This is a genomic window from Lacihabitans sp. CCS-44 (genome assembly GCF_024343735.1).
In the GTDB taxonomy this organism is placed as follows: domain Bacteria; phylum Bacteroidota; class Bacteroidia; order Cytophagales; family Spirosomataceae; genus Leadbetterella.
In genome coordinates this window covers 57,672-112,296 of record NZ_RJUE01000007.1, presented here as the reverse complement: position 1 = coordinate 112,296, position 54,625 = coordinate 57,672, and the positions used below count along the sequence as shown (strand labels likewise).

47 protein-coding genes, 1 tRNA gene, 2 rRNA genes and 1 pseudogene (1 of these 51 running past the window's edge) are annotated in these 54,625 nt (G+C 37.0%); 22 read left to right on the top strand and 29 right to left on the bottom strand.

From position 1 onward, the window contains the following. The 3 genes from EGI26_RS05695 to EGI26_RS05685 form a co-directional block, all read left to right on the top strand. Positions 1 to 669: ribosomal RNA gene (locus tag EGI26_RS05695) — 23S ribosomal RNA — on the top strand; the annotation flags it as partial. 161 nt (positions 670 to 830) lie between these two features. Then, positions 831 to 942, top strand: a 5S ribosomal RNA gene (gene rrf, locus EGI26_RS05690). Between the two features lie 154 nt (positions 943 to 1,096). Then, positions 1,097 to 1,744 (top strand): START domain-containing protein, encoded by a 648-nt coding sequence (locus EGI26_RS05685; protein ID WP_255076925.1) that lies wholly within the window; start codon positions 1,097 to 1,099, stop codon positions 1,742 to 1,744. Between the two features lie 5 nt (positions 1,745 to 1,749). On the opposite strand, the gene holB is transcribed toward EGI26_RS05685, so the two are convergent. From holB to crtD, 7 genes are all read right to left on the bottom strand, one after another. Next, the gene (gene holB, locus EGI26_RS05680; RefSeq protein ID WP_255076924.1) at positions 1,750 to 2,850 is read right to left on the bottom strand and encodes a DNA polymerase III subunit delta'; all 1,101 of its coding nucleotides are present in this window, start codon (positions 2,848 to 2,850) and stop codon (positions 1,750 to 1,752) included. A gap of 5 nt (positions 2,851 to 2,855) precedes the next feature. Continuing rightward, the gene (locus EGI26_RS05675; RefSeq protein ID WP_255076923.1) at positions 2,856 to 4,034 is read right to left on the bottom strand and encodes a putative sugar nucleotidyl transferase; all 1,179 of its coding nucleotides are present in this window, start codon (positions 4,032 to 4,034) and stop codon (positions 2,856 to 2,858) included. Between the two features lie 48 nt (positions 4,035 to 4,082). Then, positions 4,083 to 5,666, bottom strand: coding sequence for a S8 family peptidase (locus EGI26_RS05670; protein ID WP_255076922.1), 1,584 nt, complete (start codon positions 5,664 to 5,666; stop codon positions 4,083 to 4,085). Between the two features lie 75 nt (positions 5,667 to 5,741). Then, the gene (locus EGI26_RS05665) at positions 5,742 to 6,872 is read right to left on the bottom strand and encodes a PLP-dependent aspartate aminotransferase family protein (RefSeq protein ID WP_255076921.1); all 1,131 of its coding nucleotides are present in this window, start codon (positions 6,870 to 6,872) and stop codon (positions 5,742 to 5,744) included. A gap of 47 nt (positions 6,873 to 6,919) precedes the next feature. Further along, complete coding sequence (locus EGI26_RS05660; RefSeq protein ID WP_255076920.1) at positions 6,920 to 8,206, bottom strand: DUF937 domain-containing protein; 1,287 nt, start codon at positions 8,204 to 8,206, stop codon at positions 6,920 to 6,922. A gap of 258 nt (positions 8,207 to 8,464) precedes the next feature. Then, positions 8,465 to 9,265: a hypothetical protein gene (locus EGI26_RS05655; RefSeq protein WP_255076919.1), complete on the bottom strand. Its 801-nt coding sequence runs from the start codon at positions 9,263 to 9,265 to the stop codon at positions 8,465 to 8,467. 251 nt (positions 9,266 to 9,516) lie between these two features. Continuing rightward, positions 9,517 to 10,992, bottom strand: coding sequence for a 1-hydroxycarotenoid 3,4-desaturase CrtD (gene crtD, locus EGI26_RS05650; RefSeq protein WP_255076918.1), 1,476 nt, complete (start codon positions 10,990 to 10,992; stop codon positions 9,517 to 9,519). 178 nt (positions 10,993 to 11,170) lie between these two features. On the opposite strand from crtD, the pseudogene EGI26_RS05645 reads away from it, so the two are divergent. Further along, positions 11,171 to 12,334: pseudogene (locus EGI26_RS05645) on the top strand (sigma-54-dependent transcriptional regulator). Between the two features lie 52 nt (positions 12,335 to 12,386). On the opposite strand, the gene EGI26_RS05640 reads toward EGI26_RS05645, so the two are convergent. The 6 genes from EGI26_RS05640 to EGI26_RS05615 form a co-directional block, all read right to left on the bottom strand. After that, on the bottom strand, positions 12,387 to 14,894 hold the full coding sequence (locus EGI26_RS05640) for a glycosyl hydrolase (protein ID WP_255076917.1): 2,508 nt from the start codon (positions 14,892 to 14,894) through the stop codon (positions 12,387 to 12,389). Positions 14,895 to 15,106: 212 nt separating this feature from the next. Next, on the bottom strand, positions 15,107 to 16,279 hold the full coding sequence (locus tag EGI26_RS05635) for an AIR synthase related protein (RefSeq protein ID WP_255076916.1): 1,173 nt from the start codon (positions 16,277 to 16,279) through the stop codon (positions 15,107 to 15,109). Between the two features lie 61 nt (positions 16,280 to 16,340). Continuing rightward, on the bottom strand, positions 16,341 to 16,631 hold the full coding sequence (locus EGI26_RS05630; protein WP_255076915.1) for a transcriptional regulator: 291 nt from the start codon (positions 16,629 to 16,631) through the stop codon (positions 16,341 to 16,343). After that, positions 16,628 to 17,251: a hypothetical protein gene (locus tag EGI26_RS05625; RefSeq protein WP_255076914.1), complete on the bottom strand. Its 624-nt coding sequence runs from the start codon at positions 17,249 to 17,251 to the stop codon at positions 16,628 to 16,630. The genes EGI26_RS05630 and EGI26_RS05625 overlap by 4 nt, the downstream gene beginning before the upstream one ends. A gap of 3 nt (positions 17,252 to 17,254) precedes the next feature. Next, positions 17,255 to 17,608 carry a diacylglycerol kinase family protein gene (locus tag EGI26_RS05620; protein WP_255076913.1) on the bottom strand — a complete coding sequence of 118 codons (354 nt, stop codon included), beginning with the start codon at positions 17,606 to 17,608 and terminating at the stop codon, positions 17,255 to 17,257. Further along, on the bottom strand, positions 17,577 to 18,257 hold the full coding sequence (locus EGI26_RS05615; RefSeq protein WP_255076912.1) for a DUF1361 domain-containing protein: 681 nt from the start codon (positions 18,255 to 18,257) through the stop codon (positions 17,577 to 17,579). Before EGI26_RS05615 ends, EGI26_RS05620 begins: the two co-directional genes overlap by 32 nt. A gap of 177 nt (positions 18,258 to 18,434) precedes the next feature. On the opposite strand from EGI26_RS05615, the gene EGI26_RS05610 reads away from it, so the two are divergent. Continuing rightward, on the top strand, positions 18,435 to 18,950 hold the full coding sequence (locus EGI26_RS05610; RefSeq protein WP_255076910.1) for an acyl-CoA thioesterase: 516 nt from the start codon (positions 18,435 to 18,437) through the stop codon (positions 18,948 to 18,950). 33 nt (positions 18,951 to 18,983) lie between these two features. Here the strand turns inward: EGI26_RS05610 and EGI26_RS05605 are convergent, their stop codons facing one another. Further along, positions 18,984 to 19,385 (bottom strand): hypothetical protein, encoded by a 402-nt coding sequence (locus EGI26_RS05605; protein WP_255076909.1) that lies wholly within the window; start codon positions 19,383 to 19,385, stop codon positions 18,984 to 18,986. 123 nt (positions 19,386 to 19,508) lie between these two features. Between EGI26_RS05605 and EGI26_RS05600 the strand changes: the two genes are divergently transcribed. Beyond that, a tRNA-Arg gene (locus tag EGI26_RS05600) sits at positions 19,509 to 19,580 on the top strand. A 53-nt stretch (positions 19,581 to 19,633) separates the two neighbouring features. Here the strand turns inward: EGI26_RS05600 and EGI26_RS05595 are convergent. Further along, the gene (locus EGI26_RS05595; protein WP_255076908.1) at positions 19,634 to 20,632 is read right to left on the bottom strand and encodes a hypothetical protein; all 999 of its coding nucleotides are present in this window, start codon (positions 20,630 to 20,632) and stop codon (positions 19,634 to 19,636) included. Positions 20,633 to 20,634: 2 nt separating this feature from the next. After that, positions 20,635 to 22,083 (bottom strand): MBOAT family protein, encoded by a 1,449-nt coding sequence (locus EGI26_RS05590; protein ID WP_255076906.1) that lies wholly within the window; start codon positions 22,081 to 22,083, stop codon positions 20,635 to 20,637. Between the two features lie 333 nt (positions 22,084 to 22,416). On the opposite strand from EGI26_RS05590, the gene EGI26_RS05585 reads away from it, so the two are divergent. Genes EGI26_RS05585 through EGI26_RS05560 form a run of 6 tightly spaced genes read left to right on the top strand, consistent with a single transcriptional unit; the run spans position 22,417 to position 29,904 of the window. Continuing rightward, positions 22,417 to 24,156 carry a GMC family oxidoreductase gene (locus EGI26_RS05585; protein ID WP_255076905.1) on the top strand — a complete coding sequence of 580 codons (1,740 nt, stop codon included), beginning with the start codon at positions 22,417 to 22,419 and terminating at the stop codon, positions 24,154 to 24,156. Positions 24,157 to 24,184: 28 nt separating this feature from the next. Then, complete coding sequence (locus EGI26_RS05580) at positions 24,185 to 24,832, top strand: gluconate 2-dehydrogenase subunit 3 family protein (protein ID WP_255076903.1); 648 nt, start codon at positions 24,185 to 24,187, stop codon at positions 24,830 to 24,832. Continuing rightward, positions 24,808 to 26,871, top strand: a complete 2,064-nt coding sequence (locus EGI26_RS05575; RefSeq protein WP_255076902.1) for a TonB-dependent receptor — start codon at positions 24,808 to 24,810, stop codon at positions 26,869 to 26,871. The genes EGI26_RS05580 and EGI26_RS05575 overlap by 25 nt, the downstream gene beginning before the upstream one ends. Before the next feature lie 21 nt (positions 26,872 to 26,892). Continuing rightward, complete coding sequence (locus EGI26_RS05570; RefSeq protein ID WP_255076899.1) at positions 26,893 to 27,738, top strand: glycerophosphodiester phosphodiesterase family protein; 846 nt, start codon at positions 26,893 to 26,895, stop codon at positions 27,736 to 27,738. Between the two features lie 8 nt (positions 27,739 to 27,746). Next, positions 27,747 to 29,264 (top strand): GH3 auxin-responsive promoter family protein, encoded by a 1,518-nt coding sequence (locus EGI26_RS05565; RefSeq protein ID WP_255076897.1) that lies wholly within the window; start codon positions 27,747 to 27,749, stop codon positions 29,262 to 29,264. 7 nt (positions 29,265 to 29,271) lie between these two features. Next, positions 29,272 to 29,904, top strand: coding sequence for an oxidoreductase (locus EGI26_RS05560; RefSeq protein ID WP_255076895.1), 633 nt, complete (start codon positions 29,272 to 29,274; stop codon positions 29,902 to 29,904). On the opposite strand, the gene EGI26_RS05555 is transcribed toward EGI26_RS05560, so the two are convergent. Next, positions 29,901 to 30,257: a DUF3276 family protein gene (locus EGI26_RS05555; RefSeq protein WP_255076927.1), complete on the bottom strand. Its 357-nt coding sequence runs from the start codon at positions 30,255 to 30,257 to the stop codon at positions 29,901 to 29,903. The two genes, EGI26_RS05560 and EGI26_RS05555, sit on opposite strands and share 4 nt — an antisense overlap. A gap of 200 nt (positions 30,258 to 30,457) precedes the next feature. Here EGI26_RS05555 and EGI26_RS05550 point away from each other — a divergent pair, with 200 nt between their 5' ends. The 3 genes from EGI26_RS05550 to EGI26_RS05540 all read left to right on the top strand — a co-directional run bounded on the left by EGI26_RS05550 (position 30,458) and on the right by EGI26_RS05540 (position 32,311). Then, entirely contained in the window at positions 30,458 to 30,976 is a 519-nt protein-coding gene (locus EGI26_RS05550; protein WP_255076894.1) for a septal ring lytic transglycosylase RlpA family protein, read from the top strand. Continuing rightward, on the top strand, positions 30,977 to 31,885 hold the full coding sequence (locus EGI26_RS05545; protein WP_255076893.1) for a DUF58 domain-containing protein: 909 nt from the start codon (positions 30,977 to 30,979) through the stop codon (positions 31,883 to 31,885). 105 nt (positions 31,886 to 31,990) lie between these two features. Continuing rightward, positions 31,991 to 32,311, top strand: a complete 321-nt coding sequence (locus tag EGI26_RS05540) for a heavy metal-binding domain-containing protein (protein WP_255076891.1) — start codon at positions 31,991 to 31,993, stop codon at positions 32,309 to 32,311. Between the two features lie 8 nt (positions 32,312 to 32,319). Here the strand turns inward: EGI26_RS05540 and EGI26_RS05535 are convergent, their stop codons facing one another. Next, positions 32,320 to 33,609: an AGE family epimerase/isomerase gene (locus EGI26_RS05535; RefSeq protein ID WP_255076890.1), complete on the bottom strand. Its 1,290-nt coding sequence runs from the start codon at positions 33,607 to 33,609 to the stop codon at positions 32,320 to 32,322. Further along, positions 33,606 to 36,830, bottom strand: coding sequence for a VCBS repeat-containing protein (locus EGI26_RS05530; RefSeq protein WP_255076888.1), 3,225 nt, complete (start codon positions 36,828 to 36,830; stop codon positions 33,606 to 33,608). The genes EGI26_RS05535 and EGI26_RS05530 overlap by 4 nt, the downstream gene beginning before the upstream one ends. Positions 36,831 to 37,031: 201 nt before the next feature. Between EGI26_RS05530 and EGI26_RS05525 the strand changes: the two genes are divergently transcribed. Together EGI26_RS05525 and EGI26_RS05520 are read left to right on the top strand one after the other, a co-directional pair. Continuing rightward, entirely contained in the window at positions 37,032 to 39,455 is a 2,424-nt protein-coding gene (locus EGI26_RS05525; RefSeq protein ID WP_255076887.1) for an endonuclease MutS2, read from the top strand. A 317-nt stretch (positions 39,456 to 39,772) separates the two neighbouring features. After that, positions 39,773 to 39,982, top strand: coding sequence for a PspC domain-containing protein (locus EGI26_RS05520; protein WP_255076883.1), 210 nt, complete (start codon positions 39,773 to 39,775; stop codon positions 39,980 to 39,982). 73 nt (positions 39,983 to 40,055) lie between these two features. Here the strand turns inward: EGI26_RS05520 and EGI26_RS05515 are convergent, their stop codons facing one another. Beyond that, a complete protein-coding gene (locus EGI26_RS05515) occupies positions 40,056 to 40,289 on the bottom strand; it encodes a hypothetical protein (RefSeq protein ID WP_255076882.1) in 234 nt (77 codons plus the stop codon). A 62-nt stretch (positions 40,290 to 40,351) separates the two neighbouring features. Continuing rightward, positions 40,352 to 41,302, bottom strand: coding sequence for a threonine/serine dehydratase (locus EGI26_RS05510; RefSeq protein WP_255076881.1), 951 nt, complete (start codon positions 41,300 to 41,302; stop codon positions 40,352 to 40,354). A 109-nt stretch (positions 41,303 to 41,411) separates the two neighbouring features. On the opposite strand from EGI26_RS05510, the gene EGI26_RS05505 reads away from it, so the two are divergent. The 5 genes from EGI26_RS05505 (at position 41,412) to proB (ending at position 46,665) form a co-directional block, all read left to right on the top strand. After that, the gene (locus EGI26_RS05505; protein WP_255076880.1) at positions 41,412 to 42,434 is read left to right on the top strand and encodes a DUF4056 domain-containing protein; all 1,023 of its coding nucleotides are present in this window, start codon (positions 41,412 to 41,414) and stop codon (positions 42,432 to 42,434) included. A gap of 112 nt (positions 42,435 to 42,546) precedes the next feature. Beyond that, on the top strand, positions 42,547 to 43,974 hold the full coding sequence (asnS, locus tag EGI26_RS05500; RefSeq protein ID WP_255076879.1) for an asparagine--tRNA ligase: 1,428 nt from the start codon (positions 42,547 to 42,549) through the stop codon (positions 43,972 to 43,974). 3 nt (positions 43,975 to 43,977) lie between these two features. Further along, positions 43,978 to 45,066 carry a complex I subunit 1 family protein gene (locus EGI26_RS05495; RefSeq protein ID WP_255076878.1) on the top strand — a complete coding sequence of 363 codons (1,089 nt, stop codon included), beginning with the start codon at positions 43,978 to 43,980 and terminating at the stop codon, positions 45,064 to 45,066. A 1-nt stretch (position 45,067) separates the two neighbouring features. Continuing rightward, on the top strand, positions 45,068 to 45,628 hold the full coding sequence (locus EGI26_RS05490) for a hypothetical protein (protein WP_255076877.1): 561 nt from the start codon (positions 45,068 to 45,070) through the stop codon (positions 45,626 to 45,628). Positions 45,629 to 45,630: 2 nt separating this feature from the next. Beyond that, entirely contained in the window at positions 45,631 to 46,665 is a 1,035-nt protein-coding gene (gene proB, locus EGI26_RS05485; RefSeq protein ID WP_255076876.1) for a glutamate 5-kinase, read from the top strand. Positions 46,666 to 46,719: 54 nt separating this feature from the next. Here proB and EGI26_RS05480 read toward each other — a convergent pair whose 3' ends face one another. From EGI26_RS05480 to EGI26_RS05445, 8 genes are all read right to left on the bottom strand, one after another. Continuing rightward, positions 46,720 to 47,292 carry an OmpH family outer membrane protein gene (locus EGI26_RS05480; RefSeq protein WP_255076875.1) on the bottom strand — a complete coding sequence of 191 codons (573 nt, stop codon included), beginning with the start codon at positions 47,290 to 47,292 and terminating at the stop codon, positions 46,720 to 46,722. Between the two features lie 29 nt (positions 47,293 to 47,321). Next, on the bottom strand, positions 47,322 to 47,840 hold the full coding sequence (locus EGI26_RS05475) for an OmpH family outer membrane protein (protein WP_255076874.1): 519 nt from the start codon (positions 47,838 to 47,840) through the stop codon (positions 47,322 to 47,324). Positions 47,841 to 47,950: 110 nt separating this feature from the next. Beyond that, a complete protein-coding gene (gene bamA, locus EGI26_RS05470) occupies positions 47,951 to 50,554 on the bottom strand; it encodes an outer membrane protein assembly factor BamA (RefSeq protein WP_255076873.1) in 2,604 nt (867 codons plus the stop codon). Then, complete coding sequence (locus tag EGI26_RS05465) at positions 50,551 to 51,294, bottom strand: isoprenyl transferase (RefSeq protein ID WP_255076872.1); 744 nt, start codon at positions 51,292 to 51,294, stop codon at positions 50,551 to 50,553. The genes bamA and EGI26_RS05465 overlap by 4 nt, the downstream gene beginning before the upstream one ends. A gap of 142 nt (positions 51,295 to 51,436) precedes the next feature. After that, a complete protein-coding gene (locus EGI26_RS05460) occupies positions 51,437 to 52,189 on the bottom strand; it encodes a DUF6089 family protein (protein WP_255076871.1) in 753 nt (250 codons plus the stop codon). A 65-nt stretch (positions 52,190 to 52,254) separates the two neighbouring features. Beyond that, positions 52,255 to 53,301 carry a hypothetical protein gene (locus tag EGI26_RS05455; RefSeq protein WP_255076870.1) on the bottom strand — a complete coding sequence of 349 codons (1,047 nt, stop codon included), beginning with the start codon at positions 53,299 to 53,301 and terminating at the stop codon, positions 52,255 to 52,257. 64 nt (positions 53,302 to 53,365) lie between these two features. After that, positions 53,366 to 54,253: an NAD kinase gene (locus tag EGI26_RS05450; protein ID WP_255076869.1), complete on the bottom strand. Its 888-nt coding sequence runs from the start codon at positions 54,251 to 54,253 to the stop codon at positions 53,366 to 53,368. A 12-nt stretch (positions 54,254 to 54,265) separates the two neighbouring features. Beyond that, positions 54,266 to 54,625: the 3' portion of a hypothetical protein gene (locus EGI26_RS05445; RefSeq protein ID WP_255076868.1), read on the bottom strand. Its footprint extends 297 nt past the window's final position; only the last 360 of its 657 coding nucleotides appear in the window; its start codon lies beyond the right edge, outside the window; the stop codon is at positions 54,266 to 54,268.

Sequence of the window (54,625 nt, the reverse complement as noted above, 5' to 3'; positions counted from 1 at the left end):
TGGGGGACACCGCTTGGTGGGTAGTTTGACTGGGGTGGTCGCCTCCAAAAGAGTAACGGAGGCTTTCAAAGGTTCCCTCAGCACGCTTGGTAACCGTGCGATGAGTGCAATAGCAAAAGGGAGCTTGACTGCGAGACAAACAAGTCGAACAGGTACGAAAGTAGGATATAGTGATCCGGTGGTTCTGCATGGAAGGGCCATCGCTCAAAGGATAAAAGGTACTCCGGGGATAACAGGCTGATCTCCCCCAAGAGCTCATATCGACGGGGAGGTTTGGCACCTCGATGTCGGCTCGTCACATCCTGGGGCTGGAGAAGGTCCCAAGGGTTCGGCTGTTCGCCGATTAAAGTGGCACGCGAGCTGGGTTCAGAACGTCGTGAGACAGTTCGGTCCCTATCTGTGGTGGGCGTAGGAAGTTTGAGAGGCTCTGATTTTAGTACGAGAGGACCGAATTGGACTGACCGCTGGTGTATCTGTTGTCTTGCCAAGGGCACGGCAGAGTAGCTAAGTCGGGACGGGATAAACGCTGAAAGCATCTAAGTGTGAAACCCACCTCAAGATGAGACTTCCCTTGAGGAACGTTAGAGATTATGACGTAGATAGGCTACAGGTGGAAGTGCAGTAATGTATGCAGCCGAGTAGTACTAATGAACCGAGAGCTCTTAAATTTTTATTTTCAGTCTTTCTCAATCACAATGTTAGCCCCCTAACCCCCAAAGGGGGAATAAAGAGAGCTAACATTAATGTCAAAAGAATTTAGATGTCCAAAAGACAGTCAGAAGAAATAGTCAACTAGATTCCCCCATCGGGGGCTAGGGGGCAGGATTATTCATGGTGTTGATAGGGCGGGTGATCACCTCTTCCCATTTCGAACAGAGCAGTTAAGCCCCGCACCGCCGATGGTACTTGGATCAAACCCGGGAGAGTAGGTAGATGCCAGTTTTTTATTTATGAAACCTCAATACGTAAGTGTTGAGGTTTTTTTGTTTTAGACTGATTATAGAAAGTAATTCTTCTTAATATTTTTTAGTTTTGATTGTAAAGTATAAGTTGTAGTTTCTCAATATTTAAGTATTTGAATAAATTAACATCATTTATGAATTTTAAAGCTGTTTTCGTAACAATTCTACTTTGTTTCTTTTCAAATATTGGGTTCTCGCAAACCAACGATTGGAAATTTATTAAAAAATCGGATGGGATTTCAATTTATCATAGGAAAGTAGGGAGTGGGAATTTGAAAGATGTGAAGATAGAAACAATGTTTGATTGTAATTTAAGTACTATAACTGAGGCTTTATTAGATGTTTCTTCTTTTAATAAGTGGATTTATAAGGTAGATCATTCAAAAGTATTAAAGGTTATCGGCCCGAATCAAGTGGAGTACTATAATAGAATTGATATGCCTTGGCCCTCTTCGGATAGAGACATAGTTGCTATCAATAAGTTGTATCAAAATCTTCAGACTAAAGAGGTGGTTTCAGAAGATATTTGCAATTGGAGGAGTTTACCTGAAAAGAAGGATCTTGTTAGAATCAAAGATTTTTATGCAAAATGGACGTTTGTTCCAACTGCAAATGGAGTGAAGGGTACCTATATATTTCACTCAGATCCAGGTGGAGAATTGCCTGCAGCTGTAGTTAACTTATTTATTGACGAAGGGCCAGTTAATTCGATAAAGGGTTTGAAAAAAATGCTGAAATTAGAGAAATACAGGAATGCTAACTCACACAATATCGTTAACTGATAATATCATTTTATTAGACGAGCTATAGCTAGGGAGGCATCTAAGAATACAATCTTGGCACGAACATTCCTTTCTATCAAAAGTTGACTGTGCGATATTTCTTCAACTATTTGACTAATATTTTCAAATTTGAATACTCTGGAAAATTTTTGAACAAACTGAAGTTCTTCTCCCTCGAGCTTAATTAGATTTTCAGTTCCGACTGATTGAAGATATATTTCTCTTATCATCTTTAGTCCATACTCTAAAAGACTTTTTTGATTTTCTTTGGTCAGAGCATCGAAATCATCAGATAAGGGAATGAGTTTTGCTAAGTCAAAAGCATAGCAATACCGCATCCAATTTGCAAACCAACTTTTCTCATTTTGGTCTTTTTGATCTATTATTTCTAAGGCTTTGTTGATGTTTCCTTCAGATAAAAAATAGATTTGATTTGCCCTTTCTTCAGAGACACCTTTGGTTTTTGTAAGAAAAGAAGTAAGCTCTGCATTGCTGGTATTTCTAATTGCAATTCTCTGTGTCCGTGAAATTATCGTAGTAAGCAACCTATTAGAATCACTGGTTATGAGAAGGAAGAGTGTCTTCTCCGGGGGCTCTTCAAGTATTTTTAATAGGGCATTTGCAGCAGATTGTCCCATTGCCTCAACCATCCATATAAGAACTATTTTGTATCCTCCTTCGTAAGATTTTAGACTTAAATTTTGAATTATTTGGCGGGATTCTTCAACTGGAATATTTCCTTGCTTTATTTCTATGGCTTCAAGCCAATCAGAAAGTGTTCCGTATGGACTATCCTCAAGAAAGTTTCTCCATTCTTTAATAAAATTCTCTGAGAGTATTTTTTTTCCGCCAGCAGTAGGGTAAGCGAAAATAAAATCAGGGTGAGCAATTTTCTTGATTTTTTGACAGGAAGCACATACACCACATGAATCAAAATCCGAGGGTTGTTGGCAATTTATATAGGTAGCAAAAGCTAAAGCCATAGGCAATGAAGCACTACCTGATGCTCCATCGAAAAGTATAGCATGGGCAACATGATTGGTTTTTACAGAATTTATCAAGTGGTTTTTAACCTCTTCCAAGCCAGGTATCTCAGCAAATTGCATTTTCCTTATTGATTATTATTGGACAAATAGCTCAGGATTTCTATTTCATCTGTATTAAGTTGTTTTTCTCTACGTGCCATAGTTGCATTAATAACATCTATTGCTTTGTCAAATCGGTATTTCTCATAACCTTCACTTTTTCCTCCCCAAGAAAAACTTGAAATGTATTTTTCTTGAAATCCTGATCCATATATATTTGAAGAAACTCCAACCACAGTTCCAGTATTAAACATCGTACTGATTCCAGCTTTAGAGAAATCTCCCATAAAAGTACCACAGAATATTTCTTGCGTGTCGTAGAAATCGTGTAAGTCGTAATTATAAATTTTTACACTTTTATAATCATTTTTGAGATTTGAATTGTTGGTGTTGGCTCCTAAATTGCACCATTCTCCTATATATGAATTGCCAAGAAAGCCGTCATGGGCTTTGTTAGAGTATCCCTGAAAAATAGTATTTCCAACCTCCCCACCAACTCTCGAAACTGGACCCAATGTGGTATTTGGTCGAATTTTAGCTCCAAAAGCTACCATTGAATCCTCCCCGATAGAGACAGGTCCAATTAATAAACTACCTTCTTGTATAATCGCGTTTTTACTAATATAAATCGGGCCATTTTCAGCGTTAAAAATAGCTGCTTTAATACTGACGCCATCTTCTATGAAAATATTTTTTTCGTTATACACAGCTGTGTGTTTGTCTTCAATTTTATTTGAGTGACGGTTGGCTGTTAATAAATCAAAGTCTGATTGAATCTGTTGACCATTATTTAGAAATAAATGAGGAAGTTCTTTTATGCAAACAATATCCTGTCCAGAGTAGGTCAGATTTCTATTACCGCTAATTTCTTGTCCACCAAATCCGAATTTTAATGAACTACAAAAAGCTATTGGGAGGTTATTATAAACTAAAGTTTCATTTTCTTTTAGTTCCAAAATAGCTTTTGCAAAATCGGTATTTGGTAAGCAAGACGCATTTATATAAATGTTTTTGTCATCGTAATTTGTAGGAAATTTCTTATTTAAATACTCTTCAGTAAGAAATGACACCTCAGAATCCAGATATTTCTTCCATTTTTCATCTATGGTGAGTATTCCAATTCTTACTTTTCCAATTGGCCGGGTAAGGGTAATTGGTTTTAATTGATTACGAAAGCTGGGTTGGTCAAAAAGAATAATGTTCATCCGAAATTTTATGTTTCGGATGCAAAATTACTTTAAAATCCTTAAACATTATTGTTTTTCAGAAATCTGAATGGCCATTTTAACGGCATTATAAGTATTCACAATTCCAGCAGTAACACTTAACTCTGCAAAATCCTTCTTGATTTTTTCTCCAGGAACATTTACTTCTTGTCCAGAAAGTTTTACAGTAGACTCAAGAATGATATTTTTCAGCTGTTGAGCAGTGAGATTGGGAAAATAAGATTTCAATAAAGCAGCTACTCCAGCAACTGCCGGAGATGCCATGCTAGTACCTTGCTTTTCTTCATATTTAGAACCTGGAACTGTAGAGTAAATAGCTACTCCTGGTGCGAAAACATCAACTCCCTTTTTGCCATAATTCGAAAATTCAGCAGGTAAGCTTTCTCCATCTTCAAAGTTACTTGCACCAACAGTTATCCAATTTTTAACTTCTGTACCAGACTTTAAGATTCTTGTAGGATAATGCACATGCTGGTCAATATCTTCATTCTCATTTCCAGCAGCAGAAACTAGAAGGACACCTTTGGATTCAGCATATTTTACGGCCTCATCTACCCAGTTTTTTTCTGGAGAATAAGGCTTTCCAAAACTCATATTGATTATTTCAGCTCCGTTATCAACTGCATATTTGATTGCATTGGCCACGTCTTTGTCTCTTTCATCTCCGTTTGGTACACATCTTATGGTCATTATTTTGACATTATCCGCTACGCCTTTCACACCAAAAGAATTATTTCTAGAAGCACCTATAATGCCTGCTACATGTGTTCCGTGCATGGCGTCTGGGCCAGTGACTTCGTTGTTGCCATATTTGCTATAGCCAAGAGATTTCAAGTCGTCTCCGATTACTTTTCTAGCATCAAAGTCATTGTTTAGGTTGTAGTTGAGTTCTTCTTCAAAATGTGTTACTCCATCCATTATGTCAGCTTTGGTGGCTCCCATAGCGTTCAAATTTAGCCATACTTGTTTGGCAGCACGCACTGATCTGTCTACATTTTGATCATCAATTTTCTGAACATCTTCTTTGGAAATCGGCGATTTGCCAATAGTTTGACTTAAAATATCTTCGGCTTTAGAAATTTTATCTAACATACCTTTGTACATGGGAAGATACTGAGTTGCCTCGCTTTTTTTATTTTCAATTTCCTCTTTTAAACTTTTCATCAAAGCCAAATCTGCCTTATTTTTCTTTTTATCACGTTTGCTTGGATTGTCTCCATATTTTTCAAAAAGAGCCTTGTATAATCTTACAGATTCAAGTTGTTCATGATTTATATCTTTTCCGTCCGCTCCTCCTATAAAATCCCAACCGTTTACATCATCTATAAAACCGTTGTTGTCATCATCAATCCCGTTGTTTGCAATTTCTTTGGTATTGACCCATATATTATCCTTCAAATCTTCATGTTTGATATCAATTCCAGAGTCAATCACACCAACAATAACCGTTTTTGAAGTTCTATTTTTTAGTAATTCGGTATAAGCTTTTTCTGTGCTCATGCCCCTAATGCCATCTTCTATTATATCAAGATTGTGCCAATTAAACTTGGTTTTTAGATTTTGAGCATTGAGGTTGAAAATAACAAAAGATAAGAAAAGTATTTTTTTCATAAGATTGAACAAGTCTGAAGTCCCTTGATGAGATTTTTTTAAATTAAATAGCAAAATAACGATTTTTTATTGGCTTTAGCTTAGAGCTTGACTGAAATCTTCTAATAAATCATCAATATTTTCGATCCCAACTGATATTCTGAGTAAATTCTCTGGAGAAACCGAATGCAAGCCTTCCGCAGATTTCCTATGGTCCACCAAACTTTCTACTCCACCTAAGCTTGTAGCATGTTGGAATATCTTGAGTTTTGATGCAATTTTAAGACAGTCCTGCTCATTTCCTTTTGTCAGAATAGACATCATTCCACCAAAGCCGTTAATCATTTGCTTTTTTGCAACGTCATGGTTTGGATGAGTGATTAATCCCGGATAGAATACTTTCTCTACTTTTGGATGATTGTTAAGAAAATTAGCAAGTACGATGGCATTGGCACTGTGCTTCTCCATTCTCAAAAAGAAAGTAGAAAGGCTACGGTTCAATAGCCAACAATCTGACGGTGAAGGCACACCGCCTCCGATGGTTTGGTAATCTCTGATGGACTGTGCTGTTTGTTGGTCGATTTTTTCGTTCCAAATCACCACTCCACCTAAAATATCAGAATGACCACCGAGGTATTTTGTAGTTGAATGCATAACAATGTCGATACCCAAGTCAAGCGGTTTGGTGAAGTATGGCGACGACCAAGTATTATCTGCAGCAGAAAGGATCTTGTTTTCATTACAGAGCTTAGCTATTTCTACTAAATCTGCAATTTTTAAACTAGGATTTGATGGAGTTTCTACCCATACTAATTTTGTATTCAACTGGATTGCGTGCTCGATATTTTTAATATCTGACATATCTACAATGCTAAAAGTAATATTCCAGTTTTTGTATAAATTCTCTAGAATTACTCTTGTACCATAATAAATATCGTCGGGAAGTATAACATGTGAATTTTGACCTAGTGAATGAATGATACTCATAGTGGCGGCTTGACCCGAAGCAAAGCATGCAGCATCTGTTCCATTTTCCAGCATGGATAGTTTTTTTTCTAATAATCTCCTGTTTGGATTGGAGGCTCTTGTGTAAATATCTCTACCCTCTAAAAAAGCCCCATTGTCATCTCTTTTGAAAGTTGTACTTTGAATCAATGGAGATACTATGGCTCCTGTATTTTCATTTTCTAATGTTTGATGTATAATCGAGGTCTCTAAGTTTGCCATTGATTTTTTTACAGCAAATTTAAGAAATCGGCCAAAATATTTAGCATTTAGTTAGAGATTCTGTATACTATTCCATTTGGATTAAAACCAGTCAATGGGTTCGTTACTGTAATTTGGTCTTCAGATATTCCTTTTTCTATTAAAAACTCTCTCAATGCGTAGGCTCTGTCTTCAGCTAAAGCTTTATTGCCACCAGAAAGTGGAGAAATTCTGATACTTTTGTTCGCATTTTTCAATTGTCCAAATAATCCATTAATCACGGAAGAGTTGGAGATTTCTGCACTATTCTTTTTGAAAGCCGTACCATTTAATATACTCCATCCAGAAGGGGTTTTTGTGTCCTGTTCTGTAATTTTACTCTCAGTAGAAATTCTAGTTGTTGGAGTTTCATTCTTAATAATTGGTTTTGAACTCTCTTTTTTTGCTTCTTCAGCAGTTGTTTGTTGTTTTGTACCTGATGACTTATTTTCTTCAACGACCTTTTTTTCTTCAGTCGGAGGGTTTTTCTCTAAGGGTATCGGGACGATATTTTTTTCTACGGGCAAATTCGATATCGTAGAGTCAGGAAGGAAGTCTTCAGGGATGAGGTCATCTTGAGGTTTTTCTGTTACTACCGTCATCGGGATTTCGCTGATTTCTTTTTTTGCAAATTTGGCGAAGTATAAAACTGACAAGCCAGCAATGCCCAGAATTAACCAAGGTAAAATTATGAGCCAATTTACTTTTTTATTTGTGCTAGTTTTTGCTTTTTTTTCTGGACTTGAAGCTGTCAAATTAGCTGGAATCGGAGAGTTTACACTCTTTTTGAATTGGAAAATATTATTTATTGCGGGGGGTAATGAATGAATTATAGGATCATTTATTTCTTTAAAATGGTTTCTTAAGCCAACCAAGTCCAAACTGTTCTCTTTCATTGTTTTACCAATAAATCCTAATACTATAGGTGCCGATAAACTTAAAAGTGATGATGCACTTGTTTTACGTATTTCTGAAATCTCAGATACTTTTTCTACCAAAAGTGAAACTTTATTGCCGAGGAAATGGGTAGATATGTTGTTACCAATAGTTACCAGTAGTTGTGTTTTTTCGAAGTTGCTAGAAAACGATTCTATATTGTTTAAGATGTCACCAGTATGGCCACCATCGTTTAATACATTAATGATGTTTTTAAGCTCAACATCTGACTGTGCATATTTCAAAATTCCTGCAATGAATGAATTTAGGCTTAATCCAATTCCTGATTCTACATCCGTGGTTTTTTCTCCTAGAAAAGTCGCTAGGTTTTCTACGGTTTTTGCAGTTATTGTTTTTTTTATTTTTGATAAAAAATCCATCTAATTATTGGTTTGAAATATCTCTTGTTTTAAAACTATTGTAATACTTAAGTGTGGAATTTAGAATTCCATAACCATGTTTAGAAAAAATACAAAAACCATGCCCAATCAATACGAAAAAAAGCTTAGAATATTAGAAATAGTGTTTTGTATTTTGATAATGTGTTGATTAGGATAGTTTATAAAAAAGAAAATCTCCAAAAATTGGAGACTTCTTTTGATCACTAGGATTATTAGTTTTATTGCACTTAAGCCAACTCATTTGCAGTCGAAACTGTAACTACACACTTCGACGCTTTTTTTACCGTTTCTTACAGAAACAGTTTCGGATTGAATTGGTAATCCGGTATTATTGTATAAATAATCAATTTGGGTCTCTTGATCCACTTTTCCTCTGTCGTTGTACACTTTTCCAGAGATCATATTGTTTTCTCCGAAATAAGAAAAGAAGTTGTTGGCGATGCCAACAAAACCAAGAGCGGCAGTTTTGTACACTTCTGGGAAAAATTGTTTTTTAGTATCATATTTTTCTCCAGTAAATGCCAAAGTCTCAAGTTCATCGTTTATGGAAGAATATACTTTGGCCACGTTACTATTTGCATATTCAAGACGGGTTTTGCCAGAAACTTTTCTTCCAAAAAGCTCAACCGTTGTTTTTATACTTGAAAGTTGGTTGTTTTCATTGTAAACAAATTCATTGGTCATGAATTGAATTCCGTTGATTGATACATTACTTTTGTTGATGATATTATCAGCTCCATAAACAAACTTTACAAGGTATTTTTCGGCACTATTTTCTGTAGTGATCTCCATTGACTCTGCGAGGTTTTTGTTGTTGTAACGAAATACAACAACTGTTGGAATAGAATCTCTGCTGAAAACCCGAACTAGTTTACTGCCAACCCATTCGTAGTTTCGAATGTTGCCTGTTGGGCCATCTACTGATAACAGTGGGCATTTTGTATTCTGACTAGCAGGATCATCCTTCTTCTTTTTGCAAGAAAAAATCAACGTAGAAAAAAACAAAATTCCGATAAACAATAAAGAATTCTTTTTCACGTAGGTAGTTTTTATAAATTCACTCGATAATTCTAATTAAGTGGTTACAAAAACTATACCATACTGTAGTTTTGAAGATAGGTGAAACTGGGCGGGATTTATTAAGTTCTATTCAATGTGCTTTTAATTAGTTAGTTATGTGTAATTTTAGGTGTTTGTTTTTATCTTTAAAGTTTTATTAGGAATACTCTCATCAAAGCGAAAAACTAAACTTTTTTAAGAGAATTTTTTATTTTATGGTAGTATTTACATCATGACAATTTCCGTGCCATAATTTCAGATGTGATTTTTGCTGATGAAATAGCAAGGGGAATTCCTCCTCCTGGATGCACACTTCCACCAACAAAATATAAATTTTTTATATTGTTGGAGAAGTTTGGGTGGCGTAGAAAAGCTGCATATCTGTTGTTTGAACTGTTTCCATATAAGGAACCTTGGCTGCTTGATGTATTAATTTCTATTTTAACAGGGTCTAACACTCTCTCGGTAACAATATAAGGTTCAATATCTACACCCAAAATTCGCTTGAGTTTTGTGAGTATTGCAGCTCTAGTTTTTTTTATAATCAATTCCCAATCCTGACCTACATTTGAAGGAGCATTTATGAGTACAAACCAGTTTTCTGAGCCATTTGGAGCGTCTGATGTAATTATTTTGCTTGTGATATTTATGTAGATTGTCGGATCTTCTGAAATGTCTTTGTCTTCAAATTGACGATGAAATTCTGTTTTATAATCATCACTAAAGAAAATATTGTGTAAGCCAAGCTGAGAAAACTCTCTATTTATTCCCCAATAAAAAATCAAGCCAGAACCACTTTTTTCTTGATTTAAAAGTTTTTTTGGGGGCTTGATTTTGGGCATAAGTTTTAAATAAGTAGGCGTAATATCCATGTTACTAACTATTGCGTCATAGCTTTCGGTTATTTTCTGACCTAGTCTTATAGCTTTAGCTATGTCATTTTCAATAATTATTTCATCTACCTTTGCGTTGAAATGAAACCTTACTCCCAATTCCATTGCAAGTTTATATAGGGAATCTGCAATGTGATACATTCCTTTTTCGGGTAAAAACGCTCCAATGTTATATTCCAAATGCGGAATAATGCTCATGGTAGCGGGAGTTTTGAAAGGGCTTGAGCCGTTGTAAGTAGCATAGCGGTCAAATAGTTGAACGGTTTTTATATTACTAAATGACTTCCGATTCAACTGATGGAATGTTTCAAAAATACCCATTTTCAGGATGTTAAAATAGCCTCTAAAGGCCTCTTTAGACAACCATGTAGATAATTTGTGTAAACTTCTATAAATGAAAAGTTCGCTCAAAACCTCATATTTGAATGAGCTATTTTTAAGATACTGCAAAATCTTGCCAGGCTTTTCATGCAGAGTTTCAGCAACGGATTTGTCAAAAAGTTCGTTGCTTGCAGGAATCGTCAATCGTGTTTTATCTTCCCAAAAGTATCTGCAAACTTCGTCTAGCTTATTGTATTTGAAATAATCTTGTGGTTTTTTGCCTGCGGCTATGAATAAGTCGTCAACTAATGAAGGCAGTGTAAAAAGAGATGGACCACCATCAAATCGAAAACCTTCTGAATGAAATTCGTTAAGTTTGCCTCCAGGGTAGTGGTTAGATTCGAAAACTTCTACTTGGTATTTCATGGTAGCCAACCTGATAGCAACCGCCAGGCCGCCGGGCCCACTACCAATCACCGCAATTTTTTTCATTATGTGCTATATTTTTTAAGAAACCAAAGATGACCAACATTGTTTTTAGAATGCTTTTTTTTATTGTTTTTTTTTATTTAAGGGATAAATATTAAGCTTAGAGGCCTTTTTATATAAACTTTTTGGGTAAATTGCGAAATATTTAGTTAAACCTAATAAAGAATTTTTTTCTTATCCCATGGCCAAAATTTTAGTAATTGATGACGAAAAAACCATCCGAGATGCTCTGAGGGACATCCTCGAATACGAAGGCTATGATGTGGATGAAGCCAAAGATGGACAGGAAGGCCTAGACATGGTGCTTGCAAGTCAATATGATGTGGCTTTGTGTGACATCAAGATGCCTAAAATGGATGGCTTAGACGTACTTTTAAAGGCAAAAGAAGAGGGTGTTATTACTCAGTTTGTGATGGTTTCGGCATTTGGAAATGTTGAAAATGCAGTTGAAGCAACCAAAAGGGGTGCCTTTGACTTTATTACTAAGCCACCAGATTTGAATAGACTTTTGGTGACAGTGAGAAACGCTATTGAGAAGAGCAATGACGTTGAGGTAATAAAAACTCTAAAGAAAAGGGTTTATAAACTTAATGAGATAGTTGGGGAATCTCCTCTAATCACAAAGGTTAAAGAAACTATTGATCGTGTGGCTCCTACCGAAGCAAGAATATTGGTTACAGGCCCTAATGGCTCGGGTAAAGAGATGGTAGCCAAGCAAATACATGAGAAAAGTAACAGGTTGAAGAGGCCTCTTATAGAAGTTAACTGTGCTGCTATACCTTCAGAGTTGATTGAAAGTGAGCTTTTTGGACATGAAAAGTGAGCTTTTACTTCAGCTATAAAACAAAGAATTGGCAAGTTTGAACAAGCTGACAATGGCACGTTGTTTTTGGACGAGATTGGAGATATGAGTCTTTCCGCCCAAGCCAAGGTATTACGTGCACTACAAGAACACAAAATAACCCGAGTAGGTGGCGAGAAGGAGATCAAGATAAACGTAAGGATTATAGCTGCCACAAATAAAGATTTGAAAAAAGAAATAGCAGAGGGTAACTTCCGTGAAGACCTTTACCACAGGCTCAACGTGATTCCTATCTATGTACCACCTTTGGCTGAGCGTAGAGACGATATTCCGTTGTTGGCAGATAAGTTTTTAGGCGATGTGGCTGAAGAATACGGTGATCAACCTAAAACGTTTTCACCAGAAGCTATGGAATACATGAAGAATCTTCCTTGGACGGGTAATGTGCGTGAGTTACGAAACGTTGTTGAGCGTTTGGTGATCATGTGTGATGCTATGATTAGTGTTGACGAGGTTAAATTGTATGCTGGTTTAGGATTGTAGTCAGATTTTGTTAGACATAAAAAAAGAGTCGCATGCGACTCTTTTTTTATGTCTAATATTTCAGGATAATAGGTCCAAGAAGACCAGAATCGACTGGTTTCCAGTGCGATGCGTCGAAAGGTTTATATTGGATATCCACAATGTTTATATCGTAGAATTTCTTCCAGTTCACTTTGTTTATGTCCAAGTATTTGATCTCATTGGCCGACAAATTCCTAACCTTGATTTTTATTTCGTTTTGGGTTTTTAGTATACCTTCAGGTATTTGTAAGTTATATGGCAAACTCCAAGCTGTTCCTATTTTGATATCATTTATCCATACCTCGGCAGTTTCTCTTACATCGCCCAATTGGATTTGGGCTGGTTTACTCACAGAACTTTCGGGTAAATTGAAAGTCTTTTGATATTCCCCATAACCATTGAAAAATCCTGCAATTGAGTCTGCAAGTGTCCAAGATTTTAGCAATCTAAATGATTGCGGATTCGGTATATTGGGTTTTCCTTCTGTGAAAACTAAGTTCCAGTTAGAACTCAAATCCAAATTATTTGTATGGCTATTAATGTAATTTGGTTTGAGGTTGCCTTTTTTGGTGTTGGAGAAAAATAGAAATAAGCTCTCTCCTGATTTCAATTCTAGGTTTATTTTTTTTGAGATTCCTGTTTTTTTTGCATCGATTTCGTGCCAAGAATCGGCTTTCGGGTTGTATAAATAGTTGTATTTGTATTTGTTTTCAAAAGTCAATTCGCCTTTTTCAAACAACTGGTGTTGATTAGCAATGAAATATAAAAGGCCGTCTTCGTAGTTTTTTCTTAAGTAATCCAATCCTTTGTCTTGAATGACCTCTCTCTTTACTGTCTGTGTTTTTAGTTTTGAAATAACCGATGTGCTTACTGTATTTTTAAGACTGGCTAATTCCCTCACGAAAATTTGCTGATTTTTCTCCAAGTCCAAATATCCAGTTGTTTTCTGTGGTAGAACTTGTTCGAAAATGGGTTTTATTCCAGCCGAATTCAACTTTTTAATAGCCTGTAAAGTCTGAAGTGGAATGTATTCTACTTCCGGAATTATGATTGTTTTGTAATTTGACTTGCTTAATTTCTGTTCAGCCATTTGGGTTATTTGCAAATCTGATACAAAATCAAAACTGTAGCCTGCGATTTCCAAATCTTTCAAAAGTTGACGGTATTTATCATTGAAAATGCCATTCTTTTCGATATTGTGGACGTCCATCATATAAACGCCCTTCTTTGGTTTATGCCATAGGTCTTGAATCGGGAAGTATACTAAAACTTCATTGTCAGTAGTACTCTTTTGGAGTAAGTTCTGGCAGTTTTCTATGTATTTGTTGAGGAGCGGGAGTTCGTTCCAAAAGTGCGAGTTGAAATTGAAGTTGGTTGAGGCATAAAACATCCAGCCCGGCCATGGTGCATCCACCGGTGTGTAGTTGGCTCCATGATAGAAAACATGGTTTACTCCGCCCAGAAATGACTCATCAATGATAGGCTTGACTTGCGATAAACTCACTTTGAAATGATTCCCAAGCCATGTGGCGGTTTCTGAACTCACCAGTTTTTTCCCAAAAACATTTGCTGGCGAAGAAGCCAGTTTAAGTACCATTTTGTTCGGCTTACCAAATTGCTTTTCGCTGTATTCTGGGTCTTGTCTATAAAGTGGAATGTCAAATGGTTTTGAGCCAAAAAATTCGGTTTCAGGAATTGAATTGGCAGCGTATAAATCCAAAACATTGCCTGGAGATCCATGCGATTCGTTTCGACTCAGTTTGCCATATTTTTTCGCAAAGGCAGCGTAAGGCTGTGTGAATTCTTCCAAAAGCAACTCTGAAATGGTCAATTGATAGTCAGAGTATATTTGTTTTTCCTCTTCTGTAAATGTCGATTTGTTTTCGAATATATTGAGATGTTCTCCTAGTTCATAGCCACGTTTGTTCTTAAACTTCTCAAAGAAATGTTCTGTCCAGTCTGCTCCATACACCTCGTAGGAATCATTATAGAAAGCTCGAATGCCGATATTGTTCCTTGCAAAAACGCTGTCGAATTTGGCCAAATAGTGCTCTACATTGGCTTTATCAAAGTGATCCAATACCAAGCCTTCGGCTCCCGGAGCGGCCCTTTTTACTTGTTGTTTGGTGATTTTTGGTTTGAGGATTGGAAGTTGGTCAGCTTCGTAAACTAGCTCAAAAGTCTTGGCTGCATGCTCGGGTTTTATATCAATTCCGCCAAAAGGCCAACCTGTGCCCAGCGTCATATCGATGCCCAGATGCAGACTTTCGGCCTCTTTTACGGTATATTCTAACATTTCGATCCACTTTGGACTTAGAAAATGAATAAAATTATGTTCCTCACCTTTTACGCCATAAATAGGAATAATGTGTAAGCCACCAAAGCCCGCTTCGGCATATTTTTGAAGATTAGCTCTTAAATCCGCCTTGTTTACGGCACTGCCTTGCCACCACCAGTAAGCCCAAGGCTTGGCGGTATTTTGTGCAAAGGTTTTTAACGAAAATAGGAATAGGATTAAGGCAAATTGTAAGGCTTTCATCAGGATAGAATGGTTGAAACTGTAAATATAGAAAATGGATTTCTATTTACTGTTCTTTGGTGTCATGGTGCTGGCGGGTTGTGGCGTGTTGATGGAACACGGATGACACTGATTTGACTGATTTACACGGATTGCTTAAGATTTTTCAGAGTATTTACAATTGAAAAATCAGTATGATCTGTTAAATCCGTGTCATCTGTGTTCAAAAGGCATCAATACTCAAACACACCAAATTCACTCTTGATAGTTAATCTCTTAGCATCCGAAGCTTCAACTCGGCCCACAATCTGAGCAGGAATGCCGAAGCTTTCTGAAATTTTGATGATTTCTTGGGCGTGTTCTGGTGAAAGGTAAACCTCTAAACGATGGCCCATGTTGAATACTTTGTACATCTCTGCCCACGAAGTGCCAGACTGCTCTTGGATGAGTTTGAATAGGGGAGGAATTGGGAACAAGTTGTCCTTTGTGATATGAACATTATCCACAAAATGAAGCACTTTGGTTTGAGCACCGCCACTGCAATGCACCATGCCGTCAATTTTTCCTTTCAATTTTGTCAGTATTTCTTTTACCACAGGGGCATAGGTACGAGTAGGAGAGAGTACCAATTTTCCCACATTCACCATCAAATCTTCCGAAATGGATATTTTATCTGTCAGGAGTTTAGAACCACTGTAAACCAACGAACTATGAATATCTTGATCGAAGCTTTCTGGATATCTTTCAGCATAAATGTTATCTAAAACATCATGACGAGCAGAGGTAAGTCCATTGCTGCCCATACCTCCGTTGTATTCGGTTTCGTAAGTTGCTTTTCCGTAAGACGCCAATCCAACGATAACATTTCCAGCCTTTATGTTGGCGTTGTCAATTACATCGGCTTTTTTCATGCGGGCTATTACGGTGGTATTGACAGTTATTGTTTTTACCAAATCTCCCACGTCAGCAGTTTCGCCACCGGTGCTATAGATTTCTACTCCGTTTTCTCTGAGCATAGCCAGAACTTCCTCACTTCCATTGATTATTTCGGCTATTACTTCACCCGGAATCTTGTTTTTGTTTCGGTCTATCGATGATGACATCAAAATCGGTCCAGTAGCTCCCACACAAAGCAGGTCGTCGGTGTTCATGATGATAGAGTCTTGGGCAATACCTTTCCAAACCGATAGGTCTCCCGTTTCTTTCCAATACAAATACGCCAAAGAGGTTTTTGTACCTGCTCCGTCGGCATGCATGATGTTGCAATAGGCATCGTCTCCTCCCAAAATATCGGGTGAAATCTTACAAAAAGCTTTTGGAAAAAGGCCTTTGTCAAGTTTTTCGATGGCTTTATGAACATCTTCTTTGGAGGCAGATACGCCTCTTTGCATGTAACGGTCAGACATAGTATAGCTTTTTTGAAGTCGCAATTTACGGATTTTTGCCGTAAAAATGGAATTTTGGAGATTAGGAGTTTTTGATAAATTGCTCCAAAACACTCAAATGTTGCTCGAAAGCTTTGCGGCCATCGACTGTTACCGAATATAGCGTGTTGGGTTTTCGTCCGATAAATTCTTTTTGTACTAACAGGTAACCGGCTTCTTCTAAGGCTTTTACATGTGTGGCAAGATTGCCATCGGTGAGGTTTAACAGTTCTTTGAGCGAATTGAAATTCACAGACTCATTGACCATCAATACCGACATGATGCCCAAGCGAGCTTTGCTCTCAAAAGTTTTATTGAACTGTTCTAAAATCATTTATCGTACTTAAAATACATTAATCCGCCATACAAAATATGTAAAAGGCCGAAGCCAATCACCCAAAACAAGAAGGTATAACCTGTAAAAAATATACTTAAAAGGCCAAGCGATATTTCACAAATACCCAATGAGAAAACATCTCTTACGGTATAGTTTGAGGCGAAAATTAAGGCCAGTCCGTAAAAAATTAATGTAGATGAGGCGGCCATCCACATATTATTTTGCTGTACCAAAGCCAATGAATATATGGCTCCGGCTATCAAAGGAATGGTCAAATTTATCAAAAGTTTTTTGGATAAATTGTTCCAAACTTTCTCCTTGTTCTTTTTTGCTTTTCTTATCGTAAAATATATTCCACCTATCAAGGCTCCCAAAAGCGTGAATAGAGCTATTTTGAATACATAAAGTTTGAAATCTCCTTCAACGTTTGCGGCATCTAGAATTCCTTTTGGGTCGCTATTTCCTGTGATTTTTACTTTTTCGGTGTACACCATAAATGCCCCAACTAAAGCAATAATACCAGCAGAAATACCGGATAATCCACTCAATGACAAAAACTTAGATGATCGCTCCATGAGCGTTCTTATTTCTTTCAGGTTTTCGAGGTGTTCGTTCATCTCTTAAAATATTTTGGGTAAAAATATTATACATCCTACTATTGCGGCTGCGATGGCCAAAAACAAAACTCCAGCGGCTGCCATGTCTTTTACTTTGCCTATTATGGGGTCTTTTTCGGGTTCTACTTTGTCACAAAGTTTTTCTATAGCCGAATTAAACGCCTCTGCCGACCAAACCAAGGCCATGGCAAAAATGACGATGACCCATTCGTTTCGGTCAATTTTAAGCCAATATCCTGCGAAAATGACTAGTAAGGTGGCCAAAAAATGAAATTGTGCGTTGTTTTCAAACCGCACCAAATGTATCATGCCTGCCAAAGCAAACTTAAAACTTCGAAGCATTTTCGATATTTTCATGCTTGAAAGATATTAAATTATAAAAAGACAAATATAAGCCAATCAGCACAATACTAAAAACCAAAGTCGTTTGCATAGCCAAAGGATTACTGGTTTCGACCATCGATTGCTTGATAAGGTTAGCTGGATTTGAGAAGAAATCCCAACTGTTAAATCTGGCAAAGCGGCCAAGGTAAAGCCCAAAACCGCTAAGCACCGCACTGCCCAAAACTAAAAACCAAGCTATTGTATTGCCGAAAAGCTTTTTTGATAATAGTTGAAAATTATACATTGAATATAGACCGACTACAAGCCCTGTGAGTGCGGTTATAAAAATACCGACAGAGTCAAACCACAACAAATGTTTGGGCAAATGACTCAAATGCATGAGGTCAGTAATGATATAAGGAGAGTTTGGAAAAAATAAAAGCCAAGTGGTCATAAGCCCTGTAATGGCTATTTTCAAACCAAGCTTCTGAAATCCGAAATTATCGTGCAGTTTTTTTGCTAAAAATATAAAAACAATAGGAGTAATGGCCAAGAATAGATTCCAGACCAGAAATAAACCCAAATAAGTGCCTGTTTTGTAAACTCGTATAATTAGTAATGATGAGCATAAAGCAATCAAAATCAATATACTAATGGTGGGCTTGCTTGGTTTTAAATTCATCAATGAGGTTTTTGAAAAGTACTTTGTGATTCAAAGTAAATGTATTTTGATTTCATTTCAAAATTTATCCAAGAAAGTTTTGTGAATGCTTATGGTTTGTCTGGAATCATATTTGTCTGTAAATCTTCGAATCATTGGATTTCTGAGTTTATTTTTGCAAAAATTAACAACAAACTAATGCCCAAGGCAAAACATGTAAAAGAATCACTAACCATCATGACGGAGATGGTAATGCCCAACGATACCAATACTTTGGGGAATTTGATGGGCGGTAACCTAATGCGAATGATGGACGTGGCCGGTGCCATAGCCGCACAAAAACACAGTAACAGAATAGTAGTAACGGCTTCGGTCGATAATGTTTCGTTCGTGAATCCTATTCCTCTTGGAAATGTAGTGACTCTTGAAGCCAAAATTACACGGGCGTTTAATACATCTATGGAAGTAGTGGTAGATGTGTTTTCAGAGAATATTCCGGCTGGACAAAAAAGTAAAACTAATCAGGCTTTTTTAACATTTGTGGCTGTGGATCAGTCAGGTAGGCCAATAGAAATAGCTGAGGCAATTCCTGAAACAGACTTAGAGTATGAATTATTTGAAGGAGCTTTACGCAGGAGGCAGTTGAGGTTGGTTTTGGCAGGAAGAATGAAGCCTGAGGATGCTACTGAACTAAAAGCAATATTTAAGATATAAAAAAAGAGGCTGATCATCAGCCTCTTTTGTGTTTTAGTAAGAACCTCTTCTGCGGTCTTTTCTGTCTTCCTTTTTATCTTTGATATCCTCTTTTCTGTCACGCTTATCTTCCATTTTGTCTTTTTTGTCCTCTCTGGCATCTCTCACATCTTCTTTTTTGTCTCTGATATCTTCTAGTCTGTCTTTGCGACCACCATCATGAGCGGCATCCCATTTATCTTCTCGTTTGTCGCGGATGTCTTCAGCTCTGTCTTTTCTGTCTTCTGCTGCATCTCTGCGATCTTCGGCTTTGTCTTTTACATCTTCTTTACGATCTCTGCGATCTTCTTTTTTATCCATCATCATTTTTCTTTTGTGTGGGTGTTGAGCTGAAGCAAAGTTTGCGGTTAATACCAAGGCAAATACGAAGGCGATTGTTTTAAAAAGAGTTTTCATGACTTGTAAATTTTTAAAGTTTAATAAATTATCCCGAACTGGAATTTTCAGGTATTGGATACTTAAAAAAGAAAAAGGTTTAAAGACTGGCAAAAAAAAATTAGTTTTGTGCTTTATTTTTCTGGCTCCATAGTTTAATGGATAGAACGGAGGTTTCCGGTACCTCTGGTGTGGGTTCGATTCCCTCTGGAGCTACTACTTTTCTGAATTTTGATTTTTTTTGTAAATAATCTTGCCACAAAGAGAACTCACCTCACCACCACCGAATCAATAATCTCCTTAGAAATATAGTTTTGAAAGTGAATTCTGTCTGGATAGTTATAAAAATCTTCTGTGTATTTGTTTTTTCCTGAAAAGTCATAAAGGTTGCTTTTAAAATATTTTTTCAGGATATCAAAGTCCTTGTTGTTGAGTTTTTGTTGGTCATAGAGTGGTGTTAGTACAACGAAATATTTTGATTGATGCTTTTCTAAAAGTTTGGCAATCTGTTCAACCATCACTGCTTCTTCTTCGGATATTTGTGGCGATTTGTATTGTTGTGTTTTCGGTCTTTCATACATAAAACCAGACTTTTTTAGAGAATCCATTTTGTGTTTAAACTCCTCATCAGACTGTACATATTGGTATTTCCTGATTTCGTCTGCCGAACATTCATGGTTAAAGTCGTTCGTAATAGGGTCTAGTTTTCGATTTACAAAAGAGCTTGTTTGTTCACCTTTACCCATCAATATTTTGAGTTTGTCGGTGTCGAAATTTGAGAAAAAACTAATGAGATGGTTATAATAATACTTGAATTTTGATTCTTTGGTGATCAAGTAATGATCCATTGGGCTTAGTTTTCCTTCACCATCAAAAGTGTAGTCGGTGTCGATATACACCATTATGTTTTTCAAATCACATCCTTTTTCATCCAAATATTGAAGCTTGGCGAGTATTCCTCCGATGGTTTCGTTCCAATTGGCATAATGAAAAAACCTTGAATCGGGCAGTTTAGTTTGCAAATAGCATCCATAAACACTGCAACTTCGGCTACTACCAAACACATAAGAGTTGTAAGTTCTGTCTATAGTTAAAAGTTTTTTGGTAGATATATCATTGAGTTGCTGGAAATTATAGTTCCATGCAAAACTGTCTTTCTTTCCAAAATCTCCATAAACGTCTATTTTTACATAAAAAAACAAAGCTACACTTCCCAAAATAATTAGTGGCAAGAGAAAGAGTCCGAGTTTAGATAGGTATTTTTTCATTGCTAGAATTGGAAATAGATAAACGCTTGTTGAGATCCACCAAATAAGAATATTATAGCTACTAAAGCATAATAAAAGGCATATCTAAAAGTTGATTTCCATTTGTTGCCAAACTTTTGCAAAGCAAATTGTTGTTCGCGACCCATCCATTCTACTACCATAAACCCGAAAACTAGACTAAGAGTAACCAACGCCTTGTTTTGTCCTTCAAAATGTGGAATGGTAAACAAACTCGCTGAAAAGATTTCTGAAATATAAGAAAACGCGTGAGAGACGCTCTCAGCTCTAAAAAACACCCAAGCCAAAAGTGTAAAATGAAAAGTGATCACCATTTGGAAAACCTCTTTGGTAGTTGGGAATAATTTGCCTTGAGCCACTGTTTCAAGGTTGTTTCTATTATTTTTTGAAATCAAAAGTGGTAAAAACAGCAAGGCATTTATGGCACCCCAAATGATAAATGTCCAGTTGGCTCCATGCCAAAATCCACTGACAATGAAGATAATAAACGTATTTCTGATTTTTTTGCCTAAGCTACCTTTACTTCCTCCAAGCGGAATGTAGAGGTAATCTCTGAACCAAGTAGAAAGCGAAATGTGCCACCTACGCCAAAACTCGGCGATATCTCTTGAAAAATAGGGGAACGCAAAATTGCGTAAAAGTTCCATGCCGAAAAGTCGTGCTGTACCCAATGCTACGTCAGAATACCCTGAGAAATCGCAGTAAATTTGGAAAGTAAAAAACAAGGCCCCCAAATAAAGTGAACTGCCGCCATAGTCCTCAGAATTGTTAAAAAACATATTGGCATATTGAGCACAATTATCAGCTATTACTATTTTTTTGAATAGCCCCCAAAGAATTTGCTTGGAACCATCCACTGCCATGGCGTAGTCAAAAACTCTTTTCTTTTGAATTTGTGGCAATAAATGTGTGGCTCTTTCAATAGGCCCAGCTACCAACAAAGGGAAAAAGCTCACAAAAACTGAATATTCAACAAAGTCTCTTTCTGGCTTAATTTTGTCTTTGTAAATGTCTATTACATAAGATAAACCATGAAAAGTATAAAAAGAAATACCTATAGGAAGGATTATTTTGAGTGTATCAAAATGCGAACCAACTCCTGCAGCTGTAAGACCAACAGCAAGCGAGTCCATGAAGAAATTGTAATATTTAAATAAGCCAAGAAAACCCAGATTGATACCTATGCTTATCCAAAGCCATGTTTTTTTTAGAGCGGTGGTTTTAGCTTCAAATATTTTTATGCCTGAGTAATAGTCTAAAAAAGTAGAAAACATCAGCAAGAACAAAAATCGATAGTCCCAGCAGCCATAAAAAAAATAGCTGGCTACCAGAAGCAATAGATTTTGATGATTTAATTTTTTATTGAAAACAAACCAATAAAGAAAAAAAACTATCGGAAGGAAAATACCAAAACTTACAGAATTAAAAAGCATTTTTGGGTAATGGTCATTTTTGAAATGTCAATTTACTAGGTTGGTTTTTTTTAAGAAAATACATTGGCCACATTTTGGCTAATCAGCAGATTCTCTATCCTTTGAAAGAACTGCAAAATTATAAAAAAATATTTAGACTAAATCTCAATCTTTTAAAGCGATTTTTCTTACGGAACATTAGAAACATTATTGAATGTTTTCATTAGTTAATAAATAGACTACCTAACGAGGTTTGATGTATTAATAAAAAAATTTAAAAAAAATGAAATGCCGCTTTATTTAACCGAAAAATCCCTTTATTTTTAGGGAAATTAAATATTCAACCATAGCAATATGAAGGATTTTCAGATAAAGGAGCAAGCCAATGTGTTTGATGTTGTGATAGTTGGCTCAGGTGCCGGTGGAGGCATGGCTGCATATCAGCTAACCAAAGCCGGAGCAAAAGTTTGTATGCTCGAAGCCGGTGGTTATTTTGATCCAGCCGATCCTAAATACATCAATCAGTTAAAAGGCCCATGGGAGTCGCCTCGAAGAGGTGCCAGCACGGTACGTGCCTTTGGCGATTTTGATGCCGCATGGGGAGGTTGGGAAATCGAAGGAGAACCCTACACCCGTAAAAAAGGAACAGAATTTGACTGGTTTAGGTCTAGAATGCTGGGCGGCAGAACCAACCATTGGGGTAGAATTTCGCTTCGTTTTGGACCAAAAGATTTCAAAAGAAAAAGCGTTGATGGGCTTGGCGACGACTGGCCAATCAGTTATGACGACATGGCTCCATACTACGACGAGGTAGATAAACTTATTGGAGTTTTTGGCACAAAAGAAGGCCTTTCTAACGACCCTGATAGTATATTTTTACCAGCACCCAAGCCACGTCTGCATGAGTTGATGCTCATGGAGGCCAATAAGAAAACAGGTGTTTTGACCATACCTTCGCGTATGTCGATGCTTACAAAGCCTTTGAATGGTAGAGGAGAATGTTTCTACTGCGGTCAATGCAGCAGAGGATGTATGGCCTATGCAGACTTTTCTTCCTCATCGGTTTTGGTGATACCTGCCATGAAAACAGGAAATCTGACTTTGATAAATAACGCAATGGCTCGTGAAGTACTGACCGACGAAACTGGAAAGGCTACTGGGGTGTCGTATGTAAACAAATATACTTTAGAAGAGACCACTGTAAAGGGCAAAATAGTAATATTGGCAGCAAGTGCTTGCGAGTCTTCTCGTCTATTGCTAAATTCCAAGTCGAGCATTAATCCAAACGGGCTCGCAAATGCTTCGGGTGTGGTAGGTAAATATTTGCACGACAGCACTGGAGCAAGTCGTAGTGCATTTATTCCGCATTTGACTAATCGTAAAAGATACAACGAAGATGGTGTAGGTGGTATGCACGTATATTCGCCATGGTGGTTAGACAACTCAAAACTAGATTTTCCTAGAGGATATCACATTGAATACGGTGGTGGTCAGCGTATGCCAGGCTACGGTTTTGGATTTGGTATGGAAAACGTAAACGGGAAGTATCCAGATCGTAGCGGAAATGTAAAAGAAGCAGGCGGATACGGGGCATCTCTGAAGGATGATTACAGATTTTTCTATGGTACAGATATCGGTATGGCCGGAAGGGGAGAGGCCATTGCTCGTGAGGATAACTATTGTGAAATAGATCCAAATGTGGTAGATAAATGGGGAATTCCTGTACTAAGATTTAACTATAAATGGAGTGACCATGAAGTGAAGCAAGCCAAGCACATGCAGGATACTTTTGAAGAAATTATTCATGCATTGGGTGGGATTGCCAACGGTACCAAGCCTGGTGCGGATACCAATTACGGGCTAGCTGCTCCGGGAAGAATAATTCACGAAGTAGGAACGGTAAGAATGGGTAATGACCCTGGCAAGTCGGCTTTGAACAAAAACTGTCAGGCACATGATGTCAAGAATTTGTTTGTTGTAGATGGTGGCCCATTTGTTTCACAAGCAGACAAAAACCCTACTTGGACTATTTTGGCATTGTCGCTCAGAGCTTCGGAGTTTATCATGAAAGAAGTAAAAGCTAAGAGTTTATAATTATTCTTAAGTTTAAAAATATTAAATAATGAATAGGAGAGATATTTTAAAAAATATAGGATTAGGTACGGCTGGTGTGATAGTTTCGGGAGAGGCTATCGGCCAAGTAAAACCTAAAGCAGCTACGGTAAAAGAAATACCAGAAGCTCAGGACGGAAGACTTCGGGACGAAATAATACATAATAATAAGCTAAAAGCCGCAAAGTTTTTTACAGTGGCTGAAATGTCAGTTATCACGATTTTGGCTGATATAATAATTCCTGCCGACAAAACATCTGGTAGTGCCAGCCAGGCCGGAGTGCCAGCTTTTATAGAATTCATCGTAAAAGATATGCCCCAGCACCAAACGCCCATGCGAGGTGGCTTAATGTGGCTCAACAACGAATCTAAGAAAATGTTCTCGAAGAAGTTTGTGGCATTGACTTCCGCAGAGAGGCTTAAAATAGTAGATTTGGTGGCATATCCCAACAAAGCAAAAAAGGAACATTCACAAGGTGTGAGTTTTTTTAATTTAATGAGAAACCTCACAGCGACAGGTTTTTATACATCAGAAATGGGTGTGAAAGATCTTGGGTATTTGGGCAATACACCCAATAAATGGGACGGAGTGCCGCAGGATGTTTTAGATCAATATAACCTAAGCTACAAAGAATGGGAAAAGCATGCTGCAAAATAATAAGCTATGCTTTTTTATTTTTGAGTCTTTTTAAAGGCTATTCACAAGCAGACTCAACAATTCTGCTTGATGAAACAGTTGTTAAAGGATTTGAAACCAATCAAAGTATATTAAAAACAGGAGCCTCGGTAAGTAAAATTTTTTTTAAAAACATCGAGAGGTTTGGTAATACCAATCCATTAGAAGTTCTAAACGCCCAAGCAGGAGTTAGACTTGAGGAGCGTTCACCTGGAAGTTATAGAATAGCCATCAGAGGAAGTTCTTTACGGTCACCTTTTGGGGTAAGAAATGTAAAAGTCTATTGGAATAACATTCCTATTTCAGATGGCAACGGCCAGAGTTATTTCAATCAGTTGGATATCAACAGTGTAGGGAATATTGAGATACTCAAAGGCCCATCAGGCAGTATTTATGGAGCTGGTATTGGAGGAGTTATAAGTTTGCAAACCAAAAACGCCATGTCTGGTCATAGTTTCAGTTCGGGTCTGCATGTAGGCAGTTATAATACAAAAAACGCTTTTTTTGGCTACCAACAAGGTAGTGCAAAAGGTAATACGTTCGTTAATTTCTCTAGAAATAGCACCGATGGTTATAGAGACAATTCAGCTATGGACAGAAAGACGCTCAATCTTAGCCATACTTTTTTTCTTGAAAAACATACCATCAACCTGTTTGGTTTACTTTCTGATATAGATTACCGCACGCCCGGAGGACTTACTTTGGCACAAATGGGAGCTAATCCAAAGGCTGCAAGACCTAAAACTGCAGTCACGCCAGGAGCCGAAGAACAAAAAGCGGGTATTCAACAAAAAATTGGCATGCTCGGACTTTCTGATCAATGGCGTCTAAAGCAAAATTGGGAAATAAATTCAGCTGTATTTTTTACTGGCAATCGCTTAGAAAATCCTTTTATTACAAATTTTGAACAAAGAAAAGAACACACGGCAGGCTACAGAGTGGTACTTTCTAAAAAATACAATCAAATAAAATTTTGGTTGGGCTCAGAAGGCTTACAAACTTCATCTACTTTCGACGTTTTTGTAAATAATTTGGGAGAAAAGGCAGCAGCCATCTATTCTGACGAAATAAAATCGAGTCAAAATTCAGTGTTTTTTCAAGGACAATGGACATTGCCTTATGATTTTATATTGACTTCGGGCTTAAGTGTCAATAACCAAAAATATGATTTTCAGAGGAATCCAGTTTTGACTACTGCCAGCCGAATAGATGTTTCAGATAAACCAGTGGTGCCTTTTTCTCCGAGAGTATCTCTTTTGAAAGGTCTGGGAGCGAGCAATTCTGTTTTTGTCAATATTAGTAGTGGGTTTTCGTCTCCAACGGCCCAGGAATTGGTTTCTTCTGTTCAGAACTCTCCAAATTTTGAATTATTAAAAGCTGAAAAAGGTCTTAGCAAAGAATTGGGATTTAAACACGCTTCTTCATCGTGTTGGAATGCGGAACTGGTATTCTTTCAACAAAATATTAAGAATGGATTAGTGAGAAATTTGACGTCAAGCGGCAATGAATATTTCTTGAACACAGGAGAAATTTTACAAAATGGCATAGAGTTGTCAAATAATTTTGGTTTCATAAAAACCAATACTACTAAATTTATCAAAGAAGCCAATCTTGGGCTGAACTTGGTTTACAACGATTTCAAGTATAAACAGTTTGTGTCAGGTACAACCGATCTTGCTCAGAAAAGTCTGCCAGGGGTTTCAAAGTATAATGGTTTTTTTAAATTGGACGTAGTTCAAAAACAAGGATTTTTCATAAATTTTGATGTGAACTATCTTTCAAAAATGCCGTTGAACGATGCAAATCTGGTTTTTTCTGAAGATGTATTTTTGTCGCAATTGCGTGGAGGTTTTTCAACGACTTTCAAAAAAGTTGGATTAAAAATTTATGGTGGTATCGACAATTTGTTTGATGAAAAATATTCTTCGGGTTACGATTTTAATGCCTTTGGAAATAGATATTACAATCCATCACCACCAAGAAATTTTAATGGTGGCCTTAGGATGGATTTGAAATTGTAAATTCTCAAAACCTCAGATGAGATGAGAACTAAAAGGGCATTTGAGATTCAAGGACACCGTGGTTGCAGAGGCTTGATGCCCGAAAATACGATTGAAGCATTCAGAAAAGCGATTGATTTGGGAGTTGATAGTCTAGAACTTGACGTTGTGATTTCAAACGACAGAAAAGTGGTGGTTTCACACGATCCATTTTTTAACTCTCAAATTACAACGAGACCTGATGGTACATTTTATAAGTCTGAGAGTGATTCTAATCTGTATTTGATGGATTATGAGGGAATTAGACAGCATGATGTGGGTCAAAGAGGGAATGCTGATTTTCCAGAACAAGCAAAAATTAAAGCTTACAAACCTTTACTTTCTGAAGTTTTCGAAGAAGTTTCAAAGTATATATTTTCACAAAACAAAAAGGCTATTTCATATAATATCGAAATTAAAAGCATTCCCGACGAATATTTTAGAACTCAACCTTCTTCAGAAGAATTTGTAGATTTAGTATTAGCAGTGGTGGATAAGAGTTTAACTAATAGTGAATTGACCCTACAAAGTTTTGATTTTAAGGTCTTGCAATATTTACATTTCCTAAATCAAGAACCAAAGAAATACAGCATTTCAGCATTAATTGAAGCTGAGGACAACAACGAAATTGATTTCAATCTTGAAAAACTCGGATTTAAACCCGATATTTGGAGTCCAAATTTCACCGTTTTGTCGAAAAACAAAGTGAGTTATCTGCATCAAATGGGTATAAAAGTGATACCTTGGACGGTAAATAATGTAACTGATATGGACAGAATGTATGCAATTGGCTGTCACGGCATCATCACTGATTACCCTGACAGAGCGATAAAATACATCAAAAAATAAGTTTTATTTTGAGTTTAGTTACCGAAGTAGTAGGATTTTTTATCAAAAGACGCAGGTCTCGCATCGAACATTTTAAAATGTATCCGGTGGAGACTCAGAGCGAGCAATTTTTTAGTTTGATAGACAGGGCAAAGTTTACAGACTTTGGCCTCAAATATAACTTTGCCAGTATTACTACCATCAAGGATTTTCAGGAAAGAGTACCTGTAGTGACTTACGAGGAGCATTATCCTTGGATTGAGAGAGTGATGCGTGGTGAGAAAAACGTGCTTTGGCCTTCGGAAATCAACTGGTTTTCAAAGTCCTCTGGCACTACAAATTCTAGAAGCAAATTTATCCCAGTATCAGAAGAATCTCTAGAAGAGTGCAATTATAGGGGCGGAAAGGATATGCTGACTTTATATTTTGACAACAAAATTGATTCTCAGCTTTTTGACGGAAAGAGTATTTCGATAGGGGGATCTTTACATCCCAATCCGTTCAATACACCAGCTATGACTGGAGATATTTCGGCCATAATAACCCGGAACATGCCCAAATGGGCTGAAATGTTTCGTATTCCTCCACCAGAAATAGCACTTTTAGACCGTTGGGAAGACAAAATGGAGAGAATGATCGAGATTTGTTCCATAGAAAACGTAACCGGCATAGCAGGAGTACCCACTTGGACGGTGGTATTGATTGAGAGCATCGTAGAACGCATGGGAGCAAAAAATGCTCTTGAAGTTTGGCCAAATTTCGAGGTCTTTTTTCATGGAGCTGTTTCGTTTACACCATATAGAAGCCTTTTTAGAGATAGACTTTTTCCAAGTGATAAGGTGAACTATTTCGAAACTTATAATGCGTCGGAGGGTTTCTTTGCTATTCAGGACGACTTCGCTTTACAAGACCAAATGCTCCTGATGCTTGACTATGGTGTTTTTTATGAGTTTCTGCCAGTAGAAGAATGGGAAAAAGAATATCCAAGGGCACTGACACTCGACGAGGTGGAGCTTGAAAAAAGTTACGCTATGGTGATTTCGACAAATGGAGGGCTTTGGCGTTACAAAATAGGAGATACAGTAAAATTTACTTCAAAATATCCGTTTAGAATAAAAATAACAGGCCGCACCAAACATTTTATCAATGCATTTGGTGAGGAATTGATGGTAGAAAATGCCGACCAAGCATTGACAGAGGCCGCTGCAAATGCCAAAGTAGATTTGAAAGAATATACCGCTGGGCCAGTGTATATGGATTCAGACAGCAAAGGTGGACATGAGTGGATTGTCGAGTGTTCCAAATTTCCCGAAAATCCTGAAGAATTTGTAACTATTTTAGACAACAAACTTCGTGAGGTTAATTCAGATTATGATGCCAAAAGGCAGAATGATATTGCCTTAGTACTGCCTAAAGTGCATTTTGTGGCCAACGGTACATTTTATACTTGGATGGAAAAACGTGGGAAACTTGGAGGACAACACAAAGTGCCAAGATTGAGTAATTCAAGAGAGTATTTAGATGAAATTTTAGAGATAATTAAATAAAACCGTAATGGAGGCAATTGTTGTGGGCTCTACAGGTTTAGTGGGCTCAGAATTGGTTAAACAGCTGGACATGGATTCAGATTTTTCTAAAATTTCTGCCTTAGTCAGAAAAAAAACTGAAAATAAATATGTCAAAGTAAAAGAGATTGAGGTAGATTTTGAAAAACTTCCAGAAAATGTTTTTAACAGTAATTGTGTGGTTTTTTGCTGCTTGGGTACTACTATCAAAAAAGCAGGTAGTAAGGAAGCGTTCAGAAAAGTAGATTTTGAGTTTCCTTTGAATACTGCCAGAACAGCCAAGCAAAAGGGAGTGAAGCGTTTTGCAATAATTACCGCTATGGGTTCTGATTCATCATCAGTTGTTTTTTATAACAAAGTAAAAGGCGAAATAGAAAATGCACTAACGGACTTACAATTTGATTGTCTCGGTATTTTTCGACCATCTATGCTTCTGGGAGAAAGAGCCGAATTTAGACTTGGGGAGCGTGTAGGTCAGAAAGTTATGAACTTTTTTGGTTTCTTAATTCCCAAAAACTACAAAGCTATTCACGGACAAAAGGTAGCGGCTGCAATGCTCGAATTTGCCAAACAAATCAATAAAACAGGAAAGCAAATAATTCTTTCAGGCGATATGTATTAGTCCCATTTATAGCTAGAGTTCAATAAATCATCGTCTGTTTTTTTTGAAATTTGTTTTTCTGTATAATTCTCATCTGCGTTCTTAAACTGTTCAAAATCTACGTGTGGCATGAGTTCAGATTTGATATGATTCACAGTTTCTTGTAGGGCTTCTAAGACTTTGTCAAAATCTTCTTTGTAAATAAAAAGTTTGCTTTTTTCAAAAACAAACTCTCCATCTTTTTGAAACCTACGACTTTCGGTCACCGTGAGATAGTAATCATTTGATCGTGTGGCTCTTACGTCAAAAAAATAAGTTCGTTTACCTGCCTTTATTCTCTTTGAAAAAATCTTCTCTTGCTCTTCTCTTTCCACTTGTAGAATTTTTATGGGTTGTTTGATTTCCAAAAATAAGTTTTTATTGCCTCAAATAAAAAAAAATCAAACAAAAAAAGTGCTATTCATCGAGGAGAAACATAAATATGTAAATATATTTTTGTACTTTGTGAGTAATGTTGTCCAAAACTTTCTGACCTGAACAATAAAATTTAAATAAATCTATTCTTTTTGCAAATATGGATTTAAGGGAAAAAAGTATTTTAAAGTACATTCCAATCACTTTTTTTTTATTGCTGCTGTCGATAAATCTAAGAGCACAGAAGGTCGAAATTGGAAAGACTTTTAAAGGTAAGACGTCCTATTATGGAAAAAAATTTAACGGAAGAAAAACCGCTAGCGGAGAACGTTTAAATAATAGAGATTTTACTTGTGCCCACAAGTATTTTCCATTTGGGACTATGATTGAAGTTGAAAATCCAGTAACAAAAGAATGGGTAGTTGTTAGGGTAAACGACCGCGGTCCTTTCACAAAAGGTAGAGTATTAGACCTATCTTACGAAGCTGCCAGAAGAATTGGACTACTTCAAAAAGGAATCATGAGTATCAATGCGAAAGTGGTAGGAATTGACAGAGAAATCATGTTATTTAGAGACGGTAGTACAGAGGATAACTTCCAAGAGGTGTTTTCAAAAGATAGCACTCAGGTAGTGGTGCCGTATTTGCCAGAAACTTCGGCCTCCAAAAAAAAGAATTAAATGCAGAAATTAGACTTAGCTAAAATAAGAGAATACGGCAATTTAGATTTTTTGTCGAAACAATTGGTAGAAGGTTTTATTACAGGCCTCCACAAATCTCCTTTTCATGGCTTTTCGGTGGAGTTTGCTGAACACCGATTGTACAACTCCGGCGAAAGTACGCGGCACATCGACTGGAAAGTTTTTGGAAAGACTGATAAGCTTTTTGTAAAACGTTTTGAGGAAGAAACAAACCTAAGATGTCATTTGCTGGTAGATGTTTCCTCATCGATGTATTACCCAATTAAGAACAATGGAAAGCTTAATTTTTCGGTTTTAGCGGCTGGAACACTAGCCAATATGCTACAAAGACAGCGGGATGCGGTAAGTTTAGTGACTTTTTCAGACAAAATAGAAACACATACCGAGTGCAAGTCTACTACTACGCATATCATGAAGATATACCATGAGTTGGAGAAGGTGTTGAATCGCAAACATGAGCTTCAAAAAACATCGGTTATAGAGACTCTGCACGAGATAGCCGACAAGATACATACACGGTCGTTGGTGGTGATATTTAGCGATATGTTTGAGAATATGGATGATATGGAAAGGATATTTTCGGCCATGCAGCACCTCAAACACAACAAACACGAAGTTTTGCTTTTTCATGTAACTGACAAAAAGACCGAGCTGGATTTTGATTTTGATGAACGCCCTTATGAGTTTATAGACTTAGAATCTGGCGAAAAAGTAAAAATTCAACCATCTCAGGTCAAAGAAAAATATATTTCAGTTTTGGAAGATTTTCATCATGAACTTAAAATTAAGTGCGGTCAATATAAAATTGATTATATCGAAGTAGATATAGAACAAGGTTTCGATCAGATATTGTCTTCGTTTTTGGCCAAAAGAGCAAAGATGAGGTAATTTGCCTATTTTCACCATCCATAATATCAAAATATCCAATCATAAACTTTCTTTTGCATTGTAACTGGCTGGGCATCTACTTTTGAATAAAAAATAAACAAAAGCATGTTACTAACAACTACTCCCAGCATCGAAGGTCGCACTATTGTGGAATACAAAGCCATCGTTACAGGTGAAACTATTATTGGAGCCAATATTTTCAAGGATTTTTTAGCAGGAATTCGAGACATCGTAGGCGGGCGTTCGGGTTCTTATGAGCGAGTATTGCGTGAAGCAAAAGATACTGCCATGTCTGAAATGATAGACAGAGCCCGCAAATATGGTGCAGATGCAGTGGTCGGCATAGATTTAGACTACGAAACAGTGGGTAAAAACGGCGGAATGTTGATGGTTTCTGCTTCTGGAACTGCGGTGAAATTGAGCTAAGTCGGGGTTTACTCCAACCGTCGAATCATTTCCATACATGCCCTTGCGTTGTGGTAGGGGCATTTCCACATTCCTATTTTGTCCATGTTGGTGAGAGGTTTGCCGTTGGCATCAACACCCCAATACCATTCTCCAGTAGCTGTGAGGAGGTTTTTCTTTATGAAATCCCAAGACTTTCTAGATTGATTGAAGTATTTTAGATCACTTGAAATTTGATAACTATTATAAAATCCAACCATCGCTTCTGCCTGTGGCCACCAATCTTTTTGGGTTTTTAGGTGTGAGCCATCAATTTCATAAAACATGCCGCCATCATTATCAATACCTTTTTGGGCAGCATCACTCAAGCCGATAGAGAATGGTTTTATTTTTTCAATCCATGTTTTATCATGCAATACTTCGGCGGTTTCTAGAAGCAGCCATGATGCCTCTATATCATGCCCATAGGAAATAATCTCTGACCTTGGTTGCCAATCATCAGTGAGGAAAAGTATCTGCGTTTTGGTATTTTTATCAATAATATTTTCAGTGAAATTTGTCAAAAGTCCGTAGAGTTGCTTTTTTAGAAATGGGTCTTTCCAAACTCTATATAGATTGGTATAGGGCTCAATGATATGCAGATGCGTATTCATAGACTTTTTTTGGTCGCTTTTCCCTTGGGTTATTACTTTGTCTTCGGTTATTTTCCAATCTTCTGTAGCTACTTCAAAATACCCACCATTTTTTGTGTCATATCCATGTTTTTCTATGAGTTTGAACAATGTGATAGCGGTATTTAATGCAGATTTATTGCCAAATGCTCTGTAATATTCCGAAAGCCCATAAAGCATAAATCCTTGACCATACATTTGCTTGTGTTTTTCTTTAGGCTTGCCCAAATAATCCACCGACCAATATCCACCACCGTTTTTCTTATCCCAAAAATATTTCATCAGATAAGTATATGACCTATCTGCCATCATTTTGTACTCGGGCTTTGGGTTGTGAATATAGGCTGCTGAAAACGTCCACAAAATCCGACTATTCAATACCAAACCTTTGTCTGCATTTGGATATACTTTATCGTTTCCGTCTACTTTTCCTATAAAGCCACCATTTTCCTTATCAATTGAGTTTTTTATCCAATAATTAAGAATACTTTCTAATTCCTGAGACATTTCATTACGAAATTTCCTTTTTTCGTTTTCTAAAGAATCTGTCTTTAAAGTATCACTTTCAGGCACTTTTTGAAATTCAGTCTTTGCTTGGCTTTCAAAAATAGAAAATACAAACAGGAGTGAGATTAAAGTTATTTTCATAGGTTGGTGTTGTTTTGAATAGAAGTATTCAATTTAAAACTCCTAGCTTTACCCGAATTTATTCCCACAAGTAATTGGTTTTTAATCATTTTTAGGCCTCTAACGTCACCTTTTACGCCTAGGTTTGAGTGATAGTTAAAGTTGCCTTTTTTGTCATTTAAATAAACCTGAACATAATTTGCATCTATATTTCCAAGCCTTACTCGCCCTTTAGATTGATTTCCAGCCAAAATCAGATCTAAATATCCATCACCGTTTAAATCACTGCTTTCAATGGCGTAAACTGGTGAAAACTGAGCTTGAATTGGAAGCGTTTTAACTTTGAACGTTCCATTATTATTCTCCAGATAAGTGGTTTCTAAAGTATTAATCTCTAATTTTTTGATGTCTTTGTTCTTAAAGTCTGCCAGCACTTCGTCAATAGTGGCAGTTGAATAGGCTTCATGGGTTATATATTTTTTCTTCAAACTCACCAATTGGTCAGAAATCTCATCTCGGCTGTAGGCCGGATAGTTTTTGCCTTGTGTGTAGTATCCTAGAATAGGGTCTATTTTGCCGTTTTCGTCAAAATCTTGATAAAATAAACTTACTGGTTCTTTTAGGCTTGCCTTTAGCTGCGAGTTGAAACCTTGATTACCAGCTACAATGTCCTGGTCGCCGTCATTGTCGAAGTCTGCTACTTTTACACTCGACCAAGATCCAATTAGTTTTGAGAGTTCGTTCTCTACTTTCGAGAAAATACCATTGTTGTTTTCTAAAATTTGAATGCCTACCCACTCACCCACAATTACCAAATCTTGCCAGCCATCTTTGTTATAATCTATTGCTTCTATGTCTGTTACGATACCTAAATTAGCAAAAAGCTGGTCATCTACTTTCACGAACTTTCCGTTGTCGTTGCGGTAAAGTCGGCTTGGATTAGAAATCGGGAAATTCCAAGGGACAATAGAACCGCCCACCACCAAGTCAAGGTCGCCATCTTTGTCAAAATCTATGGCTTCGAGGCTAGAGTCTGCAAAAGGCGTGTCAACCAATGCATCAAAAGACTTTGTGAAATTCCCCTTTCCATCGTTGATATAAACCCTGTTTTGGAGCATCAAATCGTTTGGTAAATACTCATAACCACCACTGCTAACTATCAGGTCGAGATCTCCATCTCTTTCAATATCCATGAAAACAGCGTCTGTATCGGTGCAAAGTTCGTCTTGCTTAAATACAGCTTGTTCTTTTTTTACAAAGGTGCCGTTTGTTTGTTGGATAAAAAGCTCCGATGGCGAGCCTTTGCCACTACCAACAAATACATCTTCTAATCCATCGTTGTTTATGTCACCTTTGGTTATTCTCGGCCCTTGGTACGAATACATTTGAGGAAGAAGTATTTGCCTCGAAAAATCATTCAAAGGCATTTGATTATGTGTAAAATCAAATGCCATGTTTTCTCTAAAAAGCAAAGGAATTTGCCCTATTTCGAAAGAGTTATGATTTGGTTTGTACTCAATTTTCAGCGTTTGGTTAGATGCGATATCTGTTTGTTTTTGCATCTTTCCATCAGGCCAAACTATTATTAAGCTATCGATTTTTGTAAGATTACCAAGCCCAAAAATGATATTCGCATTACTGCTACTTTGGTATCCATGTACGGGGGTGTATTCTTGCACTTGCTTCATATTTTCACCAAAAACATAGAATTTTGCACCATTTTTCCTAGGGTCAGGGCTACTAATAATCAGGTAGTTGCCAGTTTTGTTTTCAGTACTTAGATTTTTGTAAATAAATGATTCTTCGTTGAGGTTATTAGTCACAATTTCTAAATCCCCGTCATTGTCTAAATCAACCGAAATAGTACCATTCGAAATCACTGCATCTTCAAAACCCCAGTCTTTTTGTTTGTTAGAAAAAGTCAGGTTTTTGTTGTTTTGAAAAATGTAATTCGGTGTTTTGGTCGAAGGCATTTTTTTGATAACATCCATTACATTTGTGCTAGACTGCTGACCTTCATCGGCATAATATTTCATAAAATCCATGTTGGTGTAGTCGCGTAGATAGCCATTAGAAACGAAAATGTCTTTGTAACCGTCGTTGTCATAATCGGCAAACAATACAGACCATGACCAATCTGTGTTTGAAATGCCAGCGAGTTGACCTATCTCACTAAAAGTGTCATTTCCGTTATTGACTTGCAGCATGTTTCGCATAAAAGACGGCTGAATACCATTTTTAAGCATAGAAAGGTAGGCCTCATATTTTTCGGGGCCAAAGAGTAATTTCTGCCTTTTATTATCTTCTGGCAACATATCAGTGGTCATGATGTCGGGCAATAGGTCATTGTTTATATCGCCTATTTCATTACCCATAGAGAAATAACTCGTGTGGTTAGTCCTTGATTTTATTTCGTCGGTAAAAGTTCCGTTTTTATTGTTGATGTATAAATAATCCTCTTCAAGGTAGTCATTAGATACATAAATGTCTGCCCAGCCGTCGTTGTTGAGGTCTGCAGTATGTATGCCAAGTCCAAATCCAATAGGGTTGCCTTTTATACCTGCGGCAATGCTTACGTCTGTAAATTTCCCTCCATTGTTTTGCATCAATCTATGGCCAGCCAACGAATCTCTCATAAAATGAACAGCTTGGACATCGAATCTTTTGAAGTCTTTCACGTTGTGGTTGAGAATATATGCATCTTGGTCGCCGTCTTTGTCATAATCAAAAAAGGCTGCTTGCGTACTGTAAGTTTTTAAATCAAGTCCATATTCGGCCGCTTTATCTGTAAATGTTAGGTCTTTGTTGTTGATATACAGTTTATTGGCTCTTAATTCAGGGTTCTCAATATTGGCCGAAACCGACACATATATATCTTGCCAGCCGTCGTTGTTGATATCCACCACGCTTACGCCAGTTTTCCATTCTCCATTAAATTTTATACCACTTTTCTCAGTAATGTCATCAAATTTGAGTTCGCCTTTGTTGATATAAATTTTGTCAGAACCTTGGTTGGCTGTATAGTACAAATCTTGTAAGCCATCTTTGTTGAAATCTGCAGAAGCCACTCCACCCCCATTGTAGAAATATTCGTAGTTGAGTACGTTATCTAGTTCATTTTCAGTTATTTTATTTATAAAATCGATGTTGGTGTCGCCAGAGTTTAATTTTTCAAAAAGCTTGTTGTTGTCTTTGCATGAAACTAAAAAAACTAAGACTAAGATGGAGAAAAGGTATTTCATTTAACTGACGAATAGGATAATTATAATTCTCCAAAAATAAGCGTTTTCTTTATTTTTATTGCTGGTTTTACCCCTAAATATGTTTTTTAAAAGTGATTTGACAAACAGCAAACTTGGAGTTTCTTCGATGTCGTTCTAATTACATTTTATTTCCTTTCCAAATAGTCTTACTTTTGTATTCAAAAAATTAAACTTTCAGGGATGTTATACCCCCAAAATATAGAAATTAAGTTAGGTTTCGATAAAATCAGGACATTAATTGCCGAAGAATGTGTGAGTTCGCTTGGGAGGACTTTTGTTGATAAAATTCGTTTTTCTGATAGGTTTGATATCATCAAAAAAATGATTGACCAAACCGCTGAATTCAGATTGATATTGCAGCTAGAGTCTTCATTTCCTAATCAGAATTATTTAGACGTTATTCCTTTTCTGAAAAGGGCCGTTATTCCGGGGTCTTATTTAGACGAGGAAGAGTTTTTTGATATTAAACTTTCGCTCACCACCATTCAGCAAATTATTCATTTTTTTAAGAATAAAGAAGAAGGTAGATATCCGCAGCTGCGTACTTTAATGCAAAACACCCTTCCAGCAGATAAGCAAGACGGTTGGGGTGATTTGATTGGGCAAATAGGAGGGGTGATTGACGAAAAAGGCAAAGTGAAAGACAATGCTTCTAAAGAACTTTATGAGATCAGAAGAAAGTTGTCTGTTGAGCAGAATAATGTAAAACGTACATTAGAAAGGATTTATAGAACCGCCAAAAATTCTGGTTGGATAAGCGAAGACATGAGTTTGGCTTATAGAAATGGCCGCCTGGTTTTGCCATTATTAGCTGAACATAAACGAAAATTGCAAGGCTTTGTACATGACGAATCTGCTTCGGGGCAAATAGCTTTTGTAGAACCAGGCGAAGTATTAGAGTCAAACAATGAAATAAGGGACCTAGAAATAAAGGAGCGAAGAGAGGTTATCAAAATTCTTGAGAATTTAACTTCAGCTCTTCGTCCACACATTGCCGACCTCGAAAAGTCCTATCATTTTCTTGGCCTTATGGATTTTATAAGGGCAAAGGCCAAATTGGCTCAGAAAATTGACGCTACAAGCCCACTTTTGCTCAACGAAACGATTGTTGATTGGACAAAGGCCGTTCATCCATTATTATTTTTGGCTCATAAAAAGGTCAACAAGTCTATAGTGCCATTGAGAGTTGTTCTTGAGCCAGAGAAGAGGATTTTAGTAGTTTCTGGGCCAAATGCGGGTGGGAAGTCAGTGATGCTTAAAACTATCGGATTGATTCAGTATATGGTCCAATGTGGTCTGTTGGTGCCGGTTTCTCCCGACTCAAAGGTTGGGATTTTTAAAAGTGTATTTATAGATATTGGTGACGAGCAAAGTATTGAAAATGACCTGAGTACGTATAGTTCACACCTTACCAACATGCGAGAGTTTTTGGTGCATTCAGACAAGCACACCTTGTTTTTGATAGATGAGTTTGGAACAGGTACAGAGCCAAGTTTAGGTGGAGCCATTGCGGAGTCAATTTTAGAGAATTTACTCAAAAATCGGGCTTTTGGGGTAGTAAATACGCACTATACTAATCTCAAAATATTTGCTGATAAAAACGAAGGCTTGATAAACGGAGCCATGAAGTTTGATGCAGAGCATTTAGATCCGCTTTATGAACTTGAAATGGGTCAACCTGGAAGTTCTTTTGCACTGGAAGTAGCCCAAAAAATTGGTTTGCCGCGACATATCATCGAGAATTCGAAAAGAAAACTCGGCAAAAGTCAGGTGAATTTTGAGAAATTGCTCAAAGAACTGGAGATTGAGAAGAAAGTTTTTGCCGAACAAAATAGTATTCTCAAAAAGGAAACATCTGAACTTAAACAAAAGATTGAGCAATATAATGGTTTAAAGAATTTCTTAGAAACGGATAAAAAGCGGATTCTAAATGAAGCCAAAGAAAGTGCCAAAGTGTTGTTAAAAGATGCCAATAAGCAGATTGAAAGCACCATTCGTGAAATAAAAGAAAATAAAGCCGAGAAAGAAACCACCAAAGTGGTAAGGCAAATGTTGGAGGAGTTCAAAGAAGAAAAACTGAAACCCGAAAAACCCCAGGTTCAAAAACAAACTGCTGATGTATTCCAAAAAGCCGAAGGCAAAATAGCTCAGGGTGATTTTGTGAAAATAATTGGACAAGAGACTTTCGGACAAGTAGTTAGTCTCAACGGAAAAGACGCAGAAGTGTCATTAGGAGAATTAAAGTCTAATATAAAACTCAATAGGTTAGAACGTGTTTCGAAGAAAGAGTTTAAGTCTGCAGTAAAAGAAACACCACGCGAAAACCTGAAAGGAATTGATATCAATGAGAAGATGGTCAATTTTAGTTTCAATCTTGATATAAGAGGAAAACGTGGCGAAGAGGCCATTCAAGAAGTAGATTTGCTTATGGACGATGCCATATTTTTGGGTTATCCGCAACTTCGTATTGTTCATGGCAAGGGTGATGGTATTTTGAGGAATTTGGTCAGGAATCACCTAAAGCATTATAAATCAGTGAAAAAGATGTCTGACGAACATGCTGACCGTGGAGGTCAGGGTGTTACAATTGTAGATATGAAGTAGGGGGCTCGGTTATTGGTTACTGGTGAATTGGTTACTGGGGTACTGGTGAATTGATTATTACTCACATTAGTAATGCCAACTTGGCGATTTACACCCAATCTGTAAAAATCAGCATTGCTTGTTCCGATAGCTATCGGAGCGTCATCAGCGTGCCATTTTAAAGTAATACATTACTGAATGTATTAAATTTCAAACACCATAATCAAAAAATACATTTCATCACTATTTCTATCCATTCATGTACTTTGTTATACACAGTACCTTGCCGTATATTAGTTTTGAATCATCAAACAAAACAAAATAAACAAATTACAAATATGAAAAAGCTATTTAGAATAAAAGGAAACGAATCTATGTTGGGTGGTGTTATGGCTGGGATTGCCGAGTATTTCAATATCGACGTTACGTTGGTGAGAGTTTTGGCAGTAGGAGCATTTTTTACGCCAGTTCCGATAGTATTTATGTATCTTATCATGTGGGCTATAATGCCAACAAAACAAGAGACATTTGCAACTTTAGCACAATAATAATTAGGGTTTAATAGATTGGAATAGCTCGGAGCATTGCTTCGAGCTATTTTTTTGATAGATTTATATCCAATTAAGATTTTTTGAGCTTTGTCACTCTGAAATAGCTGTAGACGAGCGATATCAGCACCCAAAGGCCCATTTTGCTAAGTGTAAAAATTGATGCAAACCAGTTGCTTACTAGCTCCATAAATGGTTCTTTGGTAAATCTGTCGAATCCTATATCCAGCACAAAGCTGATTATCATAATGATAACTAAAAACTGAATGGTCTGAAGAATGATGGCTTTGATTTCGGTGCTATTCATTTAGTGATGTTTTTGAGTAAAAATAATTGGTTTTGTTTCTGTTATCTATGATTTTATTCATATCAAAATGTCAACTTACTCAAATCCACATTTCCACCACTCAATATGATGCCAACTTGTTGATTTTTAAATACTTCTTTGTTTTTAATAAGTGCTGCTAATGGCACAGCACACGATGGTTCTATGATAATCTTGAGGTTTTCAAAAACCAACTTCAACGCCGCCATGATTTCTTCATCGTTTACTAAAAGTATGTCTCTAACTGTATCTCTGATTATCTCCAGTGTTTTTTCAGAAAGATTGGTCAACAAACCATCGGCTACAGTATTGATAAAAGGAGCTTTTTCTACTTTTCCTGATTTGAAAGAAAGAACAGCATCTGCTGCACCCTCGGGTTCGCCTGCATACACTTTGGCTTTTTTTGAAAAGTATTTTGCAGTCAAGCCAGTTCCACTTAATAAGCCACCACCACCCACAGGAGCAAGTATAGCATCTAGATCGGGTTGTTCTTCCAAAAGTTCCTTTGAAGCGGTAGCTTGGCCAGCAATCACGTCATAGTTGTCAAAAGGATGAATAAAAACAGCCCCAGTTTTTTCTATTATCTTTTTTACCCCATTTTCACGTGCTTCAAGGGTTGGCTCACAAAATATCAATTCTGCTCCAAGACTCAATACCCCATTTACTTTCGGTTTTGGTGCATTGCTCGGCATTACAATGTAGGCTTTTACATGGAGCAATTTGGCAGCAAGAGCCACTGCTTGGGCATGATTTCCCGAAGAATGTGTGCACAAACCTTTTTCTATCAGAGATTTATCTAAACTCAAAGCCGCATTTAGCCCACCTCTAGCCTTAAACGCACCGATTTTCTGTAGGTTTTCGCATTTAAAAAATACTTCACAACCACATAATTCGTTGATTTTGTCAGAAGACAAAACGGGTGTTCTATTTATATAAGGCTTTATTCGCTCATGCGAAGTCATGATGTCGAGTTTTGACGGGATACTTTGCAGCATAGAATGAACTTATTGTTTATAAAATCTATTATCAATTTAATACTATCTTTTCGGTAAAATTGCATCAAAAAACTTAATTTTGCACGCAATTTCATGGAGATACAAAATTATGCGATTAATAATACTATTGTTTGTTTCTTTTGGCTTATTTGCCAAGGCTCCTAAAGACGTAAACCTCAAAAATCCTCCTCCAAGAATCATCAGGACGTGCTGCTCTTTTGGAGTGGATGTGAAAGTTGCGGGTATGCCTTTCATAAAATATACTGAGGTTACCTCGCCCGAACTTATCGGAGAACACAAATATTTAGGTAGTAAAGCTGAAAACAACGGAATCATTTATACTCAATTGGGTGGTTTTATAGACATGGGTCACCTGCGTGACATCGCAGATTTTACAGCTTATCTCTATCTTTTAATTAAAGAAGAAAGGCATTTGGGCTCATTTTCTCTTAAATTGGGCAATGAAGGTGGTATGAAAACACTTAATGTACAAGTTCCTGACAATTTTACAGACGAGGATATTGTGCATTTGGCGGGGAAAATAGCTTACGACCTTTCGGTTTGGCACGAAATATCTACTTCTTATGGGGCGTCTTTTATACCTCTTGTTCCTGAGCGATATTCAAGTTTTTCTGTAGAAGATGCTTACTCAAACCTTCTGGGTGTGCATTTGGGTATGAAATCTATTTTAAGTGATGGAGAATATGAAACCGAAATGACCGCCAATGTAAAAGAGACATTGGAAGGGCTAAAGGCTTTGAGTGGTAAAGAAAGCACCATAGAGGCGATGAATGCAGTGAAAGATATTTGGTGGTCTGGAAAGGCAAAGCTTCCAAGTCGTAAAGTGCTTATAAAAAGGCAATTTGAGGTGTACGATTGTGTTTTTCCGATGCTGATTGATGCCGAGAAAATAGAAAAAAGCGAAGAGAATAAGATTTGTGTACCAAATTTGAGTTCTGCTAATGAGCCTTTGAACGATTTTTATTCGCTTACTATAAAAGCCAATTTCAAGATTCCGGTTGAAAAAGTTTTCGGAGCACATGTGAAAGAAAAGAATGTGATTACTCAGCTCGATTTCCCTTTGTTAATAAAATACGCCGAAGAGGCCACTTTTAAGTCTACTGACCAGTAACATTATTTGAGTTTATTTTTTCTCATTTAATTATCATCTATTTGCATAGCAAATGACCCTCAAAATCCTTAATTTTGCAGGAAATTTAAATCGATTATAAATTTTCGTAAAAATGCAGATTAAAGAAATTCTTCAGCTTTCGCCAGAAAGTCAAAATGTAGTTGTCAAAGGGTGGGTTAGAACCAAAAGAGGTCAGGCCAATATCGTTTTTATCAATCTAAATGACGGCTCCACAATAAAAAATATTCAGGCGGTAGTAGAAGATGGAGGCATAGATGAAGAAACACTTAAGAAAATAACTACTGGAGCGTGTATAGCCGTTAGTGGTATTTTAGTAGCTTCTGCTGGTTCTGGTCAAGCTGTTGAGGTCGTAGCCAAATCTATAGAAGTGTATGGAACGGCAGACGAAACATTCCCAATGCAGCCTAAGAAGCACAGTTTGGAGTTTTTGAGAGAGAAAGCCCATTTGCGTTTCAGAACCAACGTTTTCGGTGCCATATTCCGCGTTAGGCATGCCTTGGCTTTTGCAGTACATAAATATTACAACGACAATGGATTCTTCTATCTGCATACACCAATAGTTACAGCTTCTGATGCCGAGGGTGCTGGGGAGATGTTCAGGGTGAGTACTTTTGAGCCTAATTCAGCTCCAAAAAACGAAGACGGAACTGTAGATTTTAGTCAAGATTTCTTCGGAAGAGAAACATCTTTAACGGTTTCTGGTCAGCTCGAAGGCGAGTTGGGAGCTATGGCTCTTTCAAAAATTTACACTTTTGGTCCAACTTTTAGAGCCGAAAATTCTAACACTACCCGTCACCTTGCCGAATTCTGGATGATAGAGCCGGAAGTTGCCTTTTATGAATTAGAAGACAACATGAACTTGGCAGAAAGCTTTGTCAAATACGTCATTCAGTATGCTGTAGACAACTGCAAAGACGATTTAGAGTTTCTTCAAAACAGACTTTTGGAAGAAGAAAAGTCAAAACCTCAAAATGAGCGTTCGGAGCAGACTTTGTTGGAAAAGTTAAGTTTTGTGGTTGAAAATAGCTTCGAAAGATTGACCTACACCGAAGCCATTGAAATCTTGCTGAAGTCAAAACCAGCCCAAAAGAAGCAGTTTCAGTATGAAGTGGGCTGGGGTATAGACCTACAGTCGGAGCATGAGCGATATTTGGTGGAGAAGCATTTTAAAAAACCAGTAATACTTACCAACTACCCAAAAGACATCAAGGCTTTCTACATGAAGCAAGACGAAGATGGAAAGACAGTTAGGGCGATGGATGTTCTTTTCCCAGGTATTGGTGAAATAATAGGTGGCTCTCAAAGAGAAGATAATTATGAAAAACTGATGACCAGAATCGGAGAAGTGGGTATCGACCCAGAAAATCTCTGGTGGTATTTGGATACTCGTAGATTCGGTTCAGCTCCGCATTCAGGTTTCGGTTTAGGTTTTGAGCGTTTGGTATTGTTTGTTACTGGTATGAGCAACATCCGTGACGTTATTCCTTTTCCACGTACGCCTAAAAACGCCGAATTTTAAGCTATGATAATAGCCTTACTTGTTTTCCTAGCAGTTATAGGTGCCAATGTTATCGTGAGTGTGTATCTCGAACGAAAGCTCTCGGCATTTATTCAAGACAGGCTTGGACCTATGGAAGTAGGCAAGTGGGGACTTTTACAATTGATAGCCGACTTGATAAAGCTATTCCAAAAAGAAGATATTATACCGGATACTGCTGATAAAAAGCTCTTTAAAGCTGCTCCTTATTTAATTTTCGCTGCTATATTTTCTGGTTTTGCATTAGTTCCAGTCAACAGATTGTTGCAAGGAGCTGACCTACAGTCGGGTGTCTTTGTCTTAATGGGAGTTATTTCATTAGACATTATCGGTATTTTGATGGCGGGCTGGTCTTCTAACAACAAGTATGCTTTGTTGGGGTCTATGCGTTCAGTAGCTCAGATACTCTCTTATGAAGTGCCTATTGGGCTTTGTATTTTGTGTGTAGCCATTACGAGTTCAAGTCTTAATTTGCAAGAAATTATTGGTCAACAAGGGATATTCTCACTTGAGCCGAATTATCTGTTTGGTATAAAAGCATTAGGCATTGAAACCACACAAGTTGGAGGTTTTTTGACTTGGAATATTTTTAGAAGCCCATTTTTGTTTGTGGTTTTTATTATTTTTATTATAGCTGGATTAGCCGAAGCAAACCGAGCACCTTTTGATTTGCCCGAAGCTGAATCAGAGTTAATTGCAGGATTTCATACCGAATATTCAGGTTTTCGTTGGGCGATACTTTTTCTTGCAGAATATGGTATGATGCTTTTGTTGGCATTTTTAACTGCCATATTGTTTCTAGGAGGTTGGAATTCTCCGTTGCCAAACATTGGGCCTTTAAAGCTGGCTACATGGACTTCAGGTACAGATGGTACGCTTTCTATGCATCTTTGGGGTGCTTTTTGGTTGTTTTCCAAAGCTTATTTTGGCATGTTGGTACAAATGTGGGTCAGATGGACATTGCCTCGCCTCAGAATAGACCAGTTGATGTATCTTTGTTGGAAAGTGCTTACACCTTTGTGCCTTATTTTGGTTTTGATTTCAGCCTTTTGGCGAATTTTAATGATATGGTAAAATGGCAAAACTGATTGATAAGGAATTAGAAGAGGCCATTATTGCTTTGCCCACGAAAGAAAAGAACAAGATTCTCATTAGGTTAATAAATAAGGATAAGTTTCTGGTTGAGCAGCTTCATTTTAAATTACTAGAACATCCTGAAATAGACCTTAAAATAAGGCAAGACATTGTAGCTGAGGAGATTGAAAAGCTAAAAAGGTATAAGGCAATAAAATCTAAAGAATTGCTTACAATCCAAAGAAGCTTTTTCGCTTTGATTTCTCATCATAAAAGAATCACTGCTGATAAAGTAGGGGAGGTTAGGTTAGTGGTTATGCTTATCCTCAAATTCGTAAGTTATTATCCATTTGTTTTTAACAAAGCCGACCTGAAATACAATTTAAAACTCAATGAGTTTAACCTCAAGAAAATGATTCTGTTGCTCAAAAACCTTAAAGGAATTCACGAAGATTACAAAATTGAGTTTGAAGATGACATAAATAAAATCTTAGACTTTTTTTATAATGGTATTCACGGCGATTTAGCAAAAAGCCTTGGTTTGCCTCGAAATATTGACTGACGATGAAAAGACAACTCCTAGTTCTGAAGTTTGGTACAGCTTCTATCACAAAAGCTTCTGGTACACCAGATATAGAAATTATTAATGAAATAGCACGGCAGTCAGCTGTTTTGCTAAAAAAATATAGAATCGTTATTGTATCTTCTGGAGCTGTAGGTGCTGGGAAACACTTTGTTCAAAACTATGAAGGTACTATCAGCCAAAGAAAAGCAGCCGCTGCTATTGGGAATCCGCTTTTACTAAAAATGTATGATCAGGCTTTTGAGAAATACGGAATAAAAGTGGCTCAGAGTCTTTTAGAAAGGCAGCATTTCGCCAACCGTCAGCAGTTTTTACAGCTCAAAGAAACGTATGAGGAACTATGGAAAAGTAACGTGATTCCCATTGCCAACGAAAATGACGTTGTGAGTAACAGAGAGCTTAAATTCTCTGACAATGACGAACTTGCTACTTTGATTGCTGGTGGATTTGGAGCAAATGTATTGATGCTATGCACTGCCTCAGGTGGTTTATTGGATAAAGAAGGACTATTGGTGCCGCAGGTAGAAAAGATAGACGAACATATTCTAGGTATGGTCAGTAAATCTAAAACAGCTCTAGGACTTGGAGGTATGGCCTCGAAACTGACTTTCACGCATTTAGCTAACAAAATGGGAATAAAAGTCATTATTTTTGGTATGAAGCTAGCTGACGGAATATTGAATGCCATTTCTGAAAATGTGGGAACGACCTTCTTACCTCAAGAAGCCAATTTATCTGCTAAAAACAAATGGATTGCGAGTGGTGCCATTTCTGTGGGAAGTGTGATAATAGACAAAGGAGCTAGCAAGGCGTTGATGAGTCGCAAAAGCTTACTTGCTGTTGGTATTATTTCTTTTGAAGGAGAGTTCGAGTCGGGAGAATTGGTAGAAATAGTGGATGAAAACAAACAAATACTCGCAGTAGGAAAAGCAAAAATATCTTCAGCGATTCTTCAAGAAAACCTCAAAGTACAAAATCTCATTTTTGTGCACGCCGATGACATCGTGTTGATATAAAAAAAGCCTTTGGCATTTACCAAAGGCTTAGTTTATTCTATATAAATCTAGAAATTATTTTTTTGGAGCAGTTGCAGCTGGAGCAGCGTCTTTGGTTTCAGCAGGAACTGGAACCCCCATTTTCTTGAATACCAAGTTGGTGATGTTGTCAGTCTCAGGAGCTACCAATATTACGGGTGTAGTGCCATATCCAGCATCAGAGTTTAACACGTAAGTGTAACCATTCTCTTTAGCCACTGCGTCTATGGCCGTTTGGATTTTATCCATTACTGGAGCTATCATCTCTTGTTGTTTACGAGAAAGTGCCGCTTCAGCATTTTGTTGCAATTCTTGCAATTCGTTTTGCTTGTTTTGTAAAGTCTTCTCTTTGTCAGCTTTGATTACTGCAGACATAGAAGGAGCATTTTTTTGATAATCTTCGAACATTTTTTGAGCTTCAGCTAACTTGTCTTGGTAAAGCTTATCGTACTGAGCTTTTTCTGTTGATAATTTTGCTTGTATATCTTTAGAATCAGGCAAGTTTTGAAGAATAAACTCTATGTTGGTATAACCTATTTTAAGATTCTGAGCGTTAGTTGAAATACTTGCTAAAATTGTTAAAGCAATTACAAATAGTTTGATTTTCATTTCTGTAGTATTAATAAAATTAAATTGGTTTACTTTTTAATATTTAATCCCAGCTCCTCGATTACAAAATCTGTATAATCATGTCTTGGGTCAGCATAGAACATACTCATGTCCGATGCTTTGTCAAAGATAAAACTAAGTTTATATTTTCGAGCTATTTTTTCTGATGTTTTGTATATTTCATCTAATATTGGCTTCAATATTTCCTTTTTCTTCTGAAAAAGCTGACCGTTAAGTCCGAAGATGCTGTTGTTTAATATTCTCAGTTCGTCTTCTTTTTTGTCAATTTCACTCAGTTTTTCTTTTTTCATATCGGCCGTCAGAAGTATTTCTTCCTGCTGATATTTCTGTTTCATTTTTTCTGTCTCCGCATATTTAGCTTGTAAATCTTTTGTCCATTTCTCCGCAAATTGATTCATCGTTTCACTTGCCTTTTTGTATTCTGGCATTTTGTTCATGATGTATTCCGTATCAATGTAGCCAAATTTTTGAGCAATGGTTTGGAAACCTGAGAGCATCAAAAATAAAAAAAATATTTTCAATTTCATTTTTTTTAGATTTAGTCCTTTCTGTTTTTTATTCTATGGTTTCGTGTTCTTAAGACGAAAACGCACATCAATAGTTTATATTTTTAATTCTGATTAACAGAAATTTAACATTAACGTATCTGTTGGCCAATACTGAATGTAAATCCTTTTCTACCTTGGTTGTTTAATCCAGGAATCGGGTCAAAGCCATAGCCATAATCAATACCAATTAATCCAAAAGCAGCCATGAAAATCCTTGCACCAATACCCGCAGATCGTCTCAATTTGAATGGGTTATAGTCTTTGTAGCTTCCCCAGCTGTTGCCAGCCTCAGCAAATCCTAATACAAAAATGGTAGCTTGAGGATTTAATGAAACGGGATAACGAAGTTCTAGTGCATATTTACTATAAATAATTCCCCCTGTTCTGGAGTATGTGCCAGTAGCTTGAGATGCGGCCACTTTTTCGTTGTAAGTGGCTTCATATACAACACCTTCATCATACCCTCTCAATCCAATTAGTTCTACCCCTATGCTGTTGGTGTTTTGAAGGCCCATACCTGCACCACCAATCACAAATCTGCCAAAAGGGCTATAGCTGGTACTTGTGTTATATCTTCCCAAGAAACCCATGTTTCCTTTTGCATGAAATATTAGTTTTCCAAACACTGGTGCATACCAGTCAGCATCAAACATCCATTTGTGCCCTTCTATCCATAGTTTTCCAGATTTCGGAGTACCAAACAATGAATAAGGAGGGTTAAATGTTGTATTTAAGGAAATGTTAGAACCACTTCTTGTAAATTGAGGATTATCAAGGCTATATCTTGAAACATTAAATCCTAGCGAAACATCATGTGCTTGTCCATTTCTGAAGTTTGAAAGTAGGAAGCTATTCTCAACATCATAATATTGATATGAAAGTGCTGAACTAAAGTTAAAGTTTCTGTCTGGCCAATTAAGCCTCTTTCCATAAGTCACAGATCCACCGGTATTTCTAAAAAAACCTTGATAAAGTGCAGAATTATATACATTTCCATAATAAGAACTGCTGGTAGAATTTGCATATAGTCTTTGCATTCTGTCTGCTATTTTACTGTAATCTTGCACTGAATGGAATAAACTTACAGAGAAAGAGTTGGGTTTTTTGCCTCCAAGCCAAGGTTCAGTAAATGAAAGAGAATAGTTTTGGAAGCCGCCGTTAGCCTGAAATCTGATGGCGAATCTCTGCCCATCTCCTTTCGGAAGAGGCTTGTATTCTTTGAGATTAAGTATTTTACGTATAGCAAAGTTGTTGAAAACTATACCAAACGTACCAATAATACCCTGAATTCCGCTCCATCCACCCGAAAGTTCAATATTGTCGTTGGATTTCTCTTCTACGTTATATTCAATATTTACAGTTCCATCGTTTTGCGGTACTGGCTTTGGTTCAATCTTTTGTGGGTCAAAGTATCCAAGTTTTGATAGCATTTGAACGGTTTCTACCAAGTCTGTTTTGCTAAACTTCTGGCCAGGTTTTGTGAGTATTTCTCTTAGAACTACATGGTCACTGGTTTTTGTATTACCGTTTAAGATAATCTTATTTATTGTTGCCTGCTTACCTTCTGTAATTCTCATTTCTATATCTATAGAGTCGCCTTCGATAGCTATTTCTATAGGTTGACAACTAAAGTAGAGATAACCGTCGTCCATGTAATACGAACTAACATCCTGTTGAGGTTTACCATTTATTTTTTTCTCAAGCTCTTCAGGATTGTAAATATCGCCTTTTTTTACACCCAATATTAGACCTAAAGTATCTGCATTTCTCAAATAATTTCCCGTCCAGGTAATGTTTCTATAGTAAAACCTTTTCCCTTCTGTTACATTTAAGACAATATTAATATTTTTATCATCTACTACATAAATGGAATCGCTCACGATCTGGGCATTTCTATATCCGTTTTTATTTAAATAGGATACGAGTTTTTCTTTGTCTTCCTTATATTTTTTTGTAATAAACTTGGAAGGGGTAAAGATTCTTAAAGGAGCTTTTTCTTTAGTGCCTTTCATTTTAGAAAGAATCTTCCATTCTGGAAGCTCATTTATTCCATTTAGTTGAATGTCATTTATTTTAACCTTGGCTTTCTTTGAAATATTAAAAACTAAAGAGGCGTTGTTAACCCTTATCGTATCTGCAATCTGCTGAACTTGTACAGTACAGTTTCTAAAACCTTTGTCGAGAAAATGTTTTTTTACAAGATTTTGGATGTTTTTAACCATGGCATCAGTTATTACCTTGCCTTTATACGTTTTTATTTTGTCTTCAACAGTTTCCTTTTCACCCTTTCTGATTCCATTGAGAACAATCTTATTTAGTCTTGGTCTTTCTTTTAAAGCCAATTCAAGAAATACAGTTTTGCCCTCTACCTTTGTAATGTTTATAGAAACATCCTCGATAATTCCTTGATCCATTAGTCTTTTTATGGCAGTGGAAATTCGCTCTCCAGGTATTTTTATTTCATCGTTTACATTAAGGCCAGAAACTGATATAAGTGTATTTGCGTCTAAGAATTGGACACCAGTAACTACTATGCCACCTATAATATAGTCTTTTGGACTTGTGTAATCTACCAATGATTCTTCGGATACCGTTCGGTTTAAACGAGGAAGTCCTACTCTTTGGGCGTTTGCAGCGAAGTGTACCGCAAAAATTAAGGCTGTTAATATGAATGGTTTTAAAGAATTCCTCATTTATTTGTTTTTATCTGATCTCCTGTTTTTCCGAATCGTCTCTCTCTTTGTTGATAAGTCTTTATGGCGTCTTTTAAATGCTCTTTTCTGAAATCGGGCCAAAAAACATCGTCTAAGAACAGAAGTTCTGCGTATGCAGACTGCCAAAGTAGATAGTTACTTATTCTATGGTCTCCTCCGGTTCTTATTAAAAAATCAACGTCGGGGTCTGGGTATGTTGACAAAAACTTGTTAAACATGCTTTCATTGATATCCTCCACACCTAGTTCATCGCTTTTTATTTTGGTGGCTATTTGTTTAATAGCCTGCACTATATCCCACTTTCCGCTATAACTGAGAGCTAAACTAAGCACCAAGCCTGTGTTATCTTTGGTTTTTTCTATTCCTGCAAGCATTTCATTTCTGGCACTTTTGGGTAACATTTCTAAGTCACCAATACATTTTAGTCTCACGTTGTTTTTGTGTAGACTCGGTATTTCGTCGCCAATGGTTTTAATCAATAGGCTCATGATACCGTCTACTTCGGCCTTAGGTCTCCCCCAGTTTTCAGTAGAAAAGGTATAGAGTGTAAGGTAGCCAACTCCCAATTCTGCACAGCCCTCTACGGTATCTCTTACTGCAGTAATTCCATGATGGTGACCAAAAATACGCATGGCACCTTTGCTTTTAGCCCACCTCCCATTACCATCCATGATAACGGCTATATGCTTGGGTAAATTGTTTAAATCGATGTCTTCCAATAAAAAAATAGTATTTGTCCGTTTGAAAAGGATTGCAAAAATACAAAAAAGATAAAGGAATAAAAAGCAGTGTATCTTAATAAAGCTAAAATATAGTTTTAATTGATTTAAAGCAGCTTAATAATGCTCAAAACGGAATTCTTTATTTGCCAGGAGGGCAATGAACCTTATAAAAAAGATAACTTACAGAGAAAGTTAAATGGAAGTATTTGTCTTTTTGGAGGGTATTGGGGCTTTGAAATAATTTGAAATTTTTAGCATTGCTTTCAAATGAAGGATAAAAGCTTTCTGGTTCTTCAGTTGTATTATTGAAGCCGAAACCATCAAAAAAGTCAGCATTTTTCTTACGAAGCAATACTCTGGTACTAAACTCAACGCCGAAGTTCCATTTGCCGTTGATGATTTTTTTATATCCAATACCAAATGGTAATACTGGATCAGGCCCAGCAATGATAGAGTTAATATTTGAAGTACCTCCGTTTGTATATTTCCTTCTTAAAAATTGAGAATTGCCAAATCCACCAAATAAGTAAGGAGTCCACTGGTGTTCATATCTACCGTTGTGCGTCCGAAAGTTCAAAAAATTATACTCTATTTGGCCATTGTAATCCCACAGTGTATTGGTGAATTTTAGACCTCTAGATTTATTCAAGGCATTGCCAGACTTTTCGTCATTCCCTCCAACGAAACCTATCATGGCGTTGGCTTTTACCGAAATAACTTTAGAAACATTGTAGCGAACAAAAAGGTTAGTGGCTACAGAAGGGTTTAGTATCCTGAAAGTTGGTTGTATATCTCCTTTATAATAAGTAGGTCCTAGGCCTGCTCCTATTTCAAGTTTTTGAGCCAATGAAAAATACGAAATGAATAAAAATAGCAGTGTTTTTTTTAACATACCTTTTGTTTGCAACAGTAAAGTTCCAATATTTTTCTTACAAATAAAAAAAGGTAAAGGTTAAATCATTTAATAACAGGGCATTTGATGTTATTACTCAATACATAACTTAACGTAAACTGCGTAAGAATGTAGCTATCTATTCTTTTGGAACCTCTCATTGATGAGTACGGGTATATCTCCTCTGCATTTGTTGATGGTGCAATTCCAGATGTGTTAAAACCCTGTTGAGAGGCTGCTTGAATAAAGTTTACAAGTCTTAAATCTCCTGAATTGGCTGCGTAATCTTCACCAGCTCTGTAGCTAAAAGCTGCTGCCTCTGGACCGTAGTTAGATACCATCAATGATTTTGAAGGATAACTGGTGTTGCCCACGTCGTCTAAGTAGTCAAAAGGGGTCAGCCTGAAACCTGCTTCTGCTGTAAAATCAAAGTTAGAGTTGATTTTGACTCTGAGCCCTAAGGCTATTGGCATTACAGGCTGAACAAGCGAATATGTTTTTAATGTGCTACCTGGTATTCCTTGGCCGGATGTGTTTAAAGGTTTCAATGCTTCCCATCCCGCTTTCACTGGTAAACCAGTGTTTGGGTCGAAACCAACAACTCCTCTAGCTTTCGGATTGTGCCCATAAATCCCAATTCCGACTGCTCCATAGGGCATAATATTACTTCTGCCCTTGGCCCCTTTGCCGTATTGAGGTAAAATATTGAAGATACCCGATAGCGTAAATTCTTGAAGATCGTTTCTGAAACTTAGGTTTCGGATATAGTTAGCAGACATTTTTTCTAAATTTCTTGAAGCAAAGGTATAGTCATCTCCATACAATCTAGCGTAGGTATAAGAGATTCTTGCTGCAGCGTTTGCATTTAAAAATCTTGTGTAGTTGATACTTCCGTTCCACCTTACGTTGGTGTATATTCCGTAGTAAAATCTAGAATAAGGTGCAAGGTCTCCAAAATAATGTGAACTCCCCCCTCCAATACCCACTGTGGCATACTGGTTCAAAACATTTTTTTTGCTAAAAAGACCATTTTTCTGTGCAAAAGTATGGGTTGTTACAGTCATCATTAATGCCAAAATGATATTGTAGTATTTATTTATGGGCTTCAACATAGTGTTTCCTAGTTTTCTAATTTTTTCTAAAACGATTTTAAATTCGCTTTTATTGAATATTTTTTTAATTTCTGTTTCTAATATCATCTCCCCAGTTCAATTTCTTTCTGAGTGTGCTTAAAAAGCTCATACCATCAATTTTTACAAGCTTTGCTTTGAAAGTTTCCATGTTGATGTTGATTTCGCCAACATCATCGCCAATGATTTTCGCTCTAGAATCCATAGATACCAAGAAGTTCTTACTTCTACTTTCAACTTTTAGCGTTATTTTACTTTGGCTAGAAACTATTATTGGCCTTACAAACAAATTGTGAGGGCATATCGGAGTAATAATGAAATTCTCAGATTTTGGCATCACCAAAGGACCTCCACAACTTAGATTATATCCCGTTGATCCAGTTGGTGTAGACACCATGAGCCCATCAGCCCAATAGCTATTAAGAAAATCGCCATCTATGTAAGCATGAATCACTATCATAGACGAAGTGTCGGTTTTAGAAATAGCTATTTCGTTAAGAGCAAAATTCATGCCTGATTCAAAAAACTCATTCTGAGCTTCTGCATGAATCATTAATCTTTCATCTATTTTGTATTGCTTTGCTAAGATTTTCTTGATGGTTTTCTTGATATTTTGGGGTTGTATGTCAGTTAAGAAGCCTAATCTGCCAAAATTTATACCTAAAACAGGAATCTCATTGCTAGCAACAAGTCCCAGGGTTTCTAAGAAAGAACCATCGCCTCCCAAGCTAAGGGCTATATCAATATCATGTAAATCTTGAGCGTTTTTGAATACCTTTGTATTGTCAAATTGTATTTGAGCTTCTTGTAAAATTTCCGTAAATGAGTCGGATACCTGATAGGAAATCTTGTTATCTTTTAATTCGTCGAATATATCTTGTATGGCAGTTGTAGAGTCTGATTTAAAAACTCTTCCATGAATGGCAAATTTCATAAAATTGGTATTTTAGATGCTCAAATATTTCATTAAAAGGTCGTAGCGATCCTTTTCTATGTTTGTAACTGGCTCTGAGGCAAAGTATGAGACTACATCATATCCGTATCTCTCGAGAGAGTTAACGACTCCACTTATCTGGGCAATATCAAGCTTAAGCGTTAGATGCATTTGGTTTTGACTGTCATTAGACAGAAATAGGCTCACGATTTTGGCATATTCAAATTCCACTATTTTCGAAATTTCACTCAGTGAATATTCCTTGTGGTGGAGATTTATTTCAATAATCCCGCCGTTGTCATTCAAAGCCAATTTTTCTATAAACCTTTCGTTGGCTTCTTTTTTTTCTATTACGCCTAGAAATACATCGGT

Bases quoted from the DNA above. Each gene is read 5' to 3' on its own strand.
- EGI26_RS05685 (WP_255076925.1), top strand. From the start codon at position 1,097: ATGAATTTTAAAGCTGTTTTCGTAACAATTCTACTTTGTTTCTTTTCA.
- holB (WP_255076924.1), bottom strand. From the start codon at position 2,850: ATGCAATTTGCTGAGATACCTGGCTTGGAAGAGGTTAAAAACCACTTG.
- EGI26_RS05675 (WP_255076923.1), bottom strand. From the start codon at position 4,034: ATGAACATTATTCTTTTTGACCAACCCAGCTTTCGTAATCAATTAAAA.
- EGI26_RS05670 (WP_255076922.1), bottom strand. From the start codon at position 5,666: ATGAAAAAAATACTTTTCTTATCTTTTGTTATTTTCAACCTCAATGCT.
- EGI26_RS05665 (WP_255076921.1), bottom strand. From the start codon at position 6,872: ATGGCAAACTTAGAGACCTCGATTATACATCAAACATTAGAAAATGAA.
- EGI26_RS05660 (WP_255076920.1), bottom strand. From the start codon at position 8,206: ATGGATTTTTTATCAAAAATAAAAAAAACAATAACTGCAAAAACCGTA.
- crtD (WP_255076918.1), bottom strand. From the start codon at position 10,992: ATGAAAAAAATTGCGGTGATTGGTAGTGGGCCCGGCGGCCTGGCGGTT.
- EGI26_RS05640 (WP_255076917.1), bottom strand. From the start codon at position 14,894: ATGAAAGCCTTACAATTTGCCTTAATCCTATTCCTATTTTCGTTAAAA.
- EGI26_RS05635 (WP_255076916.1), bottom strand. From the start codon at position 16,279: ATGTCTGACCGTTACATGCAAAGAGGCGTATCTGCCTCCAAAGAAGAT.
- EGI26_RS05630 (WP_255076915.1), bottom strand. From the start codon at position 16,631: ATGATTTTAGAACAGTTCAATAAAACTTTTGAGAGCAAAGCTCGCTTG.
- EGI26_RS05625 (WP_255076914.1), bottom strand. From the start codon at position 17,251: ATGAACGAACACCTCGAAAACCTGAAAGAAATAAGAACGCTCATGGAG.
- EGI26_RS05620 (WP_255076913.1), bottom strand. From the start codon at position 17,608: ATGAAAATATCGAAAATGCTTCGAAGTTTTAAGTTTGCTTTGGCAGGC.
- EGI26_RS05615 (WP_255076912.1), bottom strand. From the start codon at position 18,257: ATGAATTTAAAACCAAGCAAGCCCACCATTAGTATATTGATTTTGATT.
- EGI26_RS05610 (WP_255076910.1), top strand. From the start codon at position 18,435: ATGCCCAAGGCAAAACATGTAAAAGAATCACTAACCATCATGACGGAG.
- EGI26_RS05605 (WP_255076909.1), bottom strand. From the start codon at position 19,385: ATGAAAACTCTTTTTAAAACAATCGCCTTCGTATTTGCCTTGGTATTA.
- EGI26_RS05595 (WP_255076908.1), bottom strand. From the start codon at position 20,632: ATGAAAAAATACCTATCTAAACTCGGACTCTTTCTCTTGCCACTAATT.
- EGI26_RS05590 (WP_255076906.1), bottom strand. From the start codon at position 22,083: ATGCTTTTTAATTCTGTAAGTTTTGGTATTTTCCTTCCGATAGTTTTT.
- EGI26_RS05585 (WP_255076905.1), top strand. From the start codon at position 22,417: ATGAAGGATTTTCAGATAAAGGAGCAAGCCAATGTGTTTGATGTTGTG.
- EGI26_RS05580 (WP_255076903.1), top strand. From the start codon at position 24,185: ATGAATAGGAGAGATATTTTAAAAAATATAGGATTAGGTACGGCTGGT.
- EGI26_RS05575 (WP_255076902.1), top strand. From the start codon at position 24,808: ATGGGAAAAGCATGCTGCAAAATAATAAGCTATGCTTTTTTATTTTTG.
- EGI26_RS05570 (WP_255076899.1), top strand. From the start codon at position 26,893: ATGAGAACTAAAAGGGCATTTGAGATTCAAGGACACCGTGGTTGCAGA.
- EGI26_RS05560 (WP_255076895.1), top strand. From the start codon at position 29,272: ATGGAGGCAATTGTTGTGGGCTCTACAGGTTTAGTGGGCTCAGAATTG.
- EGI26_RS05550 (WP_255076894.1), top strand. From the start codon at position 30,458: ATGGATTTAAGGGAAAAAAGTATTTTAAAGTACATTCCAATCACTTTT.
- EGI26_RS05545 (WP_255076893.1), top strand. From the start codon at position 30,977: ATGCAGAAATTAGACTTAGCTAAAATAAGAGAATACGGCAATTTAGAT.
- EGI26_RS05540 (WP_255076891.1), top strand. From the start codon at position 31,991: ATGTTACTAACAACTACTCCCAGCATCGAAGGTCGCACTATTGTGGAA.
- EGI26_RS05535 (WP_255076890.1), bottom strand. From the start codon at position 33,609: ATGAAAATAACTTTAATCTCACTCCTGTTTGTATTTTCTATTTTTGAA.
- EGI26_RS05530 (WP_255076888.1), bottom strand. From the start codon at position 36,830: ATGAAATACCTTTTCTCCATCTTAGTCTTAGTTTTTTTAGTTTCATGC.
- EGI26_RS05525 (WP_255076887.1), top strand. From the start codon at position 37,032: ATGTTATACCCCCAAAATATAGAAATTAAGTTAGGTTTCGATAAAATC.
- EGI26_RS05520 (WP_255076883.1), top strand. From the start codon at position 39,773: ATGAAAAAGCTATTTAGAATAAAAGGAAACGAATCTATGTTGGGTGGT.
- EGI26_RS05515 (WP_255076882.1), bottom strand. From the start codon at position 40,289: ATGAATAGCACCGAAATCAAAGCCATCATTCTTCAGACCATTCAGTTT.
- EGI26_RS05510 (WP_255076881.1), bottom strand. From the start codon at position 41,302: ATGCTGCAAAGTATCCCGTCAAAACTCGACATCATGACTTCGCATGAG.
- EGI26_RS05505 (WP_255076880.1), top strand. From the start codon at position 41,412: ATGCGATTAATAATACTATTGTTTGTTTCTTTTGGCTTATTTGCCAAG.
- asnS (WP_255076879.1), top strand. From the start codon at position 42,547: ATGCAGATTAAAGAAATTCTTCAGCTTTCGCCAGAAAGTCAAAATGTA.
- EGI26_RS05495 (WP_255076878.1), top strand. From the start codon at position 43,978: ATGATAATAGCCTTACTTGTTTTCCTAGCAGTTATAGGTGCCAATGTT.
- EGI26_RS05490 (WP_255076877.1), top strand. From the start codon at position 45,068: ATGGCAAAACTGATTGATAAGGAATTAGAAGAGGCCATTATTGCTTTG.
- proB (WP_255076876.1), top strand. From the start codon at position 45,631: ATGAAAAGACAACTCCTAGTTCTGAAGTTTGGTACAGCTTCTATCACA.
- EGI26_RS05480 (WP_255076875.1), bottom strand. From the start codon at position 47,292: ATGAAAATCAAACTATTTGTAATTGCTTTAACAATTTTAGCAAGTATT.
- EGI26_RS05475 (WP_255076874.1), bottom strand. From the start codon at position 47,840: ATGAAATTGAAAATATTTTTTTTATTTTTGATGCTCTCAGGTTTCCAA.
- bamA (WP_255076873.1), bottom strand. From the start codon at position 50,554: ATGAGGAATTCTTTAAAACCATTCATATTAACAGCCTTAATTTTTGCG.
- EGI26_RS05460 (WP_255076871.1), bottom strand. From the start codon at position 52,189: ATGTTAAAAAAAACACTGCTATTTTTATTCATTTCGTATTTTTCATTG.
- EGI26_RS05455 (WP_255076870.1), bottom strand. From the start codon at position 53,301: ATGTTGAAGCCCATAAATAAATACTACAATATCATTTTGGCATTAATG.
- EGI26_RS05450 (WP_255076869.1), bottom strand. From the start codon at position 54,253: ATGAAATTTGCCATTCATGGAAGAGTTTTTAAATCAGACTCTACAACT.